Origin of the sequence: Nocardioides sp. (assembly GCF_036267815.1) — a bacterium.
GTDB lineage: Bacteria > Actinomycetota > Actinomycetes > Propionibacteriales > Nocardioidaceae > Nocardioides.
In genome coordinates, this window is sequence record NZ_DATAVI010000059.1 from 1 (window position 1) to 56,114 (window position 56,114).

Annotated in this window: 53 protein-coding genes and 1 tRNA gene (1 of these 54 running past the window's edge); 36 read left to right on the plus strand and 18 right to left on the minus strand. The window is 71.5% G+C overall.

The genetic code is table 11. The features are described 5' to 3' along the window. The first annotated feature begins 475 nt into the window (after window positions 1–475). The 8 genes from VHW64_RS12240 to VHW64_RS12275 all read left to right on the plus strand — a co-directional run bounded on the left by VHW64_RS12240 (window position 476) and on the right by VHW64_RS12275 (window position 12,306). Complete coding sequence (locus VHW64_RS12240; protein WP_329650837.1) at window positions 476–1,645, plus strand: PstC family ABC transporter permease; 1,170 nt, start codon at window positions 476–478, stop codon at window positions 1,643–1,645. After that, a complete protein-coding gene (gene pstA, locus VHW64_RS12245; protein ID WP_329650838.1) occupies window positions 1,642–2,835 on the plus strand; it encodes a phosphate ABC transporter permease PstA in 1,194 nt (397 codons plus the stop codon). The genes VHW64_RS12240 and pstA overlap by 4 nt, the downstream gene beginning before the upstream one ends. Next, window positions 2,832–4,514 (plus strand): PstS family phosphate ABC transporter substrate-binding protein, encoded by a 1,683-nt coding sequence (locus tag VHW64_RS12250; protein WP_329650839.1) that lies wholly within the window; start codon window positions 2,832–2,834, stop codon window positions 4,512–4,514. Before pstA ends, VHW64_RS12250 begins: the two co-directional genes overlap by 4 nt. Continuing rightward, entirely contained in the window at window positions 4,511–7,135 is a 2,625-nt protein-coding gene (locus VHW64_RS12255) for a hypothetical protein (protein WP_329650840.1), read from the plus strand. Before VHW64_RS12250 ends, VHW64_RS12255 begins: the two co-directional genes overlap by 4 nt. Further along, window positions 7,117–8,055 carry a class E sortase gene (locus tag VHW64_RS12260; RefSeq protein WP_329650841.1) on the plus strand — a complete coding sequence of 313 codons (939 nt, stop codon included), beginning with the start codon at window positions 7,117–7,119 and terminating at the stop codon, window positions 8,053–8,055. The genes VHW64_RS12255 and VHW64_RS12260 overlap by 19 nt, the downstream gene beginning before the upstream one ends. 39 nt (window positions 8,056–8,094) lie before the next feature. After that, the gene (locus VHW64_RS12265; RefSeq protein ID WP_329650842.1) at window positions 8,095–9,993 is read left to right on the plus strand and encodes a substrate-binding domain-containing protein; all 1,899 of its coding nucleotides are present in this window, start codon (window positions 8,095–8,097) and stop codon (window positions 9,991–9,993) included. An 88-nt stretch (window positions 9,994–10,081) separates the two neighbouring features. Further along, window positions 10,082–10,942, plus strand: coding sequence for a phosphate ABC transporter ATP-binding protein (locus VHW64_RS12270; RefSeq protein WP_329650843.1), 861 nt, complete (start codon window positions 10,082–10,084; stop codon window positions 10,940–10,942). A 65-nt stretch (window positions 10,943–11,007) separates the two neighbouring features. After that, the gene (locus tag VHW64_RS12275) at window positions 11,008–12,306 is read left to right on the plus strand and encodes a serpin family protein (RefSeq protein ID WP_329650844.1); all 1,299 of its coding nucleotides are present in this window, start codon (window positions 11,008–11,010) and stop codon (window positions 12,304–12,306) included. Between the two features lie 509 nt (window positions 12,307–12,815). On the opposite strand, the gene VHW64_RS12280 is transcribed toward VHW64_RS12275, so the two are convergent. Continuing rightward, complete coding sequence (locus VHW64_RS12280; protein ID WP_329650845.1) at window positions 12,816–13,253, minus strand: VOC family protein; 438 nt, start codon at window positions 13,251–13,253, stop codon at window positions 12,816–12,818. Between the two features lie 128 nt (window positions 13,254–13,381). On the opposite strand from VHW64_RS12280, the gene mfd reads away from it, so the two are divergent. Genes mfd through VHW64_RS12295 form a run of 3 tightly spaced genes read left to right on the plus strand, consistent with a single transcriptional unit; the run spans window position 13,382 to window position 18,320 of the window. Then, window positions 13,382–16,990 (plus strand): transcription-repair coupling factor, encoded by a 3,609-nt coding sequence (mfd, locus tag VHW64_RS12285; protein ID WP_329650846.1) that lies wholly within the window; start codon window positions 13,382–13,384, stop codon window positions 16,988–16,990. Continuing rightward, window positions 16,987–17,700: a hypothetical protein gene (locus tag VHW64_RS12290; RefSeq protein WP_329650847.1), complete on the plus strand. Its 714-nt coding sequence runs from the start codon at window positions 16,987–16,989 to the stop codon at window positions 17,698–17,700. The genes mfd and VHW64_RS12290 overlap by 4 nt, the downstream gene beginning before the upstream one ends. A 14-nt stretch (window positions 17,701–17,714) precedes the next feature. Next, window positions 17,715–18,320: a MazG nucleotide pyrophosphohydrolase domain-containing protein gene (locus VHW64_RS12295; RefSeq protein ID WP_329650848.1), complete on the plus strand. Its 606-nt coding sequence runs from the start codon at window positions 17,715–17,717 to the stop codon at window positions 18,318–18,320. Here the strand turns inward: VHW64_RS12295 and VHW64_RS12300 are convergent. Continuing rightward, window positions 18,317–19,039 (minus strand): hypothetical protein, encoded by a 723-nt coding sequence (locus VHW64_RS12300; protein WP_329650849.1) that lies wholly within the window; start codon window positions 19,037–19,039, stop codon window positions 18,317–18,319. The genes VHW64_RS12295 and VHW64_RS12300 overlap by 4 nt on opposite strands. 193 nt (window positions 19,040–19,232) lie before the next feature. Between VHW64_RS12300 and eno the strand changes: the two genes are divergently transcribed. The 6 genes from eno (at window position 19,233) to VHW64_RS12330 (ending at window position 23,408) form a co-directional block, all read left to right on the plus strand. Beyond that, complete coding sequence (eno, locus tag VHW64_RS12305; protein ID WP_329650850.1) at window positions 19,233–20,510, plus strand: phosphopyruvate hydratase; 1,278 nt, start codon at window positions 19,233–19,235, stop codon at window positions 20,508–20,510. Between the two features lie 170 nt (window positions 20,511–20,680). After that, complete coding sequence (locus VHW64_RS12310) at window positions 20,681–21,097, plus strand: septum formation initiator family protein (RefSeq protein ID WP_329650851.1); 417 nt, start codon at window positions 20,681–20,683, stop codon at window positions 21,095–21,097. Next, window positions 21,094–21,585: a DUF501 domain-containing protein gene (locus tag VHW64_RS12315; RefSeq protein WP_329650852.1), complete on the plus strand. Its 492-nt coding sequence runs from the start codon at window positions 21,094–21,096 to the stop codon at window positions 21,583–21,585. Before VHW64_RS12310 ends, VHW64_RS12315 begins: the two co-directional genes overlap by 4 nt. Continuing rightward, window positions 21,578–22,483, plus strand: coding sequence for a Ppx/GppA phosphatase family protein (locus VHW64_RS12320; protein ID WP_329650853.1), 906 nt, complete (start codon window positions 21,578–21,580; stop codon window positions 22,481–22,483). Before VHW64_RS12315 ends, VHW64_RS12320 begins: the two co-directional genes overlap by 8 nt. Further along, a complete protein-coding gene (locus VHW64_RS12325) occupies window positions 22,480–23,355 on the plus strand; it encodes a uracil-DNA glycosylase (protein ID WP_329650854.1) in 876 nt (291 codons plus the stop codon). Before VHW64_RS12320 ends, VHW64_RS12325 begins: the two co-directional genes overlap by 4 nt. Further along, window positions 23,334–23,408, plus strand: a tRNA-Leu gene (locus VHW64_RS12330). The genes VHW64_RS12325 and VHW64_RS12330 overlap by 22 nt, the downstream gene beginning before the upstream one ends. Window positions 23,409–23,420: 12 nt before the next feature. On the opposite strand, the gene VHW64_RS12335 is transcribed toward VHW64_RS12330, so the two are convergent. Further along, a complete protein-coding gene (locus VHW64_RS12335; protein WP_329650855.1) occupies window positions 23,421–23,630 on the minus strand; it encodes a hypothetical protein in 210 nt (69 codons plus the stop codon). 93 nt (window positions 23,631–23,723) lie between these two features. Continuing rightward, window positions 23,724–24,494, minus strand: coding sequence for an LLM class flavin-dependent oxidoreductase (locus VHW64_RS12340; RefSeq protein WP_329650856.1), 771 nt, complete (start codon window positions 24,492–24,494; stop codon window positions 23,724–23,726). 154 nt (window positions 24,495–24,648) lie between these two features. On the opposite strand from VHW64_RS12340, the gene VHW64_RS12345 reads away from it, so the two are divergent. Further along, window positions 24,649–25,518 carry a Bax inhibitor-1/YccA family protein gene (locus VHW64_RS12345; RefSeq protein WP_329650857.1) on the plus strand — a complete coding sequence of 290 codons (870 nt, stop codon included), beginning with the start codon at window positions 24,649–24,651 and terminating at the stop codon, window positions 25,516–25,518. Here VHW64_RS12345 and VHW64_RS12350 read toward each other — a convergent pair. After that, a complete protein-coding gene (locus VHW64_RS12350) occupies window positions 25,505–26,497 on the minus strand; it encodes an SGNH/GDSL hydrolase family protein (RefSeq protein WP_329650858.1) in 993 nt (330 codons plus the stop codon). The two genes, VHW64_RS12345 and VHW64_RS12350, sit on opposite strands and share 14 nt — an antisense overlap. A 164-nt stretch (window positions 26,498–26,661) precedes the next feature. On the opposite strand from VHW64_RS12350, the gene VHW64_RS12355 reads away from it, so the two are divergent. Beyond that, window positions 26,662–26,835 (plus strand): hypothetical protein, encoded by a 174-nt coding sequence (locus VHW64_RS12355; RefSeq protein WP_329650859.1) that lies wholly within the window; start codon window positions 26,662–26,664, stop codon window positions 26,833–26,835. Between the two features lie 50 nt (window positions 26,836–26,885). Here VHW64_RS12355 and VHW64_RS12360 read toward each other — a convergent pair whose 3' ends face one another. Beyond that, complete coding sequence (locus VHW64_RS12360) at window positions 26,886–27,740, minus strand: SAM-dependent methyltransferase (RefSeq protein WP_329650860.1); 855 nt, start codon at window positions 27,738–27,740, stop codon at window positions 26,886–26,888. 55 nt (window positions 27,741–27,795) lie between these two features. Between VHW64_RS12360 and VHW64_RS12365 the strand changes: the two genes are divergently transcribed. Both VHW64_RS12365 and VHW64_RS12370 read left to right on the plus strand, forming a co-directional pair. Next, the gene (locus VHW64_RS12365; protein ID WP_329650861.1) at window positions 27,796–29,202 is read left to right on the plus strand and encodes a cystathionine beta-synthase; all 1,407 of its coding nucleotides are present in this window, start codon (window positions 27,796–27,798) and stop codon (window positions 29,200–29,202) included. Between the two features lie 170 nt (window positions 29,203–29,372). Then, a complete protein-coding gene (locus tag VHW64_RS12370) occupies window positions 29,373–30,023 on the plus strand; it encodes a response regulator transcription factor (protein WP_329650862.1) in 651 nt (216 codons plus the stop codon). A gap of 256 nt (window positions 30,024–30,279) precedes the next feature. On the opposite strand, the gene VHW64_RS12375 is transcribed toward VHW64_RS12370, so the two are convergent. Beyond that, a complete protein-coding gene (locus VHW64_RS12375; protein ID WP_329650863.1) occupies window positions 30,280–30,864 on the minus strand; it encodes a nucleoside/nucleotide kinase family protein in 585 nt (194 codons plus the stop codon). A 34-nt stretch (window positions 30,865–30,898) separates the two neighbouring features. Here VHW64_RS12375 and VHW64_RS12380 point away from each other — a divergent pair, with 34 nt between their 5' ends. The 4 genes from VHW64_RS12380 to VHW64_RS12395 all read left to right on the plus strand — a co-directional run bounded on the left by VHW64_RS12380 (window position 30,899) and on the right by VHW64_RS12395 (window position 35,111). Then, entirely contained in the window at window positions 30,899–32,287 is a 1,389-nt protein-coding gene (locus VHW64_RS12380) for a magnesium chelatase (protein WP_329650864.1), read from the plus strand. Next, window positions 32,280–32,678 (plus strand): OsmC family protein, encoded by a 399-nt coding sequence (locus VHW64_RS12385; RefSeq protein WP_329650865.1) that lies wholly within the window; start codon window positions 32,280–32,282, stop codon window positions 32,676–32,678. The genes VHW64_RS12380 and VHW64_RS12385 overlap by 8 nt, the downstream gene beginning before the upstream one ends. Next, window positions 32,671–34,767, plus strand: coding sequence for a VWA domain-containing protein (locus VHW64_RS12390; RefSeq protein ID WP_329650866.1), 2,097 nt, complete (start codon window positions 32,671–32,673; stop codon window positions 34,765–34,767). Before VHW64_RS12385 ends, VHW64_RS12390 begins: the two co-directional genes overlap by 8 nt. A 194-nt stretch (window positions 34,768–34,961) precedes the next feature. Next, complete coding sequence (locus tag VHW64_RS12395) at window positions 34,962–35,111, plus strand: hypothetical protein (protein ID WP_329650867.1); 150 nt, start codon at window positions 34,962–34,964, stop codon at window positions 35,109–35,111. An 11-nt stretch (window positions 35,112–35,122) separates the two neighbouring features. On the opposite strand, the gene VHW64_RS12400 is transcribed toward VHW64_RS12395, so the two are convergent. Genes VHW64_RS12400 through VHW64_RS12410 form a run of 3 tightly spaced genes read right to left on the minus strand, consistent with a single transcriptional unit; the run spans window position 35,123 to window position 38,044 of the window. Further along, on the minus strand, window positions 35,123–36,001 hold the full coding sequence (locus tag VHW64_RS12400) for an ABC transporter permease (protein WP_329650868.1): 879 nt from the start codon (window positions 35,999–36,001) through the stop codon (window positions 35,123–35,125). Further along, entirely contained in the window at window positions 35,988–36,920 is a 933-nt protein-coding gene (locus VHW64_RS12405) for an ABC transporter ATP-binding protein (RefSeq protein ID WP_329650869.1), read from the minus strand. The genes VHW64_RS12400 and VHW64_RS12405 overlap by 14 nt, the downstream gene beginning before the upstream one ends. Next, the gene (locus VHW64_RS12410; protein ID WP_329650870.1) at window positions 36,917–38,044 is read right to left on the minus strand and encodes a hypothetical protein; all 1,128 of its coding nucleotides are present in this window, start codon (window positions 38,042–38,044) and stop codon (window positions 36,917–36,919) included. The genes VHW64_RS12405 and VHW64_RS12410 overlap by 4 nt, the downstream gene beginning before the upstream one ends. 94 nt (window positions 38,045–38,138) lie before the next feature. Between VHW64_RS12410 and VHW64_RS12415 the strand changes: the two genes are divergently transcribed. Continuing rightward, window positions 38,139–38,801: a response regulator transcription factor gene (locus VHW64_RS12415; RefSeq protein WP_329650871.1), complete on the plus strand. Its 663-nt coding sequence runs from the start codon at window positions 38,139–38,141 to the stop codon at window positions 38,799–38,801. 5 nt (window positions 38,802–38,806) lie between these two features. Then, a complete protein-coding gene (locus VHW64_RS12420; protein WP_329650905.1) occupies window positions 38,807–40,162 on the plus strand; it encodes a sensor histidine kinase in 1,356 nt (451 codons plus the stop codon). Here VHW64_RS12420 and VHW64_RS12425 read toward each other — a convergent pair. Continuing rightward, window positions 40,118–41,029: a cobalamin-binding protein gene (locus tag VHW64_RS12425; RefSeq protein WP_329650872.1), complete on the minus strand. Its 912-nt coding sequence runs from the start codon at window positions 41,027–41,029 to the stop codon at window positions 40,118–40,120. The genes VHW64_RS12420 and VHW64_RS12425 overlap by 45 nt on opposite strands. A gap of 34 nt (window positions 41,030–41,063) precedes the next feature. Between VHW64_RS12425 and VHW64_RS12430 the strand changes: the two genes are divergently transcribed. Genes VHW64_RS12430 through VHW64_RS12450 form a run of 5 tightly spaced genes read left to right on the plus strand, consistent with a single transcriptional unit; the run spans window position 41,064 to window position 44,062 of the window. Then, window positions 41,064–41,630 carry a hemerythrin domain-containing protein gene (locus VHW64_RS12430; protein ID WP_329650873.1) on the plus strand — a complete coding sequence of 189 codons (567 nt, stop codon included), beginning with the start codon at window positions 41,064–41,066 and terminating at the stop codon, window positions 41,628–41,630. After that, window positions 41,630–42,409, plus strand: coding sequence for a TSUP family transporter (locus tag VHW64_RS12435; protein ID WP_329650874.1), 780 nt, complete (start codon window positions 41,630–41,632; stop codon window positions 42,407–42,409). The genes VHW64_RS12430 and VHW64_RS12435 overlap by 1 nt, the downstream gene beginning before the upstream one ends. Window positions 42,410–42,461: 52 nt before the next feature. Beyond that, window positions 42,462–43,004: a DinB family protein gene (locus VHW64_RS12440; protein WP_329650875.1), complete on the plus strand. Its 543-nt coding sequence runs from the start codon at window positions 42,462–42,464 to the stop codon at window positions 43,002–43,004. Further along, window positions 42,997–43,551 carry a DinB family protein gene (locus tag VHW64_RS12445; protein WP_329650876.1) on the plus strand — a complete coding sequence of 185 codons (555 nt, stop codon included), beginning with the start codon at window positions 42,997–42,999 and terminating at the stop codon, window positions 43,549–43,551. Before VHW64_RS12440 ends, VHW64_RS12445 begins: the two co-directional genes overlap by 8 nt. Window positions 43,552–43,555: 4 nt before the next feature. Beyond that, window positions 43,556–44,062 (plus strand): GNAT family N-acetyltransferase, encoded by a 507-nt coding sequence (locus tag VHW64_RS12450; protein WP_329650877.1) that lies wholly within the window; start codon window positions 43,556–43,558, stop codon window positions 44,060–44,062. Here the strand turns inward: VHW64_RS12450 and VHW64_RS12455 are convergent, their stop codons facing one another. Further along, window positions 44,063–45,394 (minus strand): AarF/ABC1/UbiB kinase family protein, encoded by a 1,332-nt coding sequence (locus tag VHW64_RS12455; RefSeq protein WP_329650878.1) that lies wholly within the window; start codon window positions 45,392–45,394, stop codon window positions 44,063–44,065. A 125-nt stretch (window positions 45,395–45,519) separates the two neighbouring features. After that, the gene (locus tag VHW64_RS12460) at window positions 45,520–45,921 is read right to left on the minus strand and encodes a hypothetical protein (RefSeq protein WP_329650879.1); all 402 of its coding nucleotides are present in this window, start codon (window positions 45,919–45,921) and stop codon (window positions 45,520–45,522) included. Between the two features lie 244 nt (window positions 45,922–46,165). Here VHW64_RS12460 and VHW64_RS12465 point away from each other — a divergent pair, with 244 nt between their 5' ends. After that, on the plus strand, window positions 46,166–47,278 hold the full coding sequence (locus VHW64_RS12465) for a sn-glycerol-3-phosphate ABC transporter ATP-binding protein UgpC (protein WP_329650880.1): 1,113 nt from the start codon (window positions 46,166–46,168) through the stop codon (window positions 47,276–47,278). 229 nt (window positions 47,279–47,507) lie between these two features. On the opposite strand, the gene VHW64_RS12470 is transcribed toward VHW64_RS12465, so the two are convergent. After that, window positions 47,508–48,401, minus strand: a complete 894-nt coding sequence (locus VHW64_RS12470; RefSeq protein ID WP_329650881.1) for a hypothetical protein — start codon at window positions 48,399–48,401, stop codon at window positions 47,508–47,510. A gap of 42 nt (window positions 48,402–48,443) precedes the next feature. Next, a complete protein-coding gene (locus tag VHW64_RS12475; RefSeq protein WP_329650882.1) occupies window positions 48,444–49,595 on the minus strand; it encodes a Gfo/Idh/MocA family oxidoreductase in 1,152 nt (383 codons plus the stop codon). A 217-nt stretch (window positions 49,596–49,812) separates the two neighbouring features. Here VHW64_RS12475 and VHW64_RS12480 point away from each other — a divergent pair, with 217 nt between their 5' ends. Together VHW64_RS12480 and VHW64_RS12485 are read left to right on the plus strand one after the other, a co-directional pair. Continuing rightward, window positions 49,813–50,736, plus strand: a complete 924-nt coding sequence (locus VHW64_RS12480) for a glycosyltransferase family 2 protein (protein WP_329650883.1) — start codon at window positions 49,813–49,815, stop codon at window positions 50,734–50,736. Between the two features lie 161 nt (window positions 50,737–50,897). Further along, entirely contained in the window at window positions 50,898–51,893 is a 996-nt protein-coding gene (locus tag VHW64_RS12485) for a glycosyltransferase (RefSeq protein WP_329650884.1), read from the plus strand. Here VHW64_RS12485 and VHW64_RS12490 read toward each other — a convergent pair. Together VHW64_RS12490 and VHW64_RS12495 are read right to left on the minus strand one after the other, a co-directional pair. After that, entirely contained in the window at window positions 51,859–53,220 is a 1,362-nt protein-coding gene (locus tag VHW64_RS12490) for an O-antigen ligase family protein (protein ID WP_329650885.1), read from the minus strand. The genes VHW64_RS12485 and VHW64_RS12490 overlap by 35 nt on opposite strands. Then, entirely contained in the window at window positions 53,217–54,104 is an 888-nt protein-coding gene (locus VHW64_RS12495; RefSeq protein WP_329650886.1) for a hypothetical protein, read from the minus strand. The genes VHW64_RS12490 and VHW64_RS12495 overlap by 4 nt, the downstream gene beginning before the upstream one ends. 222 nt (window positions 54,105–54,326) lie before the next feature. On the opposite strand from VHW64_RS12495, the gene VHW64_RS12500 reads away from it, so the two are divergent. Then, a complete protein-coding gene (locus VHW64_RS12500) occupies window positions 54,327–56,042 on the plus strand; it encodes a hypothetical protein (protein ID WP_329650887.1) in 1,716 nt (571 codons plus the stop codon). A 10-nt stretch (window positions 56,043–56,052) separates the two neighbouring features. Here the strand turns inward: VHW64_RS12500 and VHW64_RS12505 are convergent, their stop codons facing one another. Then, on the minus strand, window positions 56,053–56,114 hold the end of the coding sequence (locus VHW64_RS12505) for a hypothetical protein (protein WP_329650888.1). Its footprint extends 394 nt past the window's final position; the window shows 62 of its 456 coding nt (coding positions 395–456); the start codon falls outside the window, past its right edge; the stop codon is at window positions 56,053–56,055.

The following is a 56,114-nucleotide window of genomic DNA, read 5'->3' on the forward strand; positions in this document are numbered from 1 at the left end:
CTTCAGCGGGTGTCCTGGCACTTCTTGGGGGTTGCAACCCCCCAGAAGTGCCAAGTCCCCCGCTGAAGCGGGGGATTTGACAACAACCAACCCCAAGGAAGGGTTGGGGTCGGGGGTGGGTGGCGCCGGCCGTTGGCTTGACAGGGCCGGTCCGCTGGCCCGTGACAAGGATTCGCTCAAGTCCCTTGAGTTGTTCTCATCTCGTTCATCCGCGTTGACGGCGGTGTTGGTCTGGCGCCGTCACCTTGCTCACGTGACGGCCCACGGTGGGGCCGGCCAGCACGAGAGCAAGAGGCGTGAGCAGCAATCCCGTAGCCCAAAGCCCGTTCGAGGGCGTTCCCGGACGCATCGACCCCCCTAGCGACTGCGTCCCTTCCCCCCGCGCGACGTCGCGCACTCTCCGGCCGGGCCCCGAGTCCACCGTCAGCGGGCCCGGCCGGTCCACCTCGGGCTTCCCCGGAGGCCCGCGACGACCATGACGAGCGTCCCCGTCCAGGACCCACCCGCAGAGGCGACCTCCCCCCGCCGTCTCTCACGGAAGCCGACCGGCAGTGACGCCGTCTTCGTCTACGTCTCACGATCGCTCGGCGCCTCGGTGCTCGTGATCACCGGCGGCATCGGGATCTTCCTGGCGCTCGAGTCGATCCCCACGCTTCGTCACTACGGGCCGGCGTTCTTCAGCGTCCACCGCGGCTGGAACTTCGACACCGACCAGGTCAGCGTCGCCTCCCTGCTCGTCGGCACGGTCGAGGTGGCCCTGATCGCGATCTCGATCTCGTTCCCGCTGGCCCTCGCCACGGCGCTCTACATCAGCGAGTACGCGCCGCCGAAGCTCCAGGCGACACTCATCTCGGCGATCGACCTGATGGCGGCGGTGCCGTCGATCGTCTACGGGCTCTGGGGTCGCGACCTGATCCAGCCGCATGCCGGCACCGTCGCCATGTTCGTCGACCGGCACGTCGGTCCGCTCGCCGTGCACGGCTGGGTCCGCTCGGCGCTGGTGCTGGTGCTGGTCGTCGCGGTCGTCATCGGCTTCTCGGCTCGCTGGACGCTGGGTGTCCGGGGCCAGCGGGGGCTGATCGCGTTCTACGTCGCAGGGGTCGCGGCCATCGTGCTGATCCCGGTGTGCCTGACGGTGAACGCCGATCCGAACGCCGCGAACATCGCGCCGCAGGAGTCGTCGTTCCAGAAGAGCGCGTTCGTCGCCGGGATCGCGGTCTCCATGATGGTGCTCCCGATGGCCTGCGCCATCATGCGCCAGGTCTTCAGCCAGACCCCTCATGGCGAGAAGGAGGCAGCGCTCGCGCTCGGGTCGACCAGGTGGGGGATGATCCGCTCGGTCGTCCTGCCCTTCGGCAGGGGCGGCATCATCGGCGGCACCATGCTGGCCCTGGGCCGCGCGCTCGGGGAGACCATCGCGGTCCTGCTGATCATCAACCAGGTCTTCGAGATCAAGCCGAACGTCCTGGAGACCGGCACCGCCACGGTGTCGTCCACCATCGCGGCGCAGTTCGGCGAGGCCACCGGCATCCAGCTCAAGGCCCTGCTGACCGCGGGCTTCGTGCTCTTCGTGATCACCCTGGTGGTCAACACGCTCGCGGCGATCGTGGTCAACCGCAGCAGGTCGGGGGAGTCCACCTCGTGACCGCCGTGCTGCACCGGGACGACGTGCCGATGGACGAGGCGCCGCGGACGGTCATGCCCGAGCGTGCGCCCGACGCCGCGGCGCCCGTCCCGCGCACGTCGCTCGGCGTGCTGCCCCTGGAGTACCGCTTCCTCACCTGGGGCGCGCGGTTGGGCGCGGTGGGGCTGTCGTGGGTCATCGTCGAGCGGGTGCTGCCGATCCAGGGGCCCGGCTGGTTCGTCGTGGTCGCGGCGCTGTGCAACGCGGCGCTGCTCGCGGTCGGGACGCTGGTCATCGACGCCCCGATCGCGATGGTCGACAGGGTCGCCCAGTGGGTCGTCTCGGCCGGCGCGCTGGTCGTCTTCAGCGCCCTCGCCTCGACGCTCGGCTTCGTCTTCAAGCGCGGCTGGCCGGCTCTGCACCACTGGAACTTCTTCACCCAGACGATGCACACGACGCTCCCCGACGCGCCGTACAACCAGGGCGGCGTGCTCCAGTCCGTCGTCGGCACGCTGATCGAGATCGGCATCGCCGTGGCCATCACGCTCCCGCTCGGGGTCGGGACTGCGGTGTACATGAACGAGGTCGGCGGCCGCTTCGCCCGGGTGATCCGCACCGTGGTCGAGGCCATGACGGCGCTGCCGTCGATCGTGGCCGGCCTCTTCATCTACTCCCTGTGGATCATCACCCTGCACGAGCCGCGGTCGGGCTTCGCCGGTGCCCTGGCGATCGGCGTCATGATGCTGCCGATCGTCGCCCGCGCCTCCGACGTCGTCCTGCGCGTCGTGCCGGGCAACCTGCGCGAGGCCTCGCTGGGACTCGGCGCGAGCAGGTGGCGCACCATCTGGCACGTCGTGCTGCCGACCGCACGACCCGGCCTGGCGACGGCGCTGATCCTCGCCGTGGCACGCGGCATCGGCGAGACCTCCCCCGTGCTGATCGCCTCCGGCTACGCGACGTTCCTGGTCACCCAGCCGTTCCACGGCGTCATGAGCTCGCTGCCGCTGTCGGTCTACAACAGCGTCATCGCGCCGGAGCCGCAGGCGGTCGTGCGCGGCTACGCGACCGCCGCGGTGCTGCTGATGCTCGTCCTGGTCCTCTTCGTGGTCGCCCGTCTGCTGGCTCGTCCGCCGTCGGCCAAGCCGTCGCTACGACGCCGGCTCATGCGCTCCCTCCAGCCCGCACGCCCCAGACCCGAGGTGGCCGAGTGAAGACCCGTCTGCTCCGACCCAGCGCGCTGCTCGGCATGGCCGTCAGCCTGGGCGTCGTCACGCTGTTCTCCGTCGCCCCGGCGAGCGCTCGTTCGGAGTACGCCGAGATCGAGGGCTCGGGCTCGACCTGGGCCTACGGGATCATCGCCCCCTGGATCGCCCAGGTGCAGGCGGCCTACGGCATGCAGATCACCTTCAACCAGTCGGGCTCCTCCCAGGGGCGCAAGGACTTCGCCAACGGCGTGACCGACTTCGGCGACTCAGACATCCCCTACCAGGGCGTGGACCCCACGACGGGCCAGACGGACGCGAGCAACCGCCCCTACGCCTACCTGCCGGTCGTGGCCGGCGGCACGGCGTTCACCTACCACGTCACCGTCGCCGGACATCTGGTCACCAACCTGAGGCTGTCGGGGGAGACCATCGCGAAGATCTTCACCAACAAGATCACCAACTGGAACGACTCCGAGATCACCAAGGAGAACGGCGGCCACGCCCTCCCGTCGGAGACGATCAAGCCGGTCGTCCGGTCCGACGGCTCGGGAGCCACCGCCCAGTTCACGCTGTGGATGGAGAAGCAGTACCCGTCGATCTGGCGGCCCTTCAACGGCGGCAAGGCCGGCCTGACCTCGATCTATCCCCGGCAGGGCAACCAGATCGCGGTCGCGCAGGACGCCGGAGTCATGAACACCATCAAGGGCGCTGGTGGTGAGGGCGAGATCGGGTACACGGAGTACTCCTACCCGCTCCAGGCCCATTACCCGGTCGTGTACGTCGAGAACCGCGACGGCTACTACGTCCAGCCCACGCAGTACAACGTCGCGGTCGCGCTGACCAAGGCCAGCATCATCGGCTGCACGAAGGGCGGCACGTGCAGCCCCAACGGAGTGTCGGCCAACGGCTACCTGACGCAGGACCTCGACAAGGTCTACTCCTACAAGGACCCCCGGACCTACCCCCTGTCGTCGTACTCCTACATGGTCATCCCGACGGCCAAGAGCGACCAGCGCCTCACGGTGCCGAAGCGGCAGACCCTGGCCGACTTCCTCAGCTACGACCTGTGCACCGGCCAGCGCCTGGCGGGTCCCTACGGCTACTCGCCGCTACCGCTGAACCTGGTCAAGGCCGCCTTCGGCCAGCTGGAGAAGCTCGGTCCGGACGCGCAGGGCGGCGCGGTCGCGGGGGTCAAGATCAAGAACCCCTCGGCCAACCTCGCCGCCTGCGACAACCCCACGTTCGTCAAGGGCAACCTCTCGGCCAACCACCTGGCGCAGGTCGCCCCGCTGCCTCTGGCATGCCAGAAGGCCACCAGCCAGCCCTGTGGTGACGGCGCCCTCCCGCCGGGCACCAACGGCAACAGCGGCCAGGGGAACGGGAACGGGGACGGCAACAGCAGCGGCAACAGCGGCGACGGCACCAACTCCGGCACCTCCGACGGCACCACGCCACCCGAGGGGAGCACGCCCTCGTCCGGCGACGGGACGACGACGAACGACGGCACCGGCACCGGGACGACGACGGAGGCCGGCACCACCGCGACCTCGACGGTCCTGGCGGCCCAGCGGACCAGCTCCGCCACGGTCTGGGCGTGGACGGCGGGCCTCCTCCTGCTCGCGATCGTGCTGATCCCCGGTCTCTGCGTCGCCTGGCTCAACCGGCGCAAGGGCGTCAGCCCGTGACCGGACTGATGCGACTCCTCGCCCTCCTCGCCGCGCTGGCCTTCGGCGGCGCGGGGATCGTCGCGGCCCTGCCCGGATCGTCGGCGTCGGCCGCGCAGAGCTGCGCGACGCAGTACGGCAAGGGATCCCACGGCGACGGGTGGAGCGCCAGCGAGGCACTGACCCGCAGCTTCTACGACGCCAACGGCGCGACCAGGACGAGCAACTGCTTCCACCTCTCGGTCAACAAGCACACCGACCTCCAGGACCACGAGCGGATCACCGTGAACTGGACGGGTGCGCACGTGACCGGCGGTCGCTCGCTGAACCCGTACGGCGAGACCGGGCTCCCGCAGGAGTACCCCGTCGTGCTGATGGAGTGCCGCGGCCTCGACCCCAAGGACTACCCCGACGAGAGGGTGCCGAAGGGCGCGGAGGCCGTCTCGCCCGACACCTGCTGGACCAACACGTACTTCCAGCGCACCAACTCCGCGGACCCGGGCCAGGGCATCTGGGAGCAGGACGCGTCGAACGGCGACGACACCGACCACATCCAAGGCATCGACCCGGGGCAGATTCCGACCGACTGCAACGTCAACGCCAACTTCGACTACCTGATCACGCCGTTCGAGACCGGCAAGGGCAAGGTGTACGCCGGCTGCTCGTCGCAGTCGATGCCGCCCGAGGCGACCGTCAACTCGGTCAGCATCCCCAACGAGGCCTACGCGTTCACCAACACCGACGGCACCGGGAGCTTCCCCTTCGAGGTGCGCACCTCGTTGGAGAACCAGTCGCTCGGCTGCTCCTCGAGCGTGCGCTGCACCCTCGAGGTGATCCCGATCGACGGGATCACCTGCGACAACACCGACGCCACCGCGCCCTGCAACCAGACCGGCGACCTGCCCCCCGGCCAGGTCAACACCGGACAGGCCCCGCAGGACGCCGTCGCGCCCGCCTTCTGGGCCTCGGCGTCCAACTGGGAGCGCCGTGTGCCGGTGCCGCTGGACTTCGCCCAGCCACCCACCGTCTGCACCGTCGCGAAGGCAGGCAAGCCGGTCCCGTTCTACGGGTCCGAGCTGCTCGACCAGGCCGCGCTCCAGTGGATCCCGGCGTACTGCCTGAACAAGAGGCGCTTCAACTGGCAGGACAACGTCATGCCCGACGACGCGGCCTTCGGCCTGATGCAGGGCGGCACGGCCGCGGCCGCCGAGGTGTCGGGACGCGGGCAGGGCGACACGGGGATCGGCTATGCGCCGACCGCCGCGACCGGGTGGGCGGTGGCCTACGACATCGACAAGCCCGACAATGCCGGGCAGGAGACGACGCTCAAGCTCAACGCCCTGCTCCTGGCCAAGCTGCTCACCGAGTCCTATCCGGGCTCGACGACGGTCGCCGCGGCCCACCCGGGCTTCAAGACCAACCCGCTCTCGCTCAACCTCGACCCGGACTTCACCAAGCTCAACCCCGGGCTGGATGTCTCCCACTGGTCGGAGGCAGCCGCGACGATCCTGGCGACCTCGACCAGCTCCCAGGTGATGGACGAGGTCACGTCGTACATCGCGGCGGACCCCCGGGCGATGGCCTTCGTCGACGGCAAGCCGGAGCACGACGGGCCCTACACCATGCGGGTCAACCCGGCGTACCAGAAGATGAGGCTCCCGGTCGACTCGTGGCCGCAGCTCGACACCTGGCAGTTCAGGGCCGCCCCGAACTCCTGCCTCAAGGCGCAGGGCACGTCAATGCCGCCGTACATGCCGCTGCTCGCGAACCCGATGACCAGCATGCAGCTGGTGGCCCAGGCCCTGCTCTACAGCTGGCCCAACGTCGAGACCGGCTGCACCGGCACGGGAACGACGAGCGATCCCTACCAGCTCGGCCGGATCGCGCCCCAGGGCTACGGCAACCGGTTCATGCTCGGGCTGGTGACGCTGGGCGACGCCCAGCGCTACGGCCTGACCACGGCAAGCCTCCAGGCGGCTTCCGGCCACTACGTCGCGGCCGACAGCGCCGGGATCAAGGCGGCGCTCTCGCTGGCCGAGCCGACGTCGAAGCTGCGGCCCTTCGACCTGACCCAGGCGAGCATCAGGACGTCGAAGAAGGCCTATCCGGGGTCGATGGTGGTCTACACCGCGGCCAAGACCTACGGCCTGGCCACGAGCACCGCGGCCGACGTCGCGCAGTTCATCCGCGTCTCGACGACCGAGGGCCAGCAGCCCGGCCGCGGCAACGGCCAGCTCGCCGCGGGCTACGTGCCGATCGCGAAGACCGGCGTGACGAAGCGGCTCTACGGACAGGCTCAGCAGGTCGCCGACGCGATCGCCAAGCAGAAGGCCCCGCCGAGCCAGCCGCCGACCGGTGGTGGGACGCCGCCCCCGAGCCACCCATCGGGGAGCCAGCCGCCACCGACGACCCCGAGTGACGCGCCCACGGGCGGGCCGCCGTCCAGCCAGCCCCCGGCTCCCTCCGGCAGCACCTCACCGATCGCGAGCGGTCCCATCGTCACCACCGCGGCGGTGACCTCGCGCACCGGCGGCGGCCTGATGTTGGCCCTGATCGGCGTCGGCGCCCTGGCGAGCCTCGGAGTGCTCGCCGGCCGGATCGCCCTGTGGCGCAAGGGGGTGCGATGGGCACCACGACCGTGATCAAGCGCGCGAAGCCACCACCGCCGCCGCCCATCGTTCGTCAGGCGCGACAAATCCGCCCCGGCGAGGCCGCGGAGACGCTGTACGTCGTCTCCTCGGCCTGCACGATCATCCTGCTCGTCGTCGTCTGGGTGCTGGTGCAGATGCTCGCACTGGGCCGCCTCAGCGAGTCGCGTGCCCAGCACCTGCTCTTCAACGAGTACCGCACCCAGCTGGCGACCGAGACCGCCCCCACGGGTGCCCTCGACTACGACGGCAAGCCGGTGGCCGAGGGCAGCCCGGTCGCCCTGATGTCGATCCCCGCACTCGGAGTCGACGACGTCGTCGTCGACGGCACGGCGTCCGGTGACCTACTCGACGGCCCGGGACACCTGCGCACGACGCCGCTGCCGGGCAACGCCGGCACCTCGCTGGTGATGGGCCGCAGCGCGACCTACGGTGCGCCGTTCGCCAAGATCACCTCGCTGCGTCCCGGCGACGACATCGTCGTCCTGGGTGCTCAGGGCCGCGTCACCTACACGGTCACAGACCTACGACGCGCCGGTGACCCGATCCCCGCCGCACCGGTTGGCACCCATGCGGGTCGACTGATCCTGGCGACCGCCGACGGGTCCGGCTTCCTGTACCGGCTGCGTGCCCGCGACGTCGTCTACGTCGACGCCGACACCACCAAGGCCTTCCCCTCGGGGCCGGTCTACCCCTCCGTCCCGAACGCCGAGAAGGCGATGCAGCACGACCCGGCGGCCTGGCCGCTGCTGGTGCTGCTGCTGGCGTTCTTGGCGGCGCTCGTGCTCGCGGTGAGCATCGCGCGTCGCCATGTCCGAGCGGTGCTGGTCTGGCTGGTGGCAGCACCGGTCGCGATCGCACTGGCGTGGGCCGTGACCGACCAGGTCATGCGGCTCCTCCCGAACTTGATGTAACCGCATCGAGAGTGAGCATCACGAGATCAGGAGCAACTGATGTCTGGTAGGAAGACAAGCGCCAAGCTGGGGTTGGCCGCTGTGGCCGCCTGCGGTCTGGCACTCACCGTGTTGGCACCTGCCAACGCGGACACCAAGCCCGGCACCGGGGGCGTGTCGGGCACCTACGTGCTCGGCACCACCGTCGTCGGTGTGGGCTCTGACACCATCCAGTGGGTCGACGACCAGCTCTCCAAGGACTTCGACACCTTCAACGCCGCGCAGACCACCCCCGGTCCCGCCTGGGCCGACTTCGACGCCTGCCTGGGCAACACCACGACCGGCGCGCCCGGTCTGGGTGACAACCCGGACGGCTCCGGCTTCCCGTGCGGTGCCGACCACACGGGCACCAAGGCGGGTGTCAAGCGTGACGAGCAGGTCGTCGACCCGGGCGTCACGGCCGGCTCCTCGCTGCCCAGCGGCTCCGGTGACGGGCGCACCCTGCTCCGCACGGCGACCGACCCGATCTTCGGCGACGTCGCCTACGGACGCTCCTCCGGCCCGATCAACACCACGGACCTGGCCGCGGGCGAGCTCGCTCTGCCGTTCGCCGTGGACAAGATCGTCGTGGTCACCCACCCCGGTGGTCCCGCACCGGCCTCCCTGACCGGTGCGCAGATCCTCGGGATCTACAACGGCACCTACACCAACTGGAACCAGCTCGGCGGCAAGAACGCCCAGATCCACCCGTACCTGCCAAAGGCCGGCTCGAGCACGCTGAACGCGTTCGAGGCGTTCCTGGCCGCGCTGGACAAGGTCAACGAGGCCCCGGGCAGCGACAACGACCCGACCTCGCACTCCGCCGCGTCGCAGACCTGGCAGGGCCCCGGGAACACGATCACCAACGGCAACTGGAACACCGGTACGGCCAATGTCGAGGAGCACGACCCCTCGGTGACGATCGCCGACAAGGCCGCCGTCGAGCCGTTCTCCTACGGCCGGGCGCAGCTGGCCAACGGCCACTCGCAGACGGTGCGGATCGAGGGCGGCTGGTCGCGCGACCGCGAGCTCTACCACGTCGTCCGCGGCTCGGCGATCTCGGGCGCGACCACGACGCCGTTCCTCTACGGCAGCGACGGCAACGTGCTGGAGAACCTCTTCTCCAGCACGGGCTGGGTCTGCACCAGCTCCACCGCCCAGGCCGACATCGCCGGCGCGGGCTTCTGGCCCCTCCAGACCGGCACGACCGCGGGCAAGTGCGGGGTGAAGAACACCAACACCGAGGACACCATCGACGCCACTGCCTCCAACGGCGAGGGTGAGGGTGCTGCCACCACCACGAGCGCGCACTACGCCTCCGGAGCGGTCCACGTCAGCGTGGTCAGCGACGGCGGCGGCACGCCGTCCGGCAAGGTGCTGGTGGTGGCTGCGGCTCCGGGTACGCCGGGCAGCTCGCCGACGGCCTCGTTCCACGCCACGGCGAAGCTCGGCAACAACGGGACGGCGACCGTGCCGGTGCCGGCCGGGGTCTCGGGCAAGCAGGTGATCGACGTCTCCTACCTGCCGACCGACTTCGGAGCGAACGCCAGCGCCGGTGGACACACGGCCCTGGGCTCGTCGGACGTCCGGTTCGACTCCAAGGTGAAGGCGGCCAAGGTCGCGACCTCGCTGAAGGCCAAGGCCAAGCCGGCCAAGCTGGCCAACGCGAGCAAGAAGTCCAAGGTGACGATCACGGTCAAGGCGGCTTCGGGCTCGGCCAAGCCGACCGGCAAGATCGAGCTGATGCTCGGCAAGAGGACCGTCGGCACCGGCACGCTGAAGAAGGGCAAGGTGACGATCACCGTCAAGGGCTCGTCGCTTGCGAAGGGCAAGAACAAGATCGCGGTCAAGTACGTGGTGAAGGGCAGCTTCAAGGCTCCGAGCAAGACCACGAAGGTCACCATCACCCGCACCAAGTGAGGTGAGCCACGCGGTGGCGGACCGGGGCTCGGCCCGATCCGCCACCCACGTGCATCACCGGACACCTACCCGAACTGAGGGCCTGACGATGATGAGCACGACCGACCCGACCCAGGTGATCCCTGCGGTCGACGTTCCCGACCGGGAGGAGGCCGACGCGGCCCCCACGTCCCGGCTGGCCACGCTCGAGGCTCGGGGAGTGAGCGCCTGGTTCGGTGACCATCTGGTCCTCGACCGCGTCTCGCTGACCATGCCGGCCGGCGGCATCACCGCACTGATCGGCCCGTCCGGCTGCGGGAAGTCGACGTTCCTGCGCACCCTGAACCGGATGCACGAGCTGGTGCCGAGCGCCAAGCTGGCAGGGGAGGTCATGCTCGACGGGCAGGACGTCTACGCACCGAACAAGAAGCTGACCGATGCCCGCCGCGAGATCGGCATGGTGTTCCAGAAGCCCAACCCGTTCCCGGCGATGTCGATCCAGGACAACGTCCTCGCGGGCCTGAAGCTGACCGGGACCCGGGCGTCGCGCTCGGCCAAGGAGCACCTCGTCGAGCGCTGCCTGCGTCTGGGCGGCCTGTGGGGCGAGGTCAAGGACCGCCTCGACGCCCCCGGCGGCAGCCTGTCGGGCGGCCAGCAGCAGCGACTCTGCATCGCTCGTTCGATGGCCATCCGGCCGCGGGTGCTGCTGATGGACGAGCCGTGCTCGGCGCTCGACCCGACCTCGACGCGGGTGATCGAGGAGACGATGGCCTACCTCGCGCAGGAGGTCACGATCGTGATCGTCACCCACAACATGCAGCAGGCCGCGCGCGTCTCGGACCAGACGGCGTTCTTCCTGGCCTCGCACAACACGCCTGGCGTCATCGTCGAGCACGGCGAGACCGAGGCGATGTTCAGCAACCCCCAGGACCCCCGCACCGCCGACTACGTCAACGGCCGGTTCGGCTGAGCACCGCCCCCGCCCACGTCGGCGGGAAGGGGAACCGCGTCGTCGCCGCCGACGTCTGACCGGGCATGCTGAACCGTCGACAGACCCTGCGAGCCCTCGGAGCCCTCGGGCTGGCCGCGCCGGTGCTCACCGCATGCGGCGGGGCGGGATCGAGCACGCCGCGCGCGACCCCGGACGGGCACGACCTGCGGCTCGTGAGCGCCGACCTGCCGCAGAGCGCGGGCAGCGCCGAGGCGGTCGACGGCGTCGTGTCGGCGATGTCCGCCTTCGCCGTCGACCTGTGGAGCGCCATCGGCAGGCCCGACGACAACCTCGCACTCTCGCCGTACTCCATCGCCGTCGCCCTGGCCATGACCGCCAACGGCGCCCGGGGAGCGACCGCGCGCGAGATGCTGAGCGTGCTGCACATCGACTCGCTCGCGACCTACAACGCCGGCATGGCGGCCCTCACTCAGGGGCTGGCGGGGCTCGCCGGGACCGTGAAGCAGGGCGACGACACCCTCGAGATCGACCTGAGCGCGGCCAACCAGCTCTTCGGCAACGCCGGCATCCACTGGCAGCGGGCCTTCCTGACAGCCCTGGCCAAGCAGTACGGCGCCGGCATGCGCACCGTGGACTTCACCGGTGACCTCGAGCGGTCGCGCGAGCTCATCAACGGGTGGACGTCGGGCCAGACCCACGACCGGGTACCGGAGATCCTGCCGAAGGGGAGCATCGACGGCTCGACGCAGCTGGTCCTGGTCGACGCGGTGTACTTCAAGGCACCGTGGCAGGCCCCCTTCGAGAAGACCCTGACGAAGCCCGGCACTTTCGTCCGCGGAGACCGTTCCCGCGTATCGACGCCGATGATGTCCACCAGCGAGGGGCCGGGCTACGTCGCGGGGCTGCACTACCGGGGAGCGCGTCTGGCCTATGCGGGCGACACCCTGGCCATGACCGTGGCACTGCCCTCGGGATCGGAATCGGCGGCGCTTCGGGAGCTCCTGACGACCGGGCTGCGCGGGCGGGGCCAAGAGGGTCTTCAGCTGTCGATGCCTCGCTGGACCTACCGCATCCCGACGGACCTGAAGGCGCCGCTGTCGGCGCTGGGCATGGCCGACGCGTTCGGTGGCGGCGCCGACTTCAGCGGGATGACGGAGGACGTCGGCCTCGAGATCGGCTGCGTCCTGCACCAGACGTACGTCGCCGTCGACGAGGCCGGCACCGAGGCGGCCGCGGCCACCGCGGTCGGGATGGCGGACTCGGCCATCGTCGAGGGGCCCGCTCCGCTGGTCCTCGACCGCCCGTTCCTGTACGTGATCCACGACACCCAGCACGGCACCCCGCTGTTCGTCGGCCGCGTCGCGGACCCCGGGTCCGCCTAGCGCCCCACCCCCCGAGCTGACTGCGCTGGCGCTGCCAAATCCCCCGCTTCAGCGGGGGAGTTGACACTTCTTGGCCGCTGCAACCCCCAATAAGTGTCAAGTCCCCCGCTGAAGCGGGGGATTTGGCATCCCGCGAACCCCAGGTTGGGGACTGGGGACGCCTGGTCGGATCGGGCGGACTTGGCCCAACCCGCGACCCGCCAGTGGCTGCCGGAGACGCGCCGCTTCGGGGTCGCGGCCCTGCTGCGGCGCAGGGTGGTGGGTCGGCCTCTTCGCGCTGTGCGTCGCCGTGCCAGTCGGGTTCGGCGCCGCGCGCTCCCGTGTGCGACTCCCTGTGCGACTGCCTGTGCGACTGCCTGTGCGACTCCCTGTGCGACTCCGGGGGCGACCCGGGGGGCGACTCCGGTGACGGCGGCAGGCTGGTCGGCGGCGATCCTCTCCAACAACCACGCCGCCAGCTACGTCCGGGCCGTCTACGACGCGGCCCGGGCCCACGCCGACCGCAGCTCCTAGCCCAGCCGCTGGGCCAGGGCGACCAGGATGCCCTCGGGTCCGCGGACGTAGGCCATCCGCCAGACGCCCTCGTACTCCCCGATGCCACCGACCAGGGCGTAGCCGGCGGCTGCGGCGGCCTCGACGGTGGCCCGGAGGTCGTCGACCTCGAAGGCCACGCTGCGCAGGCCCAGCTCGTTGGCGGCGGCGTCGGGTGAGCCGGGAAGCGGGTCCGGCCTGACGAAGCTCGACAGCTCGAGGGTCGTGCCGCCGCCGGGCAGCCGCAGCATCAGGATCTCGGTGCGCGAGCCGGGGATGCCGATGACCGTGTCGATGAACTCGCCCTCGACGAACGTGCGTCCCTCGACCTCCAGGCCCAGCCCCAGGAAGAACGCCGCCACGGTGTCGAGGTCCGAGACGGTGATGCCGATGTGGTCGAAGCGGACTCTGGACATGCGGCCAGTCTGCCTGTCGGCGGCCTGTCGGCGGCGCGGACTATCCTCGGAGCCTGCACCCCCTCCGCCTGCCGGACTGGGGGCGTTGGTGCTGTCCGCCCTCTGCCCACCCTCGTCGAAAGGCCCGCGTGCTCTCCTCCCAGCTCACCGATGCCGTGCTCGCGGAGCCCGCGCTGGCAGCAGCGCTGACCGTCGACGCACAGCTGGGGCGGCTCGACCTGACGGCCCCGGCCGGCGTCCGGCCGTTCCTCGTCGACGGCCTGGTCCGCGCCGACCGCACCGTGCTGCTGGTCACGGCCACCGGGCGTGAGGCCGAGGAGCTCACCGAGGAGGTCTCCTCGCTGGTCGACCCCGCGGCGGTGGCCCTCTTCCCGAGCTGGGAGACGCTTCCCCACGAGCGGCTCAGCCCCCGCAGCGACACCGTGGGGCGACGGCTCGCGGTGCTCCGGCGGCTCCGGCACCCCGGCGCCGCAGCCGGCTTGCGAGACTCCGGTGCCTCGGGCGCCGGGCCGGAGACCGGATCCCTCCGGGTGGTCGTCGCGCCGGTCCGGTCGATCCTCCAGCCGCAGGTGCGCGGGCTCGGCGACCTCGAGCCCGTCGAGCTGGAGCCCGGCTCGACCGCCGAGCTCGACGAGGTCACCCGCCGCCTGGCCGACGCGGCATACACCAGAGTCGACCTGGTCGAGAGGCGCGGTGAGTTCGCGGTCCGTGGCGGGCTCGTCGACGTGTTCCCGCCGACCGAGCAGCATCCCGTGCGGGTGGAGTTCTGGGGCGACGAGGTGGAGGAGATCCGGTCCTTCGCGGTGGCCGACCAGCGCACGATCGAGAAGGTCGACCGGCTGTGGGCTCCTCCCTGTCGCGAGCTCCTGCTGACCGACGACGTACGCCGGCGCGCCGCCGAGCTGGGCCGGGCGCACCCCCAGCTGGTCGAGATGACCGACAAGATCGCGGCTGGCATCGCCGTGGAGGGCATGGAGTCGCTGGCGCCCGTCCTCGTCGACGAGCTGGAGCTGCTCGTCGACACGATGCCCGACGACACGCTGGTCGTGGTCGTCGATCCCGAGCGGGTGCGCAGCCGGGCGCACGACCTGGTGGCCACCAGCGAGGAGTTCCTGGGTGCCTCGTGGGCCGCCGCGGCAGGGGGCGGTGTCGCCCCGATCGACCTGGGCGCCGCGTCGTACCGCGAGCTCGACGACGTCCTCGCACACGCGCGCGAGCTGGGCATCCCGTGGTGGACGGTCAGCCCCTTCGGTCTCGACGAGGAGCTGCTGGACGGCGCGGGGCGCACGGTGGGGGCGGTGCCGGTCGAGGGGTACCGCGGTGACGTCGAGCGGGCCGTCAGCGACGTGCGCGGCTGGCTCGCGGAGGGTCGTCGCGTCGTGGTGGTGCACCCGGCGCACGGTCCGGCCCAGCGCATGGTCGAGGTGCTCGCCGAGCACGACGTCGCGGCGCGTCTGGTCGAGCCCGACGACCTCACCCTCGACCCCGCGGTGGTGACCGTGACCTGCGGCGCTCTGGCCCACGGCTTCGTCGCTGCGGGCGTGGGGCTGGTGGTGCTGACCGGCGACGACCTGTCCGGACAGCGCGGCGCCACCCGCGACCAGAGCCGGATGCCGACCCGCCGCAAGCGCCAGATCGACCCCCTGGAGCTGACCAAGGGCGACTACGTCGTCCACGAGCAGCACGGCGTCGGCCGGTTCGTGCAGATGCGGCAGCGCGAAGTGCAGGGCGCCACCCGCGAGTACCTCGTCCTCGAGTACGGCGCAAGTCGGCGTACACCGGGAGGGGGCGGCGGACCGGCCGACATGCTCTTCGTCCCCGCCGACTCCCTCGACCAGGTCACCCGCTACGTCGGTGGCGAGCAGCCCCATCTCGACCGGCTCGGCGGGTCTGACTGGTCCAAGCGGAAGAACCGCGCCCGCCGGGCGGTGCGCGAGATCGCGGCCGAGCTGATCAAGCTGTACGCCGCGCGGCAGGCCACCCAGGGCTTCGCCTTCGGGCCGGACACCCCGTGGCAGCGCGAGCTCGAAGACGCGTTCCCGTTCCACGAGACGCCCGACCAGCTGACGACCGTCGACGAGGTGAAGGCCGACATGCGCCAGACCGTGCCGATGGACCGGCTCGTCTGCGGCGACGTCGGATACGGCAAGACCGAGATCGCGGTGCGCGCGGCGTTCAAGGCGGTGCAGGACGGCAAGCAGGTCGCCGTCCTGGTCCCGACGACTCTGCTGGTGCAGCAGCACTACACGACGTTCGCCGAGCGGATGGGGTCGTTCCCCGTCACGATCCGGGCGCTGAGCCGGTTCCAGACCGAGCGGGAGGCACGCGAGGTCGGCGAGGGGCTTCGCGAGGGCTCGGTCGACATCGTGATCGGCACCCATCGCCTGCTCAACCCCGACGTCAAGGTCAAGGACCTCGGGCTGATCATCGTCGACGAGGAGCAGCGGTTCGGCGTCGAGCACAAGGAGCAGATGAAGCGCCTGCGCACCAGCGTCGACGTGCTGTCGATGAGTGCGACTCCGATCCCGCGGACCCTGGAGATGGCGATCACCGGCATCCGCGAGATGTCGACGATCACGACCCCGCCGGAGGAGCGGCATCCGGTGCTGACCTACGTCGGCGGCTACGAGGACCGCACCGTCACGGCCGCGATCCGGCGCGAGCTGCTCCGCGAGGGGCAGGTCTTCTTCATCCACAACCGCGTGCAGTCCATCGAGAAGGCCGCGGCGCGGATCCGCGAGCTCGTGCCGGAGGCCCGCGTCGCCACGGCTCACGGGCAGATGGGGGAGCACCAGCTCGAGCAGGTCATGCTGGACTTCTGGGAGAAGCGCTTCGACGTCCTGGTGTGCACCACGATCGTCGAGTCGGGTCTCGACGTCTCCAACGCCAACACGATGATCATCGAGCGCGCCGACGCGCTCGGCCTCTCCCAGCTGCACCAGCTGCGTGGCCGGGTGGGCCGCTCCAGCGAGCGGGCCTACGCCTACTTCCTCTATCCCGCCGAGAAGCCCTTGACCGAGACCGCCCACGAGCGGCTCGCGACCCTCGCCCAGCACTCCGACCTCGGGGGCGGGATGGCGATCGCCATGAAGGACCTCGAGATCCGGGGCGCGGGCAACCTCCTGGGCGGCGAGCAGTCGGGACACATCGCCGACGTCGGCTTCGACCTCTACGTGCGCCTGGTCGGCGAGGCGGTGCAGGAGTTCCGCGCCGACGGGTCCGGTGCCGACGACCTGGGGGAGGTGCGGATCGAGCTGCCGGTCGACGCCCATCTTCCGCACACCTACATCCCCAGCGAGCGCCTGCGCCTGGAGATGTACCGCCGGCTGGCGGAGGTCCGCGCCGACGCGGATGTCGACGCCATCCGCGACGAGCTCGACGACCGGTACGGCGAGCCCCCCGTCGAGGTGGCCTCGCTGCTGCTGGTGGCGAGGTTCCGTGCCCGGGCCCGGCAGGCGGGCATCACCGAGGTCACCATCGCCGGGCGCAACGTCAGGTTCGCACCGGTCGCCGAGCTGCCCGAGTCGCGGGTGCTCCGGCTCAACCGGCTCTACCCCCGCAGCATCGTGAAGAGCCAGCTGGGGACCCTCCTGGTACCACGGCCGCAGACGCAGGTCATCGGGGGCCGTCCGATCGACGGGGTGGCCCTGCTTGAATGGGCCCGCGCGGTCATCGACTCGGTGATCGACCCGCGACCGGAGAGAAGCACCGCCAGCACCACCAGGGAGTCATCGTGAACCTCACCCGACAGCGCGTGGCGCTCGCCGGACTCGCCGCAGCCGGGCTGCTGCTGACCGGTTGTGGCAGCTCCCTGGGCATCCACCCGGGCTCGGCCGTCGTGATCGGTGACCAGTCGGTCGGGATGGCCAGGATCGACACGGCCGCCACCCTGTTCTGCAAGGTCTACGTCACCCAGTCGCAGGCTCAGGCCAGCTCGCAGCAGTCGGGGCCGATCCCGATGGGCCTGGTCCGCAACTACGCCGCCTCCAGCCTGGCCAAGCGCGCCCTGGGTGAGCAGCTCGCCGCGCAGTACGCCGTGACACCGGCCTCGGGCTACCAGCAGGCCATCAGCCAGTACCAGTCGGCGCTCGCCTCCTCGCCCGCCGACCAGCGCGACGCCGCGATCGAGGTCGCCGGCGCCGACGCCTACCTCGAGAACGTCCAGGTCGCGATCGGCCAGAAGCTCTCCGGCAAGACCGGCTCCAGCAACGCCGAGCTCAAGGCGGCGCTCCAGGGCGGGCAGGTCGCCACCCAGGACTGGCTCACCCACCACTCGGCCTTCATCGACCCGGTCTTCGGGGTGGCGGTCGACGGCGGCAAGTTCTCCACGGTCAAGGACCAGACGTCGTACCCCCTGAGCGCGCTGGCCTCGGCCGGAGCGCAGACCACGGCGGCTCCGGGCGACGCCTACACCTCGCAGCTGTCCTCGTCGCAGCTGTGTCAGTGACGGGCGAGTGAGGCGTGTCCGAGGGAGCGCCCCTGCTGGACCTCGCCGACGACATGCGCCGGCTGCGGCGCGAGTGCCCCTGGACGCGTCAGCAGACCCACCGGTCGCTGGCACGCTACCTCCAGGAGGAGGCCGCCGAGGCGCTGGAGGCGATCGACGCGGGTGACGACGCCCACCTGGGCGAGGAGCTGGGAGACCTGCTGCTCCAGGTGTACTTCCATGCGGTCGTCGCGGAGGAGTCCGGGTCGTTCACCCTCGACGACGTCGCTCGCGGGATCGCGGAGAAGATGCGCCGGCGCAACCCCCACGTCTTCGGTCCCGACGCCGAGGTCGGCGGAGCCTCCGAGCTGACGGCGGCCGAGGTCGACGCCCGCTGGCAGCAGATCAAGCAGGCCGAGAGGCCGCGCCGTTCGGCCTACGACGGCATCGCCCCCGGCCTGCCGGCGCTGCTCCTCGCCCTCAAGGTGCTCGAGCGTGAGCCGGATGCGCCGCTGCCGACCGAGTCGCGCGACCTGGGCGACCGGCTGCTGCTGCTCGTGGCCGAGGCGAGGGCGGCCGGCGTCGACCCCGAGCAGGCCCTTCGCGACGCCGTCCGCCGACAGGTCCCGGACGGTCGCTAGGACGCGACGCCGGCGCCGGCCAGCAGCGAGCCTGTCATCGGCTCGTCGCTGGTGGCCATGCACACGACGGTCTTGTTCTGCTGCCACCGCGAGGCGAGCGGGTGGAGCAAGGTGAGACGCAGGTCGCTCCGTCCGCGCAGCTCCGACATTCCGCTGAGCCGCTGCGTACACCCGTTCTCGGACTCCTGCGACACCGCGCCGTCGCCGGGGTAGTCGCCGCTGAGCTCGAACGTCGCGAGCACCTGGATCGCGTGCGGCTGGGTGCACGGCACGACCTGGACGACGCTGGTGGGTCCGGTGGGGGGCTGCTGGCCGCAGTCGCCGACGCGCAACGCCAGCACCGACATCGAGCCCGCCTTGGTGACGTCGCCGGCCGAGTCCCGACGTGCGGCCAAGGGCCGGAAGACGAACACGGCGACGATCACGGCCACCCAGAAGCCGACCCCGACCAGCCCGGCGATCGCGACCCGCTTGCCGTGGTTGCGCCCGTCGCCCGAGCGGGTGATGACCACGCACGCGAGCACGACCGCGACCACCCAGCCCAGGAAGAACGGGAACCAGCCGAGGCCCAGGGCCCAGTACGCCGTGGCCCTGCTCGGCGGCGGACCGACCGGCTGCTCGGGCTGGCCGGGCTGCCCCGGCTGGACGGGGTACGGCGTGCCGTACGACGGGGCGCCGGTCGGCTCGCCGTACGACGGGCCGTAGGTCGGTGTGGTCATGTCTGCTCCGAGAGTTCCTCGCGTGGTCTGAGGCCAGTGTGAGGCGGGTCGGCGATCCGCGCGGGCGTTTTGCCAACTCGTCGAACTGCGCATCTCGACCGGTCGAACTGCGCATCTCGACCGGTCGGAAGGCGCATCTCAACAGCCGCGGGTGCTGCCGGGTTCGCGCGGAGTGCGACGTTAGGGTGACCGCATGGCGATCATCGAGGCTGTCGGGGCTCGCGAGATCCTGGACTCCCGGGGCAACCCCACCGTCGAGGTCGAGGTGCTGCTCGACGACGGCACCTACTCCCGCGCGGCCGTGCCGAGCGGGGCGTCCACGGGTGCGTTCGAGGCGGTCGAGCTGCGCGACGGCGAGAAGGCGTACGCCGGCAAGGGCGTGCAGAAGGCCGTTGCCGCCGTGGTGCAGCAGATCGGCCCGGCGCTCGAGGGTCTCGACGCCGACGACCAGCGGGTCGTCGACCAGACGATGGCCGACCTCGACGGCACCCCCAACAAGGCCAGCCTCGGTGCCAACGCCATCCTCGGCGCCTCACTCGCGGTCGCGAAGGCCGCGGCCGACTCCGCGGCGCTGCCGTTGTACCGCTACGTCGGGGGTCCCAACGCGCACCTGCTGCCCGTCCCGCTGATGAACATCGTCAACGGCGGATCCCACGCCGACTCCAACGTCGACATCCAGGAGTTCATGATCGCCCCGGTGGGCGCGGCCACCTTCCGCGAGGCGCTCCAGTCCGGTGCGGAGGTCTACCACGCGCTCAAGGCCGTCCTGAAGAAGAAGGGCCTGTCGACGGGGCTGGGCGACGAGGGTGGCTTCGCGCCCGATCTGGAGAGCAACCGTGCGGCGCTCGACCTGATCGCCGAGGCGGTCGAGGCTGCCGGGCTGCGGCTCGGCACCGACATCGCCCTGGCGATGGACGTCGCGGCCAGCGAGTTCTTCGACGACGGGGGCTACTCCTTCGAGGGCGGCGCGAAGTCCGCGGCCGAGATGACCGCCTACTACGCCGACCTGGTGACGGCGTACCCGATCGTGTCGATCGAGGACCCTCTCCACGAGGACGACTGGGACGGCTGGAAGACGCTGACCGACGAGCTCGGCGAGCGCATCCAGATCGTCGGCGACGACCTCTTCGTGACCAACGTCGAGCGGCTCCAGCGCGGCATCGACGGCGGCCAGGCCAACGCCCTGCTGGTCAAGGTCAACCAGATCGGCTCGCTCACCGAGACCCTCGACGCGGTCGACCTGGCCCACCGCAACCGCTACCGCTGCATGATGAGCCACCGCTCCGGCGAGACCGAGGACACCACGATCGCCGACCTCGCGGTGGCGACGAACTGCGGACAGATCAAGTCCGGCGCCCCGGCTCGCACCGACCGGACGGCGAAGTACAACCAGCTGCTGCGGATCGAGGAGGAGCTGGGGGACGCCGCGCGCTACGCCGGCGCCCGCGCCTTCCCGCGGTTCGGGGCCTGACGCCGATGGTCCAGCCGCGTCGCGCGCCCACCGGCCGCCCGGGCTCTCGCCCGGGCGGGCCACGTCGGCGACCCCGCTCCAGGACGGCGGACGCCCCACGCTCCGCCGCTCCCGCTCCCGCGACCCGGCCGGCCGCCGAGCCGCGCCACTCCCGGGTCACCGGGCGCGCGATGGTGCTGGTGCTCGTGCTGTCGGTCCTGACCATCTCCTACGCGTCCTCGCTGAAGGCCTACTTCCAGCAGCACAGCCAGATCCAGCAGCTGCGCGGGCAGATCGCGACCAGTCAGAGCAGCATCTCCCGCCTCGAGGACGAGAAGGCCCGGTGGCAGGATCCGGCGTACGTCCGCGAGCAGGCGCGTGCGAGGTTCGGCTACCTCATGCCCGGCCAGACGTCGTACGTCGTGATCGGCGAGGACGGCAAGCCGATCGCCGCCCAGGCCACCCTGTCCGACCCGCGCACGTCGCGTACCACCACGCCGACCGCGTGGTGGACCAGCGAGTGGAAGTCGGTCCAGCTCGCCGGCAACCCGCCGCCCACGGGCGTCAGGAGCCGGCCCCTGAAGTTCCTCGGCGGCGGCCGGCGGTGAGCGACGCGGTCTCGCCCGGCGACCAGGCCGCGGTCGAGGCCCAGCTCGGGCGTACGCCGCGCGGCCTGCGGGCCGTCGGTCACCGCTGCGCGTGCTCGCTGCCGGATGCTGTCGTCACCGAGCCTCGGCTGCCGGACGGCACGCCCTTCCCGACGATGTACTACCTCACCTGTCCGCGCGCGACGTCGCTGGTCGGGACCCTCGAGGGCTCCGGCCTGATGCGTGAGATGGAGGTCCGCCTCGCCGACGACCCGCAGCTCGCGACGGCCTACCGGGCGGCCCACGAGGCCTACCTCGCCGACCGTGAGCGGCTGGGCGACGTCCCCGAGATCGCCGGGGTGTCCGCCGGCGGCATGCCCGACCGCGTCAAGTGCCTGCACGTCCTGGCGGCCCAGGCGCTGGTGGCCGGGCCGGGGGTCAACCCCCTGGGCGACGAGGTCGTCGACCGGCTGGGGTCCTGGTGGTCGGGAGGACCCTGCGTTGGCTGAGCGCATCGCCGCGATCGACTGCGGGACCAACTCGATCAAGATCCTGATCGGCGCCTACCCCGAGATCCTGGTCCGCGAGTCGCGGATGGTGCGACTCGGTCAGGGGGTCGACACCACCGGTCTCCTCGCCGACGACGCCCTGACGCGCACCTTTGCCGCCATCGACGAGTACGCCGCCCTGCTCGCGAGGTACGGCGTGACCCGCCTCCGCTTCTGTGCCACGTCCGCGACTCGCGACGCCGGCAACGCCGACCTCTTCGTCGAGGGCGTGCGAGCCCGGCTGGGCGTCGTGCCCGAGGTGCTCTCCGGAGACGAGGAGGCCGCGCTGGTCTTCCGGGGCGCGGTCGGGCACCTGCGGCGAGCGGCCGCCGGGCCCGTGCTCGTCGTCGACATCGGAGGCGGCTCCACCGAGCTCGTGCTCGGGCATGACCGGCCCGACGTCGCGGTGTCGATGGACATCGGCTCCGTGCGTCTGCACGAGCGTCACCTGGACACGGACCCGCCGACGGCGGCCGAGATCGCGGCGTGCCGATCCGACATCGACCGCCATCTCGCCACCTGTCCGGTGCCGGTGGTCGACGCCGCCTCGGTGATCGGGACCTCGGGGACGATCAAGACCCTGGCCGCGGCGATGCTCGACCTCGAGGTCTACGACCGCGACGCGATCGACGGCGCCGAGCTCGGCGTGGCCGACACGCTGGACTACGTCGACCGCCTGCTGGCGATGACCGTCGCCGAACGACGCGCCATCGGGTCGATGCACCCGGGCCGGGCCGACGTGATCGGGGCCGGCGCCCTGATCTGGTCTCGCATCCTGGCTCAGGCCGGCGTGTCCACCTATCGGGTGTCCGAGGCCGACATCCTCTACGGCATCGCCGCTTCGCTGGTGTCACCGTGAGCCAGCTGCCCCACCCGGTGACGGGCACGCCGTACCCCAGCCCGGTCCCTCCGGGCACCGGGTGGCCCGACGACCCGGCGGAAGCAGACACGCCCGTGGCGCGCACACCCGCCGGGGTACGCCGTCTCGCCGCCACCGAGAGCCTCGGCGAGCTCGATGCCCGGATCAGCGTCTGCGCGGCTTGCCCGCGGCTCGTGCGCTGGCGCGAGGACGTCGCGGCCGAGAAGCGGGCGTCGTTCGCCGACCAGCCCTACTGGGGTCGTCCGATCGCCGGCTGGGGTGACCCCGCGGCCCGGCTGGTCATCGTCGGGCTCGCGCCCGCGGCCAACGGCGGGAACCGCACCGGCCGGGTCTTCACCGGCGACTCGTCGGGTGACTGGCTGTTCGCGAGCCTGCACCGCGTCGGCCTGGCGACCCGCGCGACGAGTGTCCACGCGGGCGACGGTCAGCGCCTGGTCGAGACCCGGATGGTGGCGACGGTGCGCTGCGCGCCGCCGGCGAACAAGCCGACGGTGGTCGAGCGCGACAGCTGTGCCCCCTGGATCGACCGTGAGCTGTCGCTGCTGGCGCCGAGGCTGCGGGTCGTGGTCGCGCTGGGTGCCTACGGGTGGGCCGGCGCCCTGCGCGCCCTGGCCGGCGCGGGGTACGACGTGCCGAGGCCGCGCCCGCGCTTCGGGCACGGCACGCAGGTGCTGTTGGCTCGGGGCGAGCACGCCGACGCCGTCGGGGTCCGGCTCCTGGGCTGCTACCACCCCTCCCAGCACAACACCTTCACCGGCCGCCTCACCCCGACGATGCTCGACGAGGTCTTCGTCGCGGCCCGCGATCTGGCTGGGATAATCCCCGGACCGCCCCTGTATCCCAACCGGTAGAGGAAGCCGCCTTAAAAGCGGCCCCAGTCTGGGTTCGACTCCCAGTAGGGGCACCGGCTGGTTGCTCAGCCGCCGTCCCCGACCCGCAGCCTCCTGAGGCCCGCGACGAGGAGGACGAGACCGACCAGGGCCACCACGGCTCCGATGACGGTCCACTGCGACTCGCCGTCCATGCCGCCGTTGTCGCCCATCGCGCCGGAGCCCTGGAGGACCCAGAGGACTCCGATGGCAAGCGCCAGAACTCCGCCGACCACCCAGACCCACACCATCTTCACGTCGGCTCTCCTCCCACGTCACGAGACAGCAGTGCTGCAAGTCTGCCCTCGGTCGGCAAGCGGTCTGCTCCGGGCGCCCGCGCCGACCGGTGATCAGGCCGGCGGAGCGGAGACGAGGGCCTCGAGCTCCTCGCGCCACCCCGCCTCGTGCGGCCAGACCGAGCGCACCAGCCACGTCGCCCCGGCCGCGGCCCACGCATCGGGCGAGGTGCCGTGAGGCCACTGCGCGACAAGGTCCCACGCGTCGTGCGGGTGCGGTCCGACGTAGGCCGCCAGCTGCTCGGGGGTCAGGAACGGCGAGGCGATCGGGACGTAGCCGTCCCAGCGGCGGGCCCGCTCCAGAGGTCGGGTGTTGGGCGCGCGGCCGGCCACCCAGATCGGGATCCGCGGCTGCCGGGGCGCAGGCCGCATGGTCGCGGTCACCTGGAGGTGCTCACCCCGATGGGCGACCGAGCCGCCCAGCAGTCCCGAGAGCACGTCGAGCGCCTCGTCGGTGATCGCCGCACGGACCTGGTACGACGGCTCGTCGCCGAAGTCGGAGAAGTCGAGCCCCGGCGGGTCGCCCAGCCCCACGCCGAGCGTCACCCGGCCACCGCTGAGGTGGTCCAGGGTCACCAGGTGCTTGGCCACGACGGCCGGGCGCCGCCGCGACAGCGGCGTCACCATCGTGCCGATCCGCAGCCGCGTGGTGGCAGTGGCGACCGCCCCCAGGAGCACCCACGGGTCGTGCACCTCGACCTGGTCGTCCCAGCGGAGGTGGTCCCACAGGAAGAACCCGTCCCAGCCGTTGGCCTCCGCCGAGCACGCCCACCCGAGGACGACGGCGGGGTCGGTGAACGGCGGCACACTCAGGGCGAAGCGCATCCGGCGACGCTAACAGCGCCCACGGCCGGCCGGCTGCGCACCTGAGGAGAGGCTGTGCTTCGTCGCCGTCCGCTCCGATCCGCCGGGCCGACTGGCTACGATTCACAGCGAGCCGGTCGTCAGGTCGACGGCCGTGGCCTCCTAGGAGGAGACCATGCAGAGCAACAACCCGGTTTTCCGCAACTCCGACGAGTTCAACGGCCGGACGAGCAACGCCTACGGCAACCAGGTCTACGGCGGCAGTGGCACGGCGCACGCCGGCTACGGCACCACCGACCCCTCGACCTGGGGCGTGGGCACACCGGGGTCCACCCAGGCCGCCACCGGCCCGATGACGATCGACAGCGTCGTGCAGAAGACCGGCATCTCGCTCCTGGTGGTGCTGGTCGCCGCGTTCGCCACCTGGGTGCTGACGCCGGCGCTGGGCGACCGTGGCTCGCTCCTGACCGACACCGCCGTGAGTCATCTCTACGGCGCGATGATGATCGGCGGACTCGCCGCGTTCGGGCTGTCGATGGCCAACTCCTTCAAGCGGAGCATCAGCCCGGCCCTGGTGCTCGCGTTCTGCGTCGCCGAGGGCGTGGCCCTCGGTGCGTTCAGCAAGTTCTTCGACTACCAGTACGGCCACGGCATCGTCATCCAGGCGGTGATCGGCACCTTCGCCGCCTTCGCCGGCACTCTGGCCGCCTACAAGTTCTTCGACATCCAGGTGAGCAACAAGTTCCGGATCGGCGTCATCGCCGCGATGTTCGGCCTGGTCGGCCTGGGCGTGCTCGAGATCGTGCTCGGCCTCTTCGGGACCGGCCTGGGCATCTACGGCTTCGGCTTCGTCGGCTTCCTGTTCTCGCTGCTCGGCCTGGTCGTCGGCATCTTCATGCTGGTGCTCGACTTCGACTACGTCGAGAACGGCATCCGCGCGGGCCTTCCCGAGCGCGAGTCCTGGCGCGCGGCGTTCGCCCTGACCGTGAGCCTGGTCTGGATCTACACCAACCTGCTGCGCATCCTGGCGATCATGCGTCGCTGACCGCGTCGTCCTCCTCCAGCTCGGCGGGGGCCTCCGGGTCGGAGCGAAGCCGTGCACGTCGGCGCAGCTCCACCCAGAGGCCCTTCTTGTCTCCCAGCTCGGTGCCGGGGGTGCGGGCCGCGCGCACCGCTGCGGTCGCGACCGGCATCGTGCCTTCGCCGCGGGTACGCCGTCGCGGCTCGTCGGCGGCCAGGCCCAGCGAGTTCAGGGCGCTCGGGACGAGCACCTCCGCGACCGCGCGATAGCCCTCCGCCGAGGGGTGGAAGTGGTCGGGGCCGAACAGCACGGCCGGGGCCGCTGCGAAGTCCGGACCCAGGATCGAGCCCAGCGAGACCGCGACCCCTCCCTCCTCGACGACCACGATCGCCTGGGCCGCGGCCAGGCGGCGCGACATCGACCGGGCCACCTGCTTCAGCGGCGGGGGGATCGGCTTGACCGAGCCGAGGTCGGGGCAGGTGCCGACCAGCACCGTCACGTCGGCCGCGACCAGGCGGCGGCAGGCCTCGGCCAGGTAGCGCACCGACTGCGACGGGCGCACCCGATGGGTGACGTCGTTGGCGCCGATCAGGATGACGGCGAGGTCGGGGCGGGTCGCCATGGCACGGTCGAGCTGGTCGGCGAGGTCGCAGGACTGCGCCCCCACCTTGGCGTAGGTGCGCAGGTGCACCCGTCGGTCGGCCTCGGAGGCCAGGCTGCTGGCGAAGAAGGCACCCGGGGTCTCCACGATCCGCTCCACGCCGTACCCCGCCGCGCTGGAGTCCCCGAGGAGGGCCACCTTGATCGCCGGCCCGGGCCGGCCGCGGCCGTACCACCCCGTCGAGTCGGGGAACGTCGGGTCGTCGGCGTTGCCGATCATCCGCCGTGCCATGGCCGCCTCGCCTCGCAGCACGGCGTACAGGCCCATGCCCAGGACGGACAGGCCCCCGCCCCCGAACGCCGCGGCGGAGGCCAGTCTGCGTGCCGCAGCGGCCTTCCCCATGAGGCGAACCTATCGCCGCCGCCCCGCCGCCTCGCCGGGGCCCCGTGGTCGCGTCGTCGGCGCCCGGCGGGGAGCAACGTGACTCGGCTCACGGAGCGTTCTTGGAACGATCCAAGCACCGTGGGCATTGCACCAGATGTACGCCCACCCGAGAGGAGATGACCATGCGCATCGCCAACCCGTCCGCCCTCGCCAGTGTCGCCGCCCGTCGCGGCCGCACCCCCCGCCTCGACCGGCGCTCCGACCGCCGGACCCTGCGCCGCCGCGTCGGCGACTACACGCTGTGGGCCTTCAACCCGCAGCGTGAGCTCAGCAGCCGCCACGACCGCGCGGCCTGAGCTGCGACACGACGGCTTCGACTCGGCCACCGGCCCGCAGCCGTCAACCCTCAGCCGCCAGCCGGCACCGGCCAGCCGCGGGCCCCGAGCGCGAGCCGGGTCCGCGGCGGGTCGGGTGAGGGCGGCAGTCCCAGGAGCCGCCTGATCGTGGCTGCGGCGTCCTCGAGGTGGACGTCGTCGAAGCCGCGGTCCATCAAGAGCCCGCGCAGCTGGTCCGGCTCGAACTCCGAGACCCAGGGCTCGCCGAGCTCCGCCACCCGCTGTCGTCTCGCCTCCAGCCAGGCGCGCCTCTCCGGCGACTCGTGCGCGGCCGGTGGGGACGCGTGGTCGAGGACGACGGCGGCATGCGGCAGCGCGCCGAGGATCCCGAGCGTCTGCGAGACCGCCTCGACCGTGAGGTACGGCGTGACCCCGAGCCACCAGAACAGCACCGGCCGCCCGGTGTCCAGGTGTGCGCGCAGGACCTCGCGAAGGTCGTCGCGCTCGAAGTCGACCGGCGCATGGGTCACCGACTCGGGCACCGCGATGCCGGCGCTGCGCAGCCGTCCGAGCTTCCAGTCCTGGGTGGCCGGGTGGTCGAGCTCGACGACCCGCAGACCCGGGTACGGGTTGCGGTAGGCGAAGGTGTCCAGCCCTGCGCCGAGCACGACCAGCTGGTCCAGACCCGCCGCCGCCGCGGCGTCCAGGACCACGTCGGCGTAACGCGCGCGAGCGCACACGAACCAGCGCATGGGCCGGTCCGAGGCCTGGGCGCGTCCCCGCTCCCGGAGGTCCTCGGGGCTCTCGCCGAGGAGCGGGACGGCGAGCGGGTCTCGGAAGATCCGTCCGTCCTCCACGACCTGGTGCACGGCGCGGTGTCTCGCCGCGCCGTACGCCGTCCGGCTGGCGGGGCTGTCGGCCTCCATGGGGCCATCCTTGCGGATGCGGGCAAGGACATCGGCCGCGGCTATCTTGACCGCCATGGAGTACGTGGAGTCGCTGCTCGACCTGGTCGGCAACACCCCGCTGGTGCGGCTGTCGAAGACCCTCGACCTCGACGCCGGCACCTCGCAGACCTCGGGCGCACCGCTGGTGCTGGCCAAGGTGGAGTACTTCAACCCCGGCGGCTCGGTGAAGGACCGGATCGCCGCGCGGATGGTCGAGGCGGCAGAGGCCTCCGGCGAGCTCCAGCCGGGAGGCACGATCGTCGAGCCCACCTCGGGCAACACCGGCGTCGGGCTGGCGATGGTCGCGCAGGCCAAGGGCTACCGCTGCGTGTTCGTCTGCCCCGACAAGGTCAGCGAGGACAAGCGCAACGTGCTCAAGGCCTACGGCGCCGAGGTCGTGGTGTGCCCGACCGCGGTGGCGCCGGAGCACCCCGACTCCTACTACAACGTCAGCGACCGGCTCGCGGCGCAGCCCGGTGCCTGGAAGCCGGACCAGTACTCCAACCCGCAGAACCCCCGGTCGCACTACGAGACCACCGGCCCCGAGATCTGGCGGCAGACCGACGGGCGCATCACCCACTTCGTGTGCGGGATGGGGACGGGCGGCACCATCAGCGGCGTCGGGCGCTACCTCAAGGAGCAGCGGCCGGAGATCCAGGTGATCGGCGCCGACCCGGCCGGCTCGGTCTACTCCGGAGGCACCGGCCGGCCCTACCTCGTCGAGGGCGTCGGCGAGGACTTCTGGCCCGAGACCTACGACCGCTCCGTGGCCGACCGGGTCATCGAGGTCTCCGATGCCGACTCCTTCGCCTTCACCCGCAGGCTGGCCCGCGAGGAGGCGATGCTGGTCGGCGGCTCGGCCGGGATGGCGGCGTACGCCGCCCGCCAGGTGGCCCGCGAGCTGGCCGGCACGCCCGGCGGCGAGAGAGCCGTGGTCGTCGTCCTGCTGCCGGACTCGGGGCGCGGCTACCTCACGAAGGTCTTCAACGACGCCTGGCTCGCGCAGTACGGCTTCGCGACCGACGCCGCGACCACCGACCAGACCGTGGGGGAGGTGCTGCGCGGGAAGTCCGGGCGGCTGCCCGACCTGGTGCACACCCACCCGGGCGAGACCATCGCCGAGGCGGTGGCGATCCTCCAGGAGTACAGCGTCTCGCAGATGCCCGTCGTCCGCGCCGAGCCGCCGATCGTGGCCGCCGAGGTCGCGGGCTCGGTCTCGGAGCGGACGCTGCTCGAGGCGCTCTTCACCGGGGCTGCCCACCTGACCGACCGGGTCGAGGACCACATGTCGCCGTCCCTGCCCACGATCGGCTCGTCGGAGTCGGCGCGCGCCGCGGTGGCGATCCTGGAGGACGCCGACGCCTTGCTCGTGCACGAGGACGGCAAGCCCGTCGGCGTGCTGACGCGCCAGGACCTGCTGGCGTTCCTGGCCGGCGCCTAGCCCCGCATCTGCCCCAGGGCGCATCGGGGATGGTCCGTCCCGTGTTCGCCCCCAGGGCGCCGCTCCAGCGACGACTCGGGGCGAGAACGGCGGTCACTATCCGAGGCGGTGGGCGCCCTTGGCGGGGCCGGCGACTGCGCTTCGGCCCAGACCTTGCTAGAACTAGTGCCATGGCTGGGGTGATCCGCGTCTTCCTGCTCGACGACCACGAGGTCGTCCGGCACGGTCTGCGCGCGCTCCTGGAGTCGGCCGGAGACATCGTCGTGGTCGGCGAGTCGGGCACCGCCGCCGAGGCGACGGCGCGGATTCCGGCCAGCCACGTCGACGTCGCGGTGCTCGACGCGCGGCTGCCTGACGGCTCGGGCATCGAGGTCTGTCGAGCCGTGCGAGCCGTCGACCCCCACGTCCGCGCCCTCATCCTGACGTCGTACGACGACGACGAGGCGCTCTTCGCCGCGATCATGGCCGGGGCGTCGGGCTATGTCCTGAAGGAGATCGCCGGCCACGACCTGGTGGGGGCCGTCCGGCAGGTCGCCGGGGGCAACTCCCTGATCGACCCGTCGCTGACCGCCCGGGTGCTGGACCGCGTGCGCAACGGCCCCGCGACCGTGCCCGAGCTCGCCGAGCTCACTGAGCAGGAGCTCAAGCTGCTGGGCCTGATCGCCGAGGGGCTGACCAACCGCCAGATCGGTGAGCGGATGTTCTTGGCGGAGAAGACGGTGAAGAACTACGTCTCGAGCATCCTGTCCAAGCTGGGCCTGGAGCGCCGGACCCAGGCGGCGGTGCTCGCCTCGAAGCTGCTCGGTGCCAGCGGCGACTAGGGTGTCGCCCCGAGCTGGGAGCCGCATCCCTGGGCCCACCCCAGGGCCACGCCCGGGCCGTTTGGCAAAACCTTGGGACGCGTTGCGCGAAAGCATGATCATGCACGCGGGTGAATGACATACTCATAACAGAGCGTGACAAAGGCCCGTTCGCTCCCCCCGCGAACGGCCTTCCCCCCGGGAGAGACCCCGGACCCCGACCTCTCGGTCGGGGTCGGGGTCCTTCGCCTTTCCGGGCCTGTGCCAGCTCACCTGATCACGCCGTGACGACGCGGTCGGCCCGGCTTCGGGTCGCCGTCACCAGCGCGGCGTTCGCGTCGTCGACCCGGGCGACCCAGGCCTCCGCCTCGGCGGGTGACTTGCCGAACTCCACATGACGCGCCACCAGCCGGGGACGTCGAGTGTCGTCGGGGCACTCGAGGAACCAGACCTCGTCGAGCTCGGCACGCACCGCGCGCCACTCCGCACGGTCGAGCAGCAGATAGTTCCCCTCGGTCACGACCAGCTCGGCGTCCGGGTACACGGCCACGGCGCCGGCCAGTGGCTGCTCGAGGTCGCGCTCGAACGCCGGCGCCCAGACCGTGTGCCGCGCCTCGCGCACGCGCCGCAACAGCGCGGCGTACCCCCACGCGTCGAAGGTCTCCGGCGCCCCCTTGCGGTCCAGGAGCCCCAGTTCGGTCAGGGCCCGGTCGGCGAGATGGAAGCCGTCCATCGGCACCAGCCCGGCGGGGACCGACGAGCTGGCCACGAGGTGCTCGGCGTACGTCGACTTGCCCGCGCCCGGCGGGCCTGCGATCCCGACGAGCCGCCGTCGCGGGGCCGAGGGCGAGGAGGAGGTCACGGCCGGCATTGTGCCCCGGACTAGCGTGGAACCCGTGACAGAAGCCCCCACGCCGCGCACGCTCGGGCAGCTCCGAGAGTCCGGGCACGTCCAGAAGCCCCTGCGCACCGAGCTGCGCGACAACCTCCTGGCCAAGCTCGCCGTGGGCGAGGACCCGTGGCCCGGGATACACGGCTTCGAGGAGACGGTCGTGCCCCAGCTGGAGCGCGCGCTCCTCGCGGGACACGACGTCGTCCTCCTCGGTGAGCGCGGGCAGGGCAAGACCCGGCTCCTCCGGTCGCTGGTGGGGCTCCTCGACGAGTGGACGCCGGTGATCGCCGGCGCGGAGCTCGGCGAGCACCCCTTCGAGCCGATCACCCCGGAGTCGCGACGCCGTGCCGAGGAGCTCGGCGACGAGCTGCCCGTCGAGTGGCGGCACCGCAGCGAGCGCTACTCCGAGAAGCTCGCCACCCCGGACACCTCGGTGGCCGACCTGATCGGCGACGTCGACCCGATGAAGGTCGCCGAGGGCCGGCACCTCGGCGACCCGGAGACGATCCACTTCGGGCTGATCCCGCGCAGCCACCGCGGGATCGTCGCGATCAACGAGCTGCCCGACCTGGCCGAGCGGATCCAGGTGGCGATGCTCAACGTGATGGAGGAGCGCGACATCCAGATCCGCGGCTACGTGCTCCGCCTGCCGCTCGACACCCTCGTCGTGGCCAGTGCCAACCCCGAGGACTACACCAACCGCGGCCGCATCATCACCCCTCTCAAGGACCGCTTCGGCGCCGAGATCCGCACCCACTACCCGACCGAGCTCGAGGACGAGATCGCGGTGATCCGCCAGGAGGCCGAGCTGGTCGCCGAGGTGCCGGACTACCTCGTCGAGATCCTGGCCAGGTTCACCCGCAACCTGCGCGAGAGCAACTCCGTCGACCAGCGCTCCGGGGTCAGCGCGCGCTTCGCGATCGCCGGGGCGGAGACGGTCGCGGCCTCCGCCTTGCACCGCGCGACCCGGCAGGGCGAGGAGCTCGCGGTGGCCCGGGTGGTCGACCTCGAGACGGCGGTCGAGGTCCTCGGCGGCAAGATCGAGTTCGAGACCGGCGAGGAGGGCCGCGAGGGCGAGATCCTCACCCACCTGCTCCGCACGGCCACGGCCGAGGCTGTGCGCCACCACTTCCGGGGCCTCGACTTCGCCGTCCTGGTCGATCGCATCGAGGCGGGCCAGATGGTCACGACGGGGGAGCAGGTCACGGCCCGCGACTTCCTGATGGGGCTGCCGGTGCTCGGCGAGTCGGAGCTCTACGACCAGGTCTGCGACCGGCTCGGCGCCGGCAACGACGGCGAGCGCGCCGGCGCGATAGAGCTGGCCCTCGAGGGGCTCTACCTCGCCCGCAAGATCAGCAAGGAGTCCGGCGGCGGGGAGACGGTGTATGGCTGAGGACTTCCCCGTCGTGCTCTCGGCCGGCTCTCTGCGGGCCGAGGCGGCCGACGGCTGGGTGCCGCCCCCTGTGTGGACCGAGGAGGGCGTCGTGGTCACGGCGGCGCCCCACGGCGCCGGCCCCCTGCAGGTGTCGGTCGCGCTGTGCGTCCTCAACGACCTCTTCCGCGAGGCCCGGCAGCAGGGGCCCTCCGTCTCGGGGGCGCGGGCGGCCGCGAGGGGCGAGCTCGACGAGGAGACGTGGCAGTCGACCGGGATCACCTACGAGGTGCAGGTCGACTCGCCGGCGTCGGCCGAGGAGGTGACCACGCTCCTTCGCCACGTCGACGCGGTGGCGGAGATCCCGCGGACCCTGCGCGGCGGCACTCCCGTGGAGCGCGCCGATGGCTAGCCGGCACCAGCCTCGCTCCCGCTACACGGCGTACGACGGCGGGCCGGACCCGCTGGCCCCGCCCGTCGACGTCGCCGAGGCCCTCGACGCCATCGGCGAGGACGTGATGGCGGGCTACAGCCCGGAGCGCGCCATGCGGGAGTTCCTGCGCCGCGGTGGTCAGGGCCGCCGGGGGCTCGACGACCTCGCTCGCCGGATCGCCGAGAAGCGCGCGGAGCTGACCCAGCGTCACAACCTCGACGGCACCCTTCGCGAGGTCAAGGAGCTGCTCGACCACGCCGTCCTCAGCGAGCGCGGCCAGCTGGCCCGCGACATCGGCATGGACGACGGCGACCGCGCGCTGCGCGAGCTCACCCTCGACAACCTGCCGACCTCGACGGCCGCCGCGGTCAGCGAGCTCGCGTCGTACGACTGGCGCAGCCGCGAGGCGCGCGAGGACTACGAGCGGATCAAGGACCTGCTCGGGCGGGAGCTGCTCGACCAGAGGTTCGCCGGCATGAAGGAGGCGCTGGAGAACGCCACCGATGCCGACCGTGCGGCGGTCGGCGAGATGCTCACCGACCTCAACGAGCTGCTCGGCAAGCACCAGCGCGGGGAGGACACAGACCGGGACTTCGCCGACTTCATGGACAAGCACGGCGACTTCTTCCCGGAGAGCCCGCAGAACGTCGAGGAGCTCATCGACGCCATGGCCCAGCGAGCAGCGGCGGCCCAGCGGATGATGAACTCGATGACCGCCGAGCAGCGGGCCGAGCTGATGTCGCTGGCGCAACAGGCCTTCGGCTCGCCGGCCCTGATGGAGCAGCTCGCGAGCCTCGACGCCACCCTCCAGGCTCTGCGGCCGGGTGAGGACTGGGGCGGCTCGGAGCGCTTCGACGGCGAGCAGGGGCTGGGCCTCGGCGACGGCACCGGTGCGCTCGCCGACCTCGCCGACCTCGACGACCTGGCCGAGCAGCTGTCCCAGTCCTACGACGGCGCGCGTCTGGACGACATCGACCTCGACAAGCTCGCCGAGCAGCTCGGCAACGACGCGGCCGTCGACGCGCGCACCCTCCAGCGTCTCGAGCAGGCGCTACGCGACTCGGGATACCTCAAGCGCACCTCCGACGGCCAGCTCAAGCTGTCGCCCAAGGCCATGCGTCAGCTCGGGAAGGCGCTGCTCGCCGACGCCGCCACCAAGATGAGCGGCCGGCAGGGACAGCGCGACCTGCGGCAGGCCGGCGCCGCCGGCGAGCTCTCCGGCGCCACGCGCAAGTGGCAGTTCGGCGACACCGAGCCGTGGGACGTCACCCGCACGATCACCAACGCCGTCCGCCGCGAGGTGGCCCACGGTGCCGTCGGGCGACAGACGTCGCGTGATCGCACGGGTCCCCCGCCGATCGGTGCGACACCACAGGAGTCCGCACATCCCATCAGAGTCCAGGTCGGCGACCTCGAGGTGTCCGAGACCGAGGCGCGCACGCAGGCCGCGGTCGCGCTGCTCGTCGACACGTCGTTCTCGATGGCGATGGACGGCCGCTGGGTGCCGATGAAGCGGACCGCGCTGGCGCTGCACACCCTGATCCGCTCGCGCTTCCGGGGCGACGCGCTCCAGCTGATCGGCTTCGGCCGGCACGCGCAGGTGATGGACATCGAGGAGCTGACCGGGCTCGACGCGATGTGGGACAAGGGCACCAACCTCCACCACGCGCTGCTCCTGGCCAACCGCTTCTTCCGCAGGCATCCCAGCGCGCAGCCGGTGCTCCTCGTCGTCACAGACGGGGAGCCGACCTCCCACCTCGAGCCGAACGGCGAGGTCTACTTCGAGTACCCCCCGCACCCCCTGACCGTCGCCTACGCCGTCCGTGAGCTCGACACCTCGGGGCGGCTGGGCGCCCAGACGACGTTCTTCCGGCTCGGCACCGACCCGGGTCTGGCCCGGTTCGTGGAGTCGATGGCCCGACGGGTCGACGGTCGGGTCGTCGCGCCGGAGCTCGACGACCTCGGCGCCGCGGTCGTCGGGTCCTACCTCGGATCCCGCGGCCCGGCCGGCCCCGGCGACGGCTACCGCGACTGGTTCGGCGGGCGCGGAGACTGGTACGCCGGATGACGCTGCCGTCACCCACCGGCCCTGGGGCAGGGTACGCCGAGGTGTGAGCGAGCCACCTGGTGCTCCGGGCTGTGGCTCAAGCGGCTACCCCGACGGCATCCCGTCCCAGGACTACGTCCCGATCCTGGAGGTCATCCAACCCGGACCCCCCACGAGGAGATCGACTCGATCGCCGACGGGCTCGGGGGCAGACCGTGGGCAGCGATGAGCCGATCACCCGCGCCCACATCGAGGCGATGCTGCAGGAGACGCTCCTCCGGAAGGCCAGCGACTCCGACGTGGCCCGGGTCTCCGCCCGGCTCCCGGTGGGCGGCCGGCCGCTCGCCGACCCCCACGCGAGCTGACCGGCCCGACCTCAGCTCGTGACGTCCTTGACCGAGAACCTCGCCCACGCCGCCGCGAAGAAGACCACGGCGTAGCCCACGGCGAGGTACGTCCCGGCGGCGATGTTGTTCCAGGCCACGGGGTCTCGGAGCAGGTCGCCGAAGTCCAGCCAGTGATGGGTGATCAGGTAGGGGTGCAGCCACGACACCTGCGGGATCGCGTCGAGGATGTACGACGTGGTGCTGAACACCACGGTCGTCACCATCGCCCCGATCGGCTGCTCGGTCAGCGTCGAGAAGAACAGCCCCACGGCGCCCAGGGCGGCGAGGCCGCAGGCGAGGTAGACCGCCGCCAGCAGCACGCGGCCCAGGCCCGCGGCGAAGGAGATCTGGCTTCCCGACAGCGTGGTCAGCGAGCCGCCGCCGAACAGCACCAGACCGAACGCCATCCCGGTGAGGGTGACCACGAAGGTCGCCACGAAGGCGGCGACCACGATGCCGGCGTACTTCACGACGAGCAGCCGCGTGCGTGTGACAGGCACCGTGAGGAGGTATCGCAGGGTGCCGAGGTTCGCCTCGCCCGCGACGCTGTCGCCCGCCACGACCGACACCGCCAGTGGCAGGAAGAGCCCGAGCTCGATGGTCATGGCCGCCAGCGAGACGAACAGGCCGTTCTGCGTGATCGAGCGGAAGAAGTCCGGTGCGTCGGCGCCGGGCTGCGACAGCGTCGTCTTGACCGCGATCGCGATGAACGCCGGCACCGCGGCCAGCACCACGAGCCCGGCCTGGTTGCGACGGCGCCCGAGCATCAGTCGAAGCTCGGAGAGCAGGAACCTCGGCGACACGGTCTTCTGCGGCGGACGGGTCCCGACCGCGTCACCGACCGTCCCTGCGGCGTCAGCCGCTGACATCGAAGCCCTCCCCGGTGAGCGAGACGAAGAGATCCTCCAGCGTCGGCCGTCCGACCCGGAAGCCCAGGACGGGGACGCCGGCGTGCACGCAGGCGGCCACGACCTTCTCCGGCGCGACCCCGCCGAGGGTGCCGGTCGCGGAGGCGCGCGCGACGTGCACGCCGCTCACGCCGAGCTCGGTCATGACGCGCGCCGCGTCCTGCGGCTGATCGGTCTCCACCGTCGCCTCGGCGTCGCCGCGATCGCGCAGCTCGGCGCTCGTTCCCTGGGCGACCAGCCGGCCCACGTGCATGACGCCGAGGTGGGTGCACATCTGCTCCACCTCGGCGAGCAGGTGGCTCGACACGAGCACGGTGGTCCCGTCGCCGGCGAGCGAGCCGACCAGCTGGCGGACCTCTCTGGTGCCCTGGGGGTCGAGCCCGTTGGTGGGCTCGTCGAGCACGAGAAGGTCCTTGGGAGTCAGCAGGGCGCCGGCGATCGCGAGGCGCTGTCGCATGCCGAGGGAGTACGCGCGGTACCGCTTGTCGGCCGCCGCGAGCAGCCCCACGCGGTCGAGGGCCGCGTCGACGCGCGCCCCGGCGGAGCGGGGGTCGCAGGTGCGGTCGGCCGCGTCGAGGCGGTGCAGGTTGCGGCGGCCGGACAGGTAGGGATGAAAGGCCGGCCCCTCGACCAGGGACCCGACCCTGGGAAGCACGCGTGCGGCATGCCTCGGGACCGCCGCTCCGAACAGCTCCACCTCCCCGGCGGTGGGGGCCACCAGGCTGAGCAGCATCCGGATCGTGGTCGTCTTGCCCGAGCCGTTGGGCCCCAGGAATCCGTAGACCGTGCCCGTCGGCACCTCCAGGTCGATCGTGTCGACGACGGTCTGTGCGCCGAAGCGCTTGGTCAGCCCGCGAGTGCGGACGGCGAGGCCCGTCACCTGCGCGACAGCGCGTCGTACAGCAGCGACGGGGGGACCGCACCCACGGCGACCCGGCCGTCGTCGGTCAGCACGACCGAGAACAGGGCGCTGCGCAGCACTCGGCCCGAGCCCCACGACCCCGACACGCTCGGGAGCGACCGGAGCAGGGCCTGGGGCAGGGCAGCGCCGGATCCGGTGGCGCCCCCCGTCGCACCCGCCGGGAGATGCGCGACCAGCACGGTCGTCCAGCCCTTGCCCACCACGGAGGGGGCCTGCCCGGCGGTCGAGCGCGCCTTCGGTGCGTGGCCGGTCTCCGGAGTGCCCTGCTTGACCGTCGCTCCCGGTGGCGGCGTGAAGCCGAACACGGAGCTTTGCGGTGTCGCCGTGGAGAACGACGTGAAGCCGACCTGGAACGCCGGGCTGGTCGCGCCGCGCGCGAACACCTGGACCCGCGTCGGCACGTGGGTCGCGCCGTCGATGGCGATGCGCACCGAGCCCACCAGCGACCGCGGGTCGCGCGGGGTCAGGTCGAGCTCGTAGGCGGGGCGGCCGGCCACCTGGGCGGTGGGGTCGGTGGAGACGCGGGTCGTCGGGCCGATCGCGCGCAGGGCCGCCTGGGCGGCCTGCTCGGGAGTAGCAACCGGGGTGTGCGTCGGACCGCTCATGAGACCCCGGTCGGAGCCGCCGGCCGGCACCGTCCAGTGGGTCGCCGTGTTGCCATGGCTCGACCATGCCCAGACGTCTCGGCCGTTGCGGACCAGGTCGGACTCGCCGAGCTGGCCGAGCAGGGAGAGCCTCACCTTGTCGGGACCGGCGTACCACACGCGCAGGGTGTGCGAGCCGGACACCAGCGAGGAGAAGTCGGCGCTGCCACCCCTGGAGCCGCTCGTTCCGCCCAGGCTGGGCACGGCGGGGAGCCCGAGATCGGTGGTCTCGACGACGGTGCCCGAGACGGCCTTCACCTTGGCGCCGGCGACGTCGGCGAGCAGCTGCGCGGCCGTTCGCGGCGGCAGGGTGCCGTGGGCGTCGGCGGTGACCGAGTGCAGGACCGGACCGGCCCCCACGAGGACGACGACCGCTGCGGCGGGGGCGCCGTAGCGCACGCGACGCGACCGCAGGACTGGGACATGGCTGCTCGACATGCCCCCATCATGGCTCGCGGTCGCTGTGAGATCGCTGAGAGGCTGTGACCCGGATCAGCCTCGCGCCGGTGGGAGCGCATGACATCGTGGACGCATGCGGCTGCTCGTCGTCGAGGACGAAGTGCGCCTGGCGCGTGCCCTGGAGCGCGGCCTGACGGCGGACGGGTTCACCGTCGACGTGGCCCGCGACGGGGCGCGGGGCCTGGAGCTCGCGCGCACCGGCCGCTTCGACGCCGTGCTGCTCGACGTCATGATCCCCGAGATCTCCGGCTACGAGGTCGTCAAGAGGCTGCGGGCCGAGGACAACTGGGTGCCGGTGATGATGGTCTCGGCCAAGGACGGTCCGCACGACCAGGCCGACGGGCTGGACTACGGCGCCGACGACTACCTCACCAAGCCGTTCGACTACGTCGTGCTGCTCGCGCGCCTGCGCGCGCTGCTGCGGCGACCGAGTGACCCGAGGCCGCCCGTCCTCCAGCACGGGGGTGTGCAGCTGGACCCGGCCACCCGTGAGGTCACCGTGGGCGGTGAGCCGGTCTCGCTGAGCAGGCGCGAGCACGACCTGCTCGAGTTCTTCCTGCGCCACCCCGACCGTGTGATCACCAGGACCGAGCTGCTCGACCGGGTCTGGGACGCCGTCGACGGCTACGAGCCCAACACCGTCGAGGTCTACGTCGGCTACCTCCGCCGCAAGCTCGGCAGTCAGGTGATCGTGACGGTGCGCGGGTCGGGGTACCGGCTCGCGTCCGTCCGGTGACCGGCATGGCACACCGCGGGCCGCGGGGATGGTCGCTGCGTCGCCGCCTCATGACGATCGGCCTGCTCGGGCTGGCCGTCGCCCAGGCGGTCGGGTCGGTGGCGCTGTACGTCGCGCTGTCGGTCGCGAGCCGCCACGACCTCGACCGGCGGGCCGACGCCACGGCCGAGCAGGTGGCGGACCTGGTCGTGTCGGGTCGCCTGCCCGACCCGATCCCGGTGACGGGGGACGAGTCCGTCCAGGTGGTCGACGCCCACGGCCGGGTGATCAGCGCCTCCGCGAACGGCGACCGGCTCACGCCCCTGCTCACGGCGGCCGAGCTCCGTCGTGCCGAGGGGGGAGCCGTGAGCGTCCCGGGCTCGCGGCTGGGGCTCAGCTCGACCCTGCGCGTGACCGCGAGACCCGCCTCTGCCGAGTCCGGAGCACCCGAGGTCGTGGTGGCGGAGCCGGTCGCGGATCTCGCCCGGAGCCAGCACCTGCTGGGGGTGACGCTGCTGATCTCCTCCCCGCTGCTGCTGCTCGTGCTCGGGCTCATCGCCTACCGGGTGATCGGTGCCACGCTGCGACCCGTGGAGGAGCTGCGCGCCGCGGCGGAGCGCGTCTCGGGCGCGGAGCATCACGATCGGCTGCCCGTGCCGGCGTCCCAGGACGAGATCCATGCTCTCGCCCTCACGCTGAACTCGATGCTCGGCCGGTTGACCGAGGCCCGCAACCGCGAGCGCAGCTTCGTCGCGAACGTCGCCCACGAGCTGCGCAGCCCGCTGGCTTCGCTGCGGGTGCAGGTCGACGTGAGCCGGCGCCACGGCGCCTCCGAGGAGGACCACGCGGACCTCGCCGACGAGCTGGACCGCATGTCGGTCCTCGTCGAGGACCTGCTCGTCCTGGCCCGGCTGGACGCCGGCGAGCCGCTGCCGCCTCCGGACCCGGCGGCCGAGCCGAGCGTGGTGCTCGCCGCCCTGGTCGACGAGAGGCGCTCGCCGACACCCGCCGTGGCCGTCGGGCAGGTCGACTCCGGGGCGCTGCCGCTGACCCGGCTCGAGCTCGAGCGGGTCGTGCGCAACCTGCTCGACAACGCCCGCCGCCACGCCGAGACACAGGTCGGGCTCTGCTTCGTGCGCAGTGGTGGCGAGGCGTGCCTGCGGGTCGAGGACGACGGCCCGGGAGTGCCTGCGAGCGAGCGGGAGCGCGTCTTCGACCGCTTCGCCCGGCTCGACGATGCGCGGGCACGCGACACCGGCGGGAGCGGGCTGGGGCTGGCGATCAGCCGCGAGCTCGTGCGGCGTCGTGGCGGCGAGCTCCGGCTCGGCGAGTCGTCGTCAGGGGGCCTCCTCGCCGAGGTGGTCTTCCCCGACGGTCTGTGAGATGACCCGCCGTGCCGGAGCCAGGAGCTCGCCGAGCTCGTCGATGCCGTCGGGAAGGCGGGTGCCCGGCCTGGCCCAGGAGGCGTTGGCGTCGACCGCCAGCACGGGAACGTCCAGGGACAGCACCCCGGACGTGACGAGCTCGTCGGCGAGGCGCTGCGACCCGGCCCGGTCGTAGCCGCAGGGCGCGACCACCACGACGTCCGGCTCGGCGTGGTGCACCTGCTCCCAGGAGATGCGCCGCGACTTCTCGCCAGGGGTGCCGAGCAAGGGCTCGCCGCCGGCGATCTCGATCATGTCGGGGATCCAGTGCCCGGGGGCGAAGGGCGGGTCGGTCCACTCCAGGAACATCACCCGAGGTCGGGGACGCCCCAGGCTGCGGCGCCACGCCGCACCCAGCCGGGCCCTCTGGTCGGCCACGAGCCTGGTGGCGGCGTCCTCACGGCCGATGGCTTGTCCGATCGTCACGATCGACGCGAGGACGTCCTCCAGGGTGTGGGGATCGACGGTGAGCACCTCGGCGCGACATCCGAGATGACCGAGGGCCTCGTCGACCACCGAGACGTCGACGGCGCAGACGGCGCAGAGGTCCTGGGTGACCACGAGATCGGCGTCCAGATCGGCCAGGGCGCCCTCGTCGAGGTGGTAGAGGTCATCACCACGAGCCATCGCGGCGACGACGAACTCGTCGATCTCGGCGGCGCCCAGCCCCTGCGGCATGGCCGAGGTCGACACGATCCGGCGCTCCCGTGCCTCGGGCGGGTAGTCGCACTCGAACGTCACGCCGACCACGTCGTCCCCGGCCCCGATCGCGAAGAGGATCTCCGTGGCCGACGGCAGGAGAGACACGATCCGCACCCGCCCCATTCTAGGTCCGTGGGCTGGCTAGGGTCAGGACGCGATGAACGACGAACACCCGCTCGCCTGGGACGAGAGCACGCGCCCCTCCCTGGCCGAGGCCGCCGACACGGCGTACCCGCCCGACCAGGAGGCCTTCCACGGCCACCTGGTCCAGATCCACGACCATCTGCGGGCGGAGCTGACGCGCCTCCACGACCTGGTCGAGGAGGTACGGCGCGGTGTGCTGACCGCGGGCGACGCGCGAGCGGCGGTCCACGCCATGTCGCTGCGCCAGAACAACTGGACCCTCGGCGCCTACTGCCAGTCCTACTGTGGCTTCGTCAACGGCCACCACACGCTCGAGGACACCAGCGTCTTCCCCCACCTGCGTCGCGCGGAGCCCGCGGCCGCGCCGGTGCTGGACCGGCTCGCCCAGGAGCACGTGGTCATCCACGAGCTGCTCGACGACGTCGACCGCGTCCTGGTGGCGCTGGTGCGCGAGGCCGACGAGGGCGCCCTGGACGAGGTCGAGCGAGCGCTGCGGGCACTGGGCGAGAAGCTGCTCAGCCATCTCGCCTACGAGGAGCGCGAGCTGCGCGGCCCGCTGGCCCGGCACGGCTTCTACTGATGAGCGACCCGTCGACAGCCACGCTCCTGCTCCTCGCGCTGGCGGGACTCGCCGCTGGGTTCGTCGACGCGGTCGTCGGCGGCGGGGGACTCGTGCAGCTTCCCGCACTCCTGGTCGGACTCCCGCACGCCTCCCCCGTGCAGATCCTGGGCACCAACAAGCTCAGCGGGATCTGCGGCACCTCCGTCAGCAGCGCGACGTACTACCGCAGGGTCAGGCCGGACCCCCGCACCTTCGGCCCGCTGATGGCCTGCGCGTTCGTCGGGTCGGTCGGCGGCGCCGTGATCGGGTCCCACATCTCCAGCGGCGCGTTCGACCCGATCGTGCTCGCGGTGCTGGTCGTGGTCGGCGCCTATGTCCTGTTCCGACCGGACCTGGGGCAGGCCACCGAGCTGCGGCACAGTGGCGGCCGGCACCTCGGGATCGCGATGCTCACCGGGCTGGCGATCGGCTGCTACGACGGCGCGCTCGGGCCCGGCACCGGCAGCTTCTTCGTGATCACCCTGGTGAGCGTGCTCGGCTACAGCTTCCTGGAGGCGTCGGCCAAGGCGCGGATCGCGAACTGGGCGACCAACCTGGCCGCCCTGTGCGTGTTCGTCCCCGAGGACGCGGTGCTGTGGAAGGTCGGGCTCGTGATGGGGGTGTGCAACCTGGTCGGCGGCTACCTCGGAGCGCGGACGGCGGTCGCCCGTGGCACCGGCTTCGTGCGGGTCTTCTTCATCGTCGTCGTGGCGGGCTTCGCGGTCCGCATCGCCGGTGACCTGCTGGGCCTGTGGTGACCTCGGGCAAACGCGGGTGCGGGAGGTCGTCGGCTCGCAATAGCGTGCTGGCATGACCCAGACCTTCGACGAGAGCACGCGGATCGAGTCCGCCCTCCGCGCCGACGAGACCGCGGCGCTTCGGGCCTTCCTCGACTACCACCGCGACACCCTGCGCTGGAAGTGCAGCGGGCTCACCCAGGAGCAGCTCGCCCAGACGCACCCGCCGTCGACGGTGACCCTCGGCGGCATGATGAAGCACCTCGCGCTCAACGAGGTCGGCTGGTTCGGGCGGACCCTCGCCGGCGTTCCCTATCCCGAGCCGTTCGACGCGGTCGACTGGGACGCCGACCCCGACTGGGAGTGGCGTACCGCCGCCGACGACTCACCGCAGGCGCTGCGTGACCTGTTCGACGACTGCTGCCGCCGTGCCGACGCCGGCATCGACGACGCGCTGGCCCGAGCCGGCCTCGACGCGACCTCGGTGCGTGAGAGCTCGAAGGACGGCGCGTTCAGCCTGCGCTGGATCCTGCTGCACATGATCGAGGAGTACGCGCGACACAACGGTCACGCCGACCTGATCCGTGAGTCGATCGACGGCGTGACCGGTGAGTGACCTGGAGGCCGCGGCGGGTGCCGACACCCGGGTCGACCCGCCGTTGCACGGCGACGAGGCGGCAACGCTGCGGTCCTTCCTGACCTACCAGCGGGAGACCCTGCGCCGAAAGTGCGGCGGGCTCAGCCAGGAGCAGCTGGCGCAGCGGCTTCCGCCCTCCGACCTGAGTCTGGGCGGGCTGATGAAGCATCTCGCGCTCGTCGAGTCACAGTGGTTCGACTACTTCTTCCGCGCCCTCCCCCTCGCCGCTCCGTTCGACGCGATGGACTGGGGGGCCGAGCCCGACTGGGAGCTCGACTCGGCCCAGCACGACACCCCGGCCGAGCTCCGGGCGCTCTTCGACGATGCCGTGTGCCGCTCCGACGCCGTGGTCGACGACGCGCTCGCGGGGCGAGGGCTCGACGCGGAGTCCGCGCGAGTGAGCCCCCGGACCGGGGAGACGTTCACGCTGCGGTGGATCCTGGTGCACATGGTCGAGGAGTACTCCCGGCACAACGGCCACGCCGACCTGATCCGTCAGTCGGTCGACGGCGTGACGGGCGAGTGAGGCGGTGAGCGAGCCGACCGATCGGCGGATCCGGCCGGCGACCGACGACGACTGGCCGAGGATCTGGCCGTTCTTCGCCGCCATCGTCGCCGACGGCGAGACCTACGCCTACCCCGACGAGCTCACCGCCGAGGAGGGCCGCGACCTCTGGCTGGAGCGACCACCGGGGCTGACCGTCGTGCTCGAGGACGGCGGCCGCGTCCTCGGCACCGCCAAGATGGGTCCCAACCGGCCGGGCCGCGGCGACCACGTCGGCACCGCCTCGTTCATGGTCGCACCGGCGGAGTCGGGGCGTGGCCTGGGCCGGGCCCTCGCGTCGTACGTCGTCGACTGGCACCGCGAGCACGGCTATGCCGGCATCCAGTTCAACGCGGTCGTCGAGACCAACCTCGCCGCCGTCGGGCTGTGGCAGTCGCTCGGCTTCGAGATCGTCGGCACCGTCCCGGGCGCCTTCCGCTCGGCGACCGAGGGCCGGGTGGGGCTCCACGTGATGTATCTCGGGCTCGACTGATCAGTCAGCGAAGCCGGGGAGGTTCTCCTCGAGGATCGCCCTGAACGGCGCCTCGGCGCCGAGCTGGCTCAGCACGCCGACGCCGCCGAGCCAGGTGCGGTGGATGAGCAGGTAGGCCGGGGGCAGGTTGAGCTTCAGCGCCACGGTGTACGTCGGCTCCCGGGGGTTGTGCAGGCGCTGGAACTGACCCTGCATCCACTCCCTGGAGAACCTGAACCGCTCGACCAGGGTCGGCTCGACGAACGGCGAGAGGTAGTCCAGGACGAGCGCGGGGTCGAGGTTCACGCCCGGCTTGATGAAGCCCTCGTCGCGTAGCCCGGCGACGAGCTCGTCGGGCTCGCGGTCGCCGGCGATGCGGATCAGCCGTCCCATCGACGCGGGGAGCCCGGCGTCGGGCAGGCGCGCGACGGCGCCGTAGTCGAGGACTCCGAGCCGGCCCGGCGTGCCGTCGTCGTTCGGCAGGACGCGGAAGTTCCCCGGGTGCGGGTCCGCGTGCAGCATGCCGGTGCGTGCGGGACCTGCGAAGAGGAAGCGCACGAACAGCTCGCCGTAGTGGTCGCGCTCCTCCTGGGTCCCGTCGGCGATCACCGCCGCCAGCGACGCCGGACTCTCGAGCCACTCGGTCACCAGGACCTGGTGGCCCACCGCGACGACATCGGGGACCACGATGTCCGCGTCGGCGCGGAACGCATCGGCGAACGCCTGCTGGGCCTGCGCCTCGAGGGAGTAGTCGAGCTCGTCGGTCGCCCGCGCCTGGAGCTCCTCGACGAGCGGCTTGATCTCGATGCCGGGAACCATCGGCCCGATCGTGCGCGCGAGCCGGGCGAGCTGGCGCAGGTCGGAGCGCAGGGCGTCGCCCGCTCCCGGGTACTGCACCTTGACAGCGACATCGCGGCCGTCGCGCCACCGGCCGCGGTGGACCTGTCCGATGCTCGCGGCCGCGGTCGGGCCGCCGTCCAGCCAGACCAGGTCGTCGCGCCAGTCGGCACCGAGGTCCGCGGCGATCTGGTCGCGGACGGTCTGGGTGGGCATCGGCGGGGCGGAGTCCTGGAGCTTGGTGAGCTCGGTGCGGTACGGCGCGACCAGCTCGTCGGGCAGGGCGGCCTCCAGGACCGACATCGCCTGACCGAACTTCATCGCCCCGCCCTTGAGCTCCCCGAGGGTGCGGAACAGCTGTTCGGCGGTGCGCTGCTGGATCTCGCTCACCACGGCGTCAGCCGGTCGGCCGCCGAGGCGCTTGCCGAGGCCGAGCGCGTTTCGGCCGGCGTAGCCCAGCGGCAACGCCGCCAGCCGCGCGGTGCGCGCGACGGCCTTGCGGGGGAGGTCCGGCATGACCCCATTGTCCCTGACAGGGAAAGACGGTTCTGCGCGGGCTGGGAGCTCGAGGGCCGGCCGGCGACGACACCGGCGACGACAGCGAAGGTGACGCCGGGTGCCGACCGGCCCTCTCGATCCGCTCAACCCACGGTGACCGTGAAGTTCGCCTTCGACGTGCGCACGGCCGAGCCGTCAGGGTCGGCCACCACGCGGAGGTGACGCGCGCCCTTGGCGCTGAGAATGACGCGGATCGTGTACTTCCCGGCACTGGTGGTGTGCATGGACGCTCCGGTCAACTGGACCCAGGTGCCGTCCTTGAGGGACTGGACGGCGATCGTGGCGGGCACGCCGTGTCCCGACGCCGACACGGTCCCGCTGACTCGGAACGTCGCCCCGGCGGCGGGCGTGCTGTCGGTGGCCTTGGCGGTGACATGGCTGGCAACGGGTGCGCTGGCCTCGGCCGGGGCGAGGGCGAGCCCGGCTCCGGCGGCGGCGAGCGAGCCGATCACTGCGGTGGCGATGCGAGTGCGCTTCTTGTTCATGACTGCTCCTTGTTGATAGTGGGACCGTCGGCTCCGTCAGCTGCGGCTCCCGCGGTTACTTGCGGTTCGAACATGGGCGAGTCTGGCTTTGGCGCGGCCCCGGCTCCGTCTCGCAGATGACGGTTCGGCGTCCGAGCCGTTGGCGTCGACGAGCGTGTACGGTGACGCCACCGGTCTCGAGCCGGTACGCCACTTCACAACGGATCGTCCGGCACGTTCCTGCCGGTGGAGGGAGCAGTTCAGCATGGCCACTATCACCTTCGAGAAGGCGCAGCGCTGGTACGCCGGCACCGATGCCCCCGCGGTCGCCGGGATCGACCTCGAGATCGGCGACGGCGAGTTCATGGTCCTGGTCGGACCCTCCGGGTGCGGCAAGTCCACGACCTTGCGGATGCTCGCGGGGCTGGAGGAGGTCGACGAGGGCACCATCAGGATCGGTGACCGCGACATCACCCACCTGCCGCCCAAGGACCGCGACATCGCGATGGTCTTCCAGAACTACGCGCTGTACCCGCACATGACCGTCGCCGAGAACATGGGCTTCGCGCTCAAGATGGCCAAGGTCTCGGCGAACCAGCGGCGTCAGCGAGTCGAGGACGCCGCGAAGCTGCTGGGGCTGACCGACTACCTCGAGCGCAAGCCGAAGGCGCTGTCGGGAGGCCAGCGCCAGCGGGTGGCGATGGGGCGTGCGATCGTCCGCAGTCCGCAGGTGTTCTGCATGGACGAGCCGCTGTCCAACCTCGACGCCAAGATGCGCGTGCAGACCCGCACCGACATCGCCAAGCTCCAGTCCGATCTCGGCGTCACGACCGTCTACGTCACCCACGACCAGGTCGAGGCGATGACGATGGGCGACCGGGTCGCTGTCATGAAGCTCGGCGTCCTCCAGCAGGTCGACACCCCGCTGAAGCTCTACGACAACCCCGTCAACCTCTTCGTGGCCGGGTTCATCGGCTCACCGCAGATGAACCTCATCGAGGCCAGGGCCGTCGACGGCCAGGCCCAGATCGGGAAGTACGTCGTCCCCGTCGACCCCGCGTCCCAGCGCCGGATGGAGGGTGAGGTGACCATCGGGGTGCGCCCGGAGGCCTGGCAGCTGGTGTCCGCGGACGCCGGCGGCCTGCCGATCGACGTGACGGTGGTCGAGGAGCTCGGTGCCGACAGCTACGTCTACGGCAGCTCCGACGTCGCGGGCACGCCCAGCACCGTCGTGGTCCGTGTCGGCGCACGGGACAAGATCCGCAAGGGCGACGTCCTGCACGTCACCACCGACCCGCAGAACGTCCACGTCTTCGACACCCACACCGGCGAGCGCCTCTCCGACCACCCCGTTGAGATGCGCCTTCCAACCCGTTGAGACGCGCCTTCCACCCCGTTGAGATGCGCGTTCCAACCCGTTGAGATGCGCCTTCCTGCCCGGCGGGGCTCGGTGGCTCCGCGGCGGGCTCGGTCTCCTGCGACCTTCAGGCCGTGGACGTGCCCGCCGGTCCGCACCCGCGGCACCGGCAGGAAGGCGCATCTCAACGGGTTGGAAGGCGCATCTCAACGGGTTGGAAGGCGCATCTCAACGGGGTGGAACGCGCATTTCAACGGGTGAGGGCAGGTGCCTCTGCGGTCGCCGGGGTCCAGATCGAGTCAGCGATCTCCTTGGTGCCGCGGATGTTCGCGGCGCTCGAGGCACCGAAGACGACCGACTGGATCTTGGGACGCTCGGCGACCCACTCCAGCGCCTCGCGTGGGCCGATCGCGCCCGAGGCGAGCACCGACATGGCGATCGCGCGGAACTCGCGCTCCTCCAGCGCCCGGTCGTACTCCTCCATGCCGCCGCTCATCCGGAAGCCGATCTTGTTCATGTTGGCGCAGACGATCGGGTTCTCGACGCCGACCTCGTCCAGCGCGTCGAGCAGGCGCGGCATGTTCATCGTGATGAAGCCGGCTTCGGCGTGGTACTCCTGCGTGACGTGACGGGCGAACATCGCGAACGCCTCCTTGAAGCCCAGTCCCAGCAGGAGGTCGGTCACGACGTTCTGGAGGAACACGACCGGCGTCTTGAGGCCGACGAACATCGACATCTCGGCGTCCACCAGCATCTTCATCAGGCTCTCGACGTCCTTGGACGCCACCGCCTTCCCGCCGCGCACCGCGGTGCCGAACAGGCTGTCGTCGGCGGCGAACTTGCGCATCGCCCCGAGCATCCCGAGATCGGTCACCGCGTTGGCGTACTTGTGGGCGTAGGGCATGCCCGGGTAGAAGATGAAGTCGGGGTAGCGCCCCGGGTTGTTGCGCACGATGTCGGCGATGCTGCCGACCAGCTCGTGAGTGGTGCACATGAAGGTGCGGATGCCCGAGTCGTAGGCGATGTCGAGCACGGCCATGATCGAGTCGAGGTCGTGGAAGCGCATCGCCTGAGCGCGAGCCTTCTCCTCGGACATGTGGTTGACGCCGAAGAACTGGTTGTCTCCGAACAGCAGTCGGTCCATGACGGTTTCCCTGTATCCCTTTGGTCCGTAGGTCGTGGTGGCTCAGGCCGCGCGGCGGCGTCGACGGGCGCCCCAGCGTCCGCGGCGTCGAGGTGCCGCGGTCGGGGCGGAGGTCTGCGTCCGGTGCCCACCCGTGGAGGCGCTCGGCACCATGGTGTGCGCGACGGCGTCCTCGGCGTCACGCAGCAGCGAGTCGATGACGCTGTCGGTCACGGCCGCGGAGGCGAAGGAGTTCAGGTCCGCGGGCTGGCCCTCGGGCAGGGTGTCCTCGATGGCACGCACGAAGTGGTCGAGCTCGGCGCTGTACTCCTCGCCGCGCACGTAGAACCACACCGGCGGGGTGAGGTCGGTGGTGTAGCGGACGTTCCAGCCGACCTCGTAGCCCTCGGGCACGACGGCGGTGTCGCGGAGGTAGACCTGGCACTCCTGCCGGTCGACGGTGATCCGGCCGGCGGTGCCACTGAGCGTGATCTTGGTCGACATCTTGCGGTAGGACTCGTCGGACCAGTTCACCGAGAGCTGGGCCGACACCGCTCCGCCGTAGTAGATCGTGGCGTACACCTCGTCCTCGGTCGACGCCGAGAAGATGCTGCCCAGGACCGTGCCACCCACCGAGGTCGGCTCGCCGAGGTACCAGGTGAGCAGGTCGAGCGGGTGCGCGGCGTAGTCGTAGAGGCAGCCGCCGCCATCGGCCCGGCGAGACCGCCAGGTGCCGCCCTTGGCGCGCAGGACCACGGGGCCGTAGGCCTCGGCCTGGGCGTGCCGGATCTCGCCGATCGCACCCGCGTCCACGAGCCGCTTGGCCTCGGCGAACGCCGCCACGAAGCGGTTGTGGTACCCGACCTGGGCGTGCAGCCCCTTCTCGCGGGCCAGCGCGGCGAGCTCGATCGACTGGCTGGCGTCGAGGGTGAGCGGCTTCTCGCAGAAGACGTGGAGCCCGCGCTCCAGGGCTGCCTTCACCATCGGGAAGTGCGCGTGCGTCGGAGTCGCGATGACGACCGCGTCGAGATCGGTGCGCTCCAGCAGCTCGTCGTAGTCCTTGACGCCGGCGATCCCGATGTTCTTGCTCAGGACGTCGAGCAGGTATCCGCTCGAGTCGCAGATCGCCGCCACCTCCACGTCGGGGTGCGCCCCCAGCAGGGACAGATGGGACAGACCCATCTTGCCGACGCCGACCACTGCTACGCGCATCATGCGAAAACGCCCCCCAAGCGTTGAGAATCCCCATTCCAACCAAGGGGCAGAGACCCCTCGCGGACTCCAACCTAAGGTGGAGACCCCGATGGTGCCGAGCCGGGCGGCCCAATATCACCAATATTGACGGTCTCGTCGACACGCCCGTCGCGGACCCTGAGTCCTTGTGGTCTGATGCCTGCTCGGGGACACGGGGGAATACCGGACAATGGGGACGATGAACGTGACAGACCTGCCAGCCGTCACGGCGGTGGTGCCGACGCACAACCGACCGGAGATGATGCGGCGAGCCGTTCAGAGCATCCTGGACCAGGAGTACGACGCAGACGTCGAGGTGATCGTCGTCTTCGATGCCTGCGACCCCTTCGACCCTCCGGTCGAGGTCCCCGCGCGACGCAAGGTGCGCACGGTCGTGAACTCCCACAGCCGCGGTCTTGCCGGCGCACGCAACACCGGCATCGACGCCGCGGCGTACGGCTACGTCGCCTTCCTCGACGACGACGACTACTGGCTGCCGGGCAAGCTGGCCGCGCAGATGCCCGCCTTCCTCGAGCCCGAGCCGCCGGTGCTGGTCGGGACCGCGATGATGGTCGACGACGGGCAGCGCACCTTCGACCGGCTCGTCCCGGTGGAGCGGGTCACCCACGCCGACCTGCTGCGTGACCGGATGGCCGGGCTGCACTCCAGCACCTTCGTCTTCGACCGAGCCGCCTTGACCGGTCCCGTCGGGGGTGTCGACGAGGATCTCCCCGGTGGGTACGGCGAGGACTACGACCTCCTCCTGCGCTCCGCCAAGGTGGGCCAGATCCGGGTGGTGAACCGTCCCCTCGTCAGCGTGACCTGGGCCGGCCAGTCGTACTTCTTCGGTCGCTGGAGCCTGTACGCCGACGGCCTCACCTACCTCCTGAAGCGTCATCCGGAGTTCGCCACCGACCGGGCCTCGCTGGGCCGGCTGTGCGGCCAGGTCGCCTTCTCGCGCGCGGCCGCCGGCCAGCGCCGCGCCGCCTGGCCGTGGATCGCTCGTTCGCTGCGCAACGACGTGCGCCAGATGCGCGCGTGGCTGGCCGCCGGCATCGCGCTGCGACTGCTGTCGGCGCCGTGGGTCGTGCGCGAGGTCCAGAAGCGTGGCAAGGGGATCTAGGCCGTGTCTCCCCATTCGGCCGCCTGCTGTGCGGGCTTTCGCCTCCGATCTGGCTGCGCTGTCGGCACTCGAGGGGCTACCAGCCCGCCTTCGCGCCTCCGCCCTGCCAGATCGACGCCAGGTCCCCCTCGCTACGGCGCCGAAGTGGGAGACACGCCCTAGTGCTCTTGCTTCCCAGGGCGGCGCGCCCCAACGCAGTCACCGTCGACGAGCCGGCCTGGCCGGCCGACCGGTCGCGCCCGGCGCCACGCACGCTGCTCGTGGCCACGGCGGGCGGGCACCTCGACGAGCTGAAGCTGCTGGTCCACGCGCTCGACATCGACGTGCGCGACGCCGTCTGGGTGACGAGTCGCAATGCCCAGACCGAGGCGCTCCTCGCCGACGACGTCGTCGAGTGGGTCCCTCCCGTGGGCTCGGGCCGGCGGCTCCGGGCCGCGTCGCGGCTCCCGATGGCGATGCGAGTCCACCGGCGGATCAGGCCCGACCGAGTGATCACGACCGGCGCGCTGTTCTCGACGCCACACCTGATGGCGGCGTCCCTGGCCGGCACGCCCACCTGGTTCATCGACAGCGCCACCCGCGTGGCGGCACCGTCGTCGACCGGCAAGTTCGTCAGCCGCTTCACCCGCGCCAAGCTGCACGTCCAGGGCGACGGCTGGGGTGACCCGCGCTGGACGCCGGTGCCGGGCGTCTTCGACTCCTTCGAGGTGCGACCCGCACCGTCGACTCCGCCCCGGATCACCAGGGCCGTGGTCGCTCTCGGCACCGAGGTCTGGCCGTTCACCCGCGCGGTCGACCGCATCCTGGAGCTACTGCCGGACGCCGAGATCACCTGGCAGACGGGCGTCACCGACTACGTCCACGAGGGGGAGCAGCTCCAGCGCTGGCTGCCGCCCGCGGGACTCCGCGAGGCGATGCACGACGCGGACGTCGTGATCGCCCACGCCGGTGTCGGCACCGTGCTGGCAGCGTTGGGCGAGGGCAAGGTGCCCGTCGTCCTGCCTCGGCTGGAGGCGCAGCGCGAGCACGTCGACGACCATCAGGTCGAGGTCGCGGCGATGCTCGACCGCCGCTCGCTGGTGGTCTCGGTCGACCCCGACGCCCTCACCTACGACGACCTGGTCAGGGCCGCGGGACTCCAGGCTCAGCCTCGCTGAGACGGCTTCGCGCGACCGGGGCCGGGCGCCAGGCGAGGGCGGCGGCGATCATCAGGAGCGGGAGCCCGTAGGGCACGAGCCCGTAGTAGATCGTCTCGATCACCCCGGCCAGCACGACGGCGTTGCACACCATGCCGGCGAAGTCACGGCGGCGGAACGTCAGGACGACCGCCACCAGGAAGAAGCCGACGAAGCAGGCGGTCGCGATGACGCCGTGCGAGATCAGCACCATCCAGAACTGGCCCTGGGTCCCGACCTTGGGGTCCCAGGGGTTGGTGGAGGTGGACTGGATCGTCACGCCGTAGCCGAACAGCGGCGAGGACTGGACCGAGTGCAGCGCCTGGTCGTAGAGCGAGGCACGGGTGTCGGTGCTCGCCTCGACGCGCGTGTGCAGGCCCGCGGAGACGTTCAGCGCCTTCCAGAGCACCAGGCCGATGCCGCCGGCCACCGCCGCCGACAGCACGACCCGGCCGAGGTAGCCGCGGGCGGCGAGCCGGAGGCCGACGTACACCGCGACGATCCCGAGGCCGATGAACATCCCGCGGTTCAGCGTCAGCATCGCCGGCACCGCGGAGACCGGCAGCAGCAGGCCGGACAGCCGACGCTGCCAGCTCCGCTTGGGCGACTCCAGGAAGTAGATCAGGACCAGCGGCAGCACCATGGAGTAGGCGTTGCCCCAGTTGTTGGTGAAGATGAACGGCGCGGTCGGGCGCGGCGGGATCTGGAAGTAGTTGGTGGGGTCGTACTGCGAGAACGGCCGGACCACCATCACCTTCACCAGGTCGTTGGAGACCAGGAACGGCGAGACCTTCGCGAGCACGTAGTACGTCGGTGTCCGGAACTGGCCGATCGGCTTGACGGCGCCGAGGAAGCCCCCGACGGTCATGGTCACGAGGTACCAGACGAGGTACTGGAGGACCTTGCGGTCGGGGATCCACCGCCGGGAGTTGTAGACGTAGACGAACACCACGGTCGAGCCGAGGTAGATGCCCGCGCGGTAGGCGAAGGTGAAGTAGGAGTTGAACTTCGTGATCTCGATGCCCGACGCGAGCATGAAGAGCAGGAAGATCAGCCAGATCGCGAAGCCCCGCGGCACGCGCACGTGGGTGCTGCGGCGCAGGTAGTAGACCATGACGACGGCGATCGGCACGATGACGAAGTCGATCGTGCCCAGCAGCCACCACAGGGGTGTCGCCACGAGCAGCCAGGCCAACGGCCAGGCAGGCAGGGGCCGGCGTCGGTCGAGCTCCCCGTCGGACCGGCCGGCGCGCCGGGCGGTCGCCGGCCGAGCCGCCGAGGCCGGTGACGGCGAGGTGTCCAGGCTCATCGGGACGCCTCGACCTCGACGACGAGGTTGGTGATCCAGCCGTTGAACTGGTCGGTCGCGCTCCGGATCAGCTCGCCGTTCTCGGCGATCTTGCCGCCGATGGAGATGGGCATGTCCGGCGGGAACGTCACGGCGCCGACCGGTCCGCTGACCTTCTCGGAGGTCGTGGGGCCCCAGCCGACCGGGCCGAGCTCGCGGACGGACACCGTGAGGCTGTCGCCTTCTCGGTAGCAGCGCATCCGGTACCACTTCCCTGGCAGAGCCTGCATCTGTGCGCGAACGAGCAGCGTGCCGTCGGTCCCGTGCACCGCGCAGCTGGCCCGGCGCAGGTCGGCCTCGGCCTTGAACTCGGCGGACTCACCCCAGAGCCCGCGCTGGATGAGGTTATCACCGTTGTCGGGGCCGGTTGAGCCGGTCGAGACGGCGTCGAGCTGGAAGTCTCCGCCCCACGAGAAGTCCCTGGTGCCGGGGTCGAGGCCGTCGTGGCCGGGTGCGTTGCGGACGACGAGCGCGGCCCGCGGATAGCGGCTCTGGGTCGTGAACTCCGGCATGTCCCAGGCCCCGGTGCCGTCGGGTCCTGTCGTGCTGGTGGCCCGTCCGCCGTCGATCCGCGACCACAAGGCGCGGACGGGCGCGGTGCCGAGCTGGTCGGCGCCCGTCGCGCCGGCCGCTGGCTGGAGCAGCATCGCCGCGTGTGCCGGCAGAGCACTGGGCGGCTCGGCCGGCTGGGACGGCGCGCCGGTCGACGTCGGCGGTCGGGTGGCGGCGTCCGACGAGGCACCGCCCCCGCAGCCCGACAGGACGACGGCGAGGGCGCCGGCGAGGACCCAGCCGAAGACCACGGCGAGCAGGCCCCGGCGGGCTCGCGGCGTCGTCGTGTCCATGGTGGGTCCATGGTGCGCCGCGAGGGCCGGGTTCCCCAGCCAAACGCCCGGATCCGGTGGTCGGATCGGGTTCGTTCCCCGAATTCGGGGAATGCCGTCACCTCACCCAAGTCCAAGACGCCAAATCGCAGACATGGGAGGGTTACCGTGTCCGGGGGAGCGCCTCATGGGAACACCGACGGTGGTGGTGAGCAAGGCGCTGAGAATGGAAGGTGTAAGGCCGTGGCGCATGACCTGGACGAGGGCAGATCGCTCGAGCTCCGGCAGTACCTCGCCGTCATCCGCCGCCGGTGGTACGTCGTGGTGGCCGGTCTCATGGCCGGTGTCCTGGGAGGGTTCGGCTTCCTGCACGTCGCCAACAAGTCGGTGACGGCGACCGCGACGGTCAACATCAACGTCTTCTCCTCGACCCCGTTCGACAACCAGAAGCCGCCGTCGCAGCTCTTCGACGCCACCACCGAGCAGGCGCTCGCGACGTCCGCGGAGGTGCTCGGCCGGGCCGCCACCGAGCTCGGCAACGGCCAGACACCTACGCAGATGCGGTCCCGCACGGCCGTCCTCCCGGTCGCCGGCGCGACCATCGTCAAGGTCAGCTTCACCGCGTCGTCCAAGAGCAAGGCCTACGCCGGCGCGGATGCCATCGCCAACGACTATCTCGACTACCGCTCCTCGGTCGCGTCGACGAAGGTGAAGGCGTCGCTCGACAAGTTCACCAGCCAGCGCAACCGGCTGAGCCAGCAGCTCAAGGTGGCCACCGGTCACTTCGACAACGCCACGCCCAACAGCCCGCAGGCCACCCAGGCCGACGCTGAGCGGCAGCTGGTCGACCTCGAGCTCACCGGTGTCGTCAACTCGATCAACGAGTTCGACAGCATCGACACCAGCGGCGGGTCACTGATCAGCAGTGCCGACGCCAACCCCGTGAAGCTCAACCCGAGCAGCAAGCTCGTCTACGCCGGAGGCGCGCTGCTCGGCCTGATCTTCGGCCTGCTCCTCGCGTTCCTGGTCAACGTGCTCGACCGCCGCATCCCGGACGGCGAGTCGCTGACCGGCATCGGCGGCGGAGCGGTGCTCTCCGAGCTGACGTCGCGGCGTGCGGCCGTCCCCGCCGTGGGCGACGACCTCGACCAGATCCGGAGCCTGCGCGAGCGCCTGCTGGCCACCGTCGAGCCTGGCGGCAACCTGGTCGTGATGGACCTCGTCGTGCGCGACCGACCCTCCGACATCGCCATGAACCTCGCCCTGTCGATGGTCGAGCGCGGCGACCCGGTCCAGCTCGTGCTGCCCGACTACACCGACGCCCACCTACGCCTTCTGGTGAGGGTGCTCGACCTCGAGAAGTCGGGCAGCTCCACGGACGCCTCGAGATACGTCTCGCGGCTCTCGCCGGGCCTGGCTGTCATCGCGACCCACGAGGACCAGGCACTGGGCGCGCCCGGTGCGCGCCTGGGCAACATCTTGACCACGGCCCACCAGCCCGGCCTCACCACGATCGTCGCCATGCCGCCGACCGCGCCTCGCTCGCTGTGGCTGACGGCAGGACGCCTCGGTCACTCGATCATCCTGGTCGCGGCGCGGCGGGAGACCCGCACGCGAGCAGTGCGCCAGCTGGTCGAGGAGCTCCAGGCGGTAGGCGCCGTGATCCACGGCTCGGTGCTGGTGCCGCGCAGGCGCTCGGTCGACATGAAGCCTGCGAAGCGCTCGTCGCGCAAGGGTGCGCCCGAGCAGCAGACCCGCATCACGGTGACCAAGGTGCCCGCGAAGGCCGGGCCGGCTGCCCTCCGCGACGCGGACCGCTACGTCGAGGACGAGTACGAGGAGGAGCCCGAGCTGGAGTACGACCGCGAGGACCTCGACGACCTGCGAGCCGGGTCGGCAACCGCCGCGGCGCAGGTCGTCTCGGCGTCCGAGAGCCGTACCGACTCTGCCCGGTCCTGACCGGCGCGGATCAGCAGGCCGGGTTGGTGGGCAGGCTCGAGTGGGTGACCAGCCAGTGACCGTCGCGGAACA

What these genes read in the sequence shown, in the direction of transcription:
- VHW64_RS12240 (WP_329650837.1), top strand. Translation starts at nt 476, where the DNA reads ATGACGAGCGTCCCCGTCCAGGACCCACCCGCAGAGGCGACCTCCCCC.
- VHW64_RS12260 (WP_329650841.1), top strand. Translation starts at nt 7,117, where the DNA reads ATGGGCACCACGACCGTGATCAAGCGCGCGAAGCCACCACCGCCGCCG.
- VHW64_RS12265 (WP_329650842.1), top strand. Translation starts at nt 8,095, where the DNA reads ATGTCTGGTAGGAAGACAAGCGCCAAGCTGGGGTTGGCCGCTGTGGCC.
- VHW64_RS12270 (WP_329650843.1), top strand. Translation starts at nt 10,082, where the DNA reads ATGATGAGCACGACCGACCCGACCCAGGTGATCCCTGCGGTCGACGTT.
- VHW64_RS12275 (WP_329650844.1), top strand. Translation starts at nt 11,008, where the DNA reads ATGCTGAACCGTCGACAGACCCTGCGAGCCCTCGGAGCCCTCGGGCTG.
- VHW64_RS12280 (WP_329650845.1), bottom strand. Translation starts at nt 13,253, where the DNA reads ATGTCCAGAGTCCGCTTCGACCACATCGGCATCACCGTCTCGGACCTC.
- VHW64_RS12300 (WP_329650849.1), bottom strand. Translation starts at nt 19,039, where the DNA reads ATGACCACACCGACCTACGGCCCGTCGTACGGCGAGCCGACCGGCGCC.
- eno (WP_329650850.1), top strand. Translation starts at nt 19,233, where the DNA reads ATGGCGATCATCGAGGCTGTCGGGGCTCGCGAGATCCTGGACTCCCGG.
- VHW64_RS12310 (WP_329650851.1), top strand. Translation starts at nt 20,681, where the DNA reads ATGGTGCTGGTGCTCGTGCTGTCGGTCCTGACCATCTCCTACGCGTCC.
- VHW64_RS12340 (WP_329650856.1), bottom strand. Translation starts at nt 24,494, where the DNA reads ATGCGCTTCGCCCTGAGTGTGCCGCCGTTCACCGACCCCGCCGTCGTC.
- VHW64_RS12345 (WP_329650857.1), top strand. Translation starts at nt 24,649, where the DNA reads ATGCAGAGCAACAACCCGGTTTTCCGCAACTCCGACGAGTTCAACGGC.
- VHW64_RS12350 (WP_329650858.1), bottom strand. Translation starts at nt 26,497, where the DNA reads ATGGGGAAGGCCGCTGCGGCACGCAGACTGGCCTCCGCCGCGGCGTTC.
- VHW64_RS12355 (WP_329650859.1), top strand. Translation starts at nt 26,662, where the DNA reads ATGCGCATCGCCAACCCGTCCGCCCTCGCCAGTGTCGCCGCCCGTCGC.
- VHW64_RS12360 (WP_329650860.1), bottom strand. Translation starts at nt 27,740, where the DNA reads ATGGAGGCCGACAGCCCCGCCAGCCGGACGGCGTACGGCGCGGCGAGA.
- VHW64_RS12365 (WP_329650861.1), top strand. Translation starts at nt 27,796, where the DNA reads ATGGAGTACGTGGAGTCGCTGCTCGACCTGGTCGGCAACACCCCGCTG.
- VHW64_RS12370 (WP_329650862.1), top strand. Translation starts at nt 29,373, where the DNA reads ATGGCTGGGGTGATCCGCGTCTTCCTGCTCGACGACCACGAGGTCGTC.
- VHW64_RS12385 (WP_329650865.1), top strand. Translation starts at nt 32,280, where the DNA reads ATGGCTGAGGACTTCCCCGTCGTGCTCTCGGCCGGCTCTCTGCGGGCC.
- VHW64_RS12390 (WP_329650866.1), top strand. Translation starts at nt 32,671, where the DNA reads ATGGCTAGCCGGCACCAGCCTCGCTCCCGCTACACGGCGTACGACGGC.
- VHW64_RS12400 (WP_329650868.1), bottom strand. Translation starts at nt 36,001, where the DNA reads ATGTCAGCGGCTGACGCCGCAGGGACGGTCGGTGACGCGGTCGGGACC.
- VHW64_RS12410 (WP_329650870.1), bottom strand. Translation starts at nt 38,044, where the DNA reads ATGTCGAGCAGCCATGTCCCAGTCCTGCGGTCGCGTCGCGTGCGCTAC.
- VHW64_RS12415 (WP_329650871.1), top strand. Translation starts at nt 38,139, where the DNA reads ATGCGGCTGCTCGTCGTCGAGGACGAAGTGCGCCTGGCGCGTGCCCTG.
- VHW64_RS12420 (WP_329650905.1), top strand. Translation starts at nt 38,807, where the DNA reads ATGGCACACCGCGGGCCGCGGGGATGGTCGCTGCGTCGCCGCCTCATG.
- VHW64_RS12425 (WP_329650872.1), bottom strand. Translation starts at nt 41,029, where the DNA reads ATGGGGCGGGTGCGGATCGTGTCTCTCCTGCCGTCGGCCACGGAGATC.
- VHW64_RS12430 (WP_329650873.1), top strand. Translation starts at nt 41,064, where the DNA reads ATGAACGACGAACACCCGCTCGCCTGGGACGAGAGCACGCGCCCCTCC.
- VHW64_RS12435 (WP_329650874.1), top strand. Translation starts at nt 41,630, where the DNA reads ATGAGCGACCCGTCGACAGCCACGCTCCTGCTCCTCGCGCTGGCGGGA.
- VHW64_RS12440 (WP_329650875.1), top strand. Translation starts at nt 42,462, where the DNA reads ATGACCCAGACCTTCGACGAGAGCACGCGGATCGAGTCCGCCCTCCGC.
- VHW64_RS12455 (WP_329650878.1), bottom strand. Translation starts at nt 45,394, where the DNA reads ATGCCGGACCTCCCCCGCAAGGCCGTCGCGCGCACCGCGCGGCTGGCG.
- VHW64_RS12460 (WP_329650879.1), bottom strand. Translation starts at nt 45,921, where the DNA reads ATGAACAAGAAGCGCACTCGCATCGCCACCGCAGTGATCGGCTCGCTC.
- VHW64_RS12465 (WP_329650880.1), top strand. Translation starts at nt 46,166, where the DNA reads ATGGCCACTATCACCTTCGAGAAGGCGCAGCGCTGGTACGCCGGCACC.
- VHW64_RS12470 (WP_329650881.1), bottom strand. Translation starts at nt 48,401, where the DNA reads ATGGACCGACTGCTGTTCGGAGACAACCAGTTCTTCGGCGTCAACCAC.
- VHW64_RS12475 (WP_329650882.1), bottom strand. Translation starts at nt 49,595, where the DNA reads ATGATGCGCGTAGCAGTGGTCGGCGTCGGCAAGATGGGTCTGTCCCAT.
- VHW64_RS12480 (WP_329650883.1), top strand. Translation starts at nt 49,813, where the DNA reads ATGAACGTGACAGACCTGCCAGCCGTCACGGCGGTGGTGCCGACGCAC.
- VHW64_RS12490 (WP_329650885.1), bottom strand. Translation starts at nt 53,220, where the DNA reads ATGAGCCTGGACACCTCGCCGTCACCGGCCTCGGCGGCTCGGCCGGCG.
- VHW64_RS12495 (WP_329650886.1), bottom strand. Translation starts at nt 54,104, where the DNA reads ATGGACACGACGACGCCGCGAGCCCGCCGGGGCCTGCTCGCCGTGGTC.